Raw genomic sequence first — 57,671 nt, forward strand, 5'->3', positions numbered from 1 at the left:
TAATAATACAGTAGGCGCGCGATTAATCGCGCGCCTACATTTTCCCGAAATACAATGAATAATCCGCTATTACAACCCTTCAACACCGCCCCATTTTCCAATATAAAAAACGAACATTTCCTGCCCGCAATCAGCAGATTGATTGCAGAAACCAAAGCAGAAATTGATGAAATAACTTCAAATTCTGAAGCGCCCACTTTCAAAAACACAGTCGAAGCCCTTGAAAATACTGGCGAACAATTAGATCGCGCAACCAGCATTTTCTTCAACCTAAACAGCGCCGAAACCAATGACGAAATCCAAAAGATAGCGCAGGAAGTTTCGCCTATGCTCACGGAGTTCAGCAATGATATGTTGCTGGATGAGAAATTGTTTGAAAGAATAAAAACGGTTTATAAGCACAGGGATTCCTTAAATCTTACGGAAGAACAGCACATGCTGCTCGACAAAAAATACAAGGCTTTTTCCAGAAATGGCGCCAACCTTTCCGAAGAAAAGAAAACCGAACTGCGCAAAATTGACGCAGAACTTTCAAAGTTGAAATTGACTTTCGGTGAAAATGTTTTGGCAGAAACCAACAAGTTTGAACTTCACATAACAGATGAAAAAAACCTTTCTGGCCTGCCCGAAGGCGTAATTGAAGCCGCTGCCCAAACTGCTGATGAAAAAGAAAAAGAAGGTTGGGTTTTCACTTTGGACTACCCAAGCTATGTGCCGTTTATGACCTATGCCGACAATCGCGAACTCCGCAAAAAAATGGCGATTGCCTTTGGCGCAAAAGGGTTTCACAATGACGAATTGGACAACCAGCAAAACGTTTTGCAGATTGCATCCCTTCGCCATAAACGGGCCAATTTGTTGGGCTATGAAAGTCACGCCCATTTTGTTTTAGAAGAACGCATGGCCGAAACGCCCGAAAAGGTAAAATCATTTTTAAATGAATTGCTTGAAAAAGCAAAACCTGCCGCCCAAAAGGAGTTTGATGAATTGACGGCTTTCGCGAAGGAACTGGACGGCATCGACCGTTTGGAAAAATGGGACGGCGCTTATTATTCCGAAAAATTGAAGCAGAAATTGTTCAATCTGGATGATGAAAAGCTGAAGCCGTATTTCGAATTAAAAAATGTAATTAACGGCGTCTTCAGGGTTGCTGAAAAGTTATACGGACTGCATTTTGAAGAGGTGCAAAACATCGATAAATACCATCCCGATGTAAAAACATACGAAGTAAAGGGCGACGATGGCGAACTGGTCGCAATCTTTTACGCAGACTTCCATCCGCGGGCGGGAAAAAGGAATGGTGCGTGGATGACTTCCTATAAACCGCAACGAAAAATTGAAGTTCAGATAGATCCCAATCAAGTTGGAAATTCTAATGGTAAGATACCCGCCTCCGCGGGTATTAAAAACTACCGTCCGCATATTTCAATCGTTTGCAATTTTACAAAGCCTACGGCCAGCAAGCCTTCGCTTTTGACTTTTAATGAAGTCACGACTCTGTTCCACGAATTTGGTCACGCGCTGCACGGAATGCTGGCGAACACCCACTATCCCAGTCTTTCGGGCACCAGTGTGTATTGGGATTTCGTGGAACTGCCCAGCCAGATTTTGGAGAACTGGTGCTATGAAAAAGAGACTTTGGAGCTCTTTGCAACGCACTATAAAACCGGGGAAGTAATTCCGATGGAATACGTAGAAAAAATAAAGGATTCCGCCACTTTTTTGGAAGGAATGGCAACCTTGCGCCAATTGAGTTTTGGAATGCTCGATATGGCTTGGCACGGCAGCGACCCATCGGGAATCAAGGACGTAAAAGCCTTTGAAGTCGCCGCTTTTGATGACACCCAATTGTATCCCGATGTGAAGGAAAACTGTATGAGTACTTCCTTTTCACATATATTCCAAGGTGGTTATTCTGCTGGTTACTACAGCTACAAATGGGCAGAGGTGCTGGATGCGGATGCTTTCGCTTTATTTAAGCAGGAAGGTATTTTCAACAAAAAAGTGGCGGACCGCTTTAAAGGCTTTGTACTTTCGCAGGGCGGCACCATGGACCCGATGGAGCTCTACATAAAGTTCCGCGGGCAGAAACCAGACCCCGAAGCGCTTTTAAAACGAGCGGGATTGCTATAAAAAAAGATCCGACAGGTTTTAAAAACCTGTCGGATCTTCCAATGTCAGGTCAAGCGCATCCGATAGCTGTCGGATCGAGACCTCTTCCTGCAATCAATTTGAAATTAATTCAAAATAAATTTCTTAGTAAAGGCGTGGCCATTTTCCAAAGTAAACTGCACGATATAAAAACCTTGTGCAAATTGGCTTAGTTGAAGACTTCCATTTTCGGTATTTACTTTTTCAGAAATTATTCTTTGTCCCGCTACGTTGAAAACGGAAACTTCGTTTACATTTGAAACTGTGTTGTTTAAACGGTAGTTCAAAGTTTTGTTTTTCACAAAGACCCGGATTGCATTTTCAGAGAAATCATTTACTGATAAAGTTTGCGGTTTAGCGGCTTCAATTAAAAATTCCAATCCCAGTTTTGCAAATTTTACCGAGTGGTCGGGGTCGCCAAAGAAGGAATACACATCGCCGGAACTATGTATATTTGGATTATCATCGCCAAAAGCCGCTTCAAAAGGGAAAGCCGCATCATAGCCATTATCTGCCCAACTTGCGTGATCTGAACAACCATAACCGCATTCAGTGAAACCGTAGGTAAAATTGTGGGCGGGGTTTGTGTTGTTGCTGTTATAGTGATCCATCAACTGGGTTAAATAGGTGTTCAGCGTATTGCTGTTGTACCAGTCTGTTGTAATGTAAATATCACTGCTGGAGCCGTTGTAGCCAGTCATGTCGAATTGCACGTAAGCCGCTACATCTACACCGTTATTGGCATATTCCTGCGCAATTTCAGCAGATCCCACCAGCCCAATCTCTTCTGCGGCAAAGGCCATTACTTCTATAGATCTATTGGGTACAAAATTCTTCTCTAAAAGTACGCGTACCATTTCGTTGAGCGAGGCAATGCCCGAGGCGTTATCATCTGCGCCGGGGGCGTTGTTATTGCTCGGCCAGGCCGTAGAGTCTATATGTCCTCCAATAATCACAAACTCATCGGGCGAGTTGGCGCCTTCAAAAGTGAGGATTACAGATGGCATGGGAGTATTTACATGATAAAAAATACGAGTACTAACGTCGGTTCTTCCCGCAGCCAGAATCATTGCGTCCCATTTAGACTGCTGATCCAATACGGCTTGTTCCGCCTCTGCTCTGGTATGGTATCGCGTACCGTAAGCCTCAAGTTCCAGTATATCGTCCTCAATGTTCTGCCCATCCACAAGGTCTAGACATTCGTTTACGAAAACATCTTCGGTAATACTGTAATCAATCTGTGGATTTCTACGCGGCTCACGGCTTAGGGCCTGCATCGCCAATGCTTCAGAAGCCCTGAAAATGTAGCCCGGTCCATGGGTTTTTACATTGTCATGAATACTGTGGGTAACCTCCTCTGAAAGCAGCACGGCTGCTTGTTTTTCATTGCTCGCCAAAATAGTTATACCCTCGGGATAGAGCGCCTTAAACGACACTGCATCCGCGGCATCCATTGTGGCATAAATTGTATTGCCGTTTTGAGCAAAAGCAGCAATACCAAATAATAGGAACATGCATATTCCTGAAGTAAATTTTTTCATTGGGAAATTTTCTAAAGTTAATTTTTGTAAAAATAAGACATCTGCCCTATTATTTACGTCGATCTCGAAGTTTAATTATTTGCAGCCTAATTTACTTAAAACTAAATAGGTGCAATTTTCGTATATGTTATTAAAACTTCCCTATTTTTGAAATAGGCAAAAACTATTCTTTTGGAACTACTGAATCCAGACCAATGGGTCGACAATTATGCTGATTATCTCTACAACTACACTATTGTAAGGGTAAACGACCCTATTGTTGCCGAGGATCTGATTTCGGAAACGTTTTTGGCTGGCCTTAAGTCGAAAGATAATTTTAAGGGAGAAGCCACGGAGCGCACCTGGCTTATTTCAATTTTAAAGCGAAAAATTATAGACCATTACCGAAAAACAAATTCCAAAAAAGGAAAGGCAGAAGTGCATATTTCATATAAAAACGAAGATTCCGAAGGCGATTGGCTGGAGGAAAATGCGGCCGACCCTTTTGACCGGACCGCAGAGGACCGAATGGAAAACCGCGAACTGGGACTGGCTATTTTGGAATGCTTGGAAAAACTTCCGAAAAAACAAGCAGCAATCTTTAAATTGAAAACCATTGAAGATTATGACACCGAGGCCATCTGTAAAGAATACGATATTACGCCGTCTAACCTTTGGGTAATTATCCATCGGGCACGCAAGGCTATGGCCGAGTGTTTGGAGAAAAATTGGCTTAATTAAAAAATATGAGGTTTTTTTTGAAGTGTGGCGAAGCCGCAACCATTTGCGATAAAGTGCAGTATAACGAAGCAGGAACCTTCGCAAAGTTACTGCTAAGGGCACACATTCTACTATGTAGGCCGTGTCGCGGCTACTCGCAACAAAATGTAAAATTGACCAAAACTATACATTCCGCAAAACTTAGTGCACTCTGTCCAGAGCGAAAAAAGCTTTTAAAGCAGCGTATAAAGGAGGAGCTAGATAAAGAGAAACTGCTTTAAAACATATTGAAGAAAACATAAACAAGCAACCAAAATATTGGCAGCCCTTCCACCCAAAAAGAAGAAAAATAGCGGCTTTGCTCCGTTTTTGAAATAACTAGCAACCACCCAAGCATTACACAAAAAAACAATAAACTTGTAATGTAGGCTACGTCAGATTCATCTTTGAAAAACTCAAAAACCAAACAAAACAGCAAAACCACTTCTCCCAATAATTTAGTATTCCTAACACCCAATTGCTGCGGCAAGGTTTTCAGGTTCAGCCCATCATAAGGTATATCGCGAATTTCAAACGGCAATATTAGCGCCACAACAATTAGAATACGCTGGAAGAAAGTAAGCAGCACATCGGCCGTTAAGTCAATTTCGGCCTCCACAAAAGGTAAAATAACCGTCACGCCCGCCCAAACAAAGGCAACGACAAAAATTTTCAAGCCTGAAAAATTTCGCAAGTTTTTGCTTCTTATAAAAGGAACTGCGTAAAAAAAAGTTGTCAATCCAAACGCAGCGGTTATAAGCAAAACCTTTATGGGCAATATAAAGGCTATTATAACGAGCAGCGCAAAACAAAATGCCGAAAAGACCTGTATAGTTTTTAGGGACTGTGTCAAACTCCTATGATGAAGCCCTGCTACCTTGGCGTACTTCACAAAATTGTACCCTGAAAGTGTGCTCAAAAACACAAAGGCCCATAACTCTTTTGAAATAGGTAGATTATATTCCAAAACCGTGACCGCCAGTAACGACACAACCGCCAAAGCAACGTGAATGCTGCTATTTATATAAAAAGCGAAAACACCCCTGAGTAGCTTCATACTATCAAAAATAACCAAAGTGTTTATAACCTCGCTATTTAGTTGAAAAATTAAATATTTCAACCCCGCAAAAGCTATCTATTTCGCGTTTAAAATTGTAATTTTGCCAGCTAAATTTCAACCGCAAATTAATGAACACAGATTCTTTTGCTTTAAGGCATATTGGCCCGCGGGAAGGCGACCTTCCCGAAATGCTTTCAACCATTGGTGTAAGCTCTCTAGATCAACTAATTTACGAAACTGTTCCAGATGATATTCTGCTAAAAAAGGCACTGGATCTGGACACTGCGATGAGCGAACAGGAATATCTGGAGCACATCACAGAACTTTCCACGAAAAATAAACTTTTCAAAACATATATCGGGCTTGGATATCACCAGTCTATTACGCCTCCTGTAATCCAAAGAAATATTCTAGAAAACCCGGGCTGGTACACTGCCTATACGCCCTATCAGGCCGAGATTGCACAGGGCAGATTGGAAGCTCTGTTGAATTTCCAGACCGTAGTGAGCGATTTAACGGGAATGGAGCTGGCAAACGCCTCCCTTTTGGATGAATCAACTGCAGCTGCAGAAGCGATGGCATTGCTTTACAACGTGCGCGAAAAGGAAAAGAAAAAGAACGACGCCTCCAAGTTTTTTGTTTCGGAAGAGGTTTTGCCACAAACCCTTTCGGTGCTTGAGACGCGTTCCATTCCTTTGGGAATTGAATTGGTAGTAGGCAAGCACGAGGATTTTGATTTTTCGGAAGAATTTTTTGGAGCCATTCTTCAATATCCAAGTAGGACCGGCAAGGTTTATAACTACAAAAGCTTTATCGAAAAAGCGAATGACAACCAAATAAAAGTTGCGGTAGCGGCAGATATACTAAGCTTGGTGATGTTAGAATCCCCGGGCCACTTTGGTGTTGACGTTGTTGTGGGAACCACACAGCGTTTCGGCATTCCGTTGGGTTACGGCGGCCCACACGCAGCGTTTTTTGCCACAAAGGACGAGTACAAACGCAGCATTCCCGGAAGGATTATCGGCGTTACCAAAGATACCGACGGCAACCGTGCCCTACGCATGGCGCTACAAACAAGGGAGCAGCATATTAAGCGCGACAAGGCTACTTCAAACATTTGTACCGCCCAGGTACTATTGGCAGTTATGGCCGGAATGTACGCGGTCTATCACGGGCCGGAAGGCTTAAAATATATAGCCAGAAAAGTACACAATGGCGCAGCCACCCTTGCAAATGCTTTGGAAAAATTGGGCTTTGAGCAAATTAACGAAACTTATTTTGACACCATCGCCATCAAGACCGATGCCACTAAAATCAAGTTTTTGGCAGAGGCAAAAGAGGTGAATTTTTATTATCCGAATGACGAGACGGTTTCCATTTCCATCAATGAAACCACCACTGTCAAGGATTTAAACAAGATAGTTTCAATCTTTTCCGAAGCCGTTAAAAAAGATTTTCAAAAGATTTCCGAATTGGAAACCGGCAACAGAATTCCACAGGAAGTTGCCCGTAAGACGGAATTTCTCCAACAGGAAGTTTTCAATAAATACCACAGCGAAACCGATTTGATGCGTTACATCAAAAAACTGGAGCGCAAGGATCTTTCCCTTACCCACTCCATGATTTCTCTGGGCTCGTGCACGATGAAACTGAATGCTGCCGCGGAAATGCTACCGTTGAGCGACCCGATGTGGGGCAATATACATCCATTTGTACCTGTGGAACAAGCAGAAGGGTACCAAACCATTTTGAAAAAACTAGAAAAGCAATTAACCGAAATCACAGGTTTTGCTGGCACATCCCTGCAACCAAACAGTGGCGCCCAAGGCGAATACGCCGGTTTGATGGTTATTCGTGCATATCATGAGTCACGCGGGGAAAGCCATAGAAATATCTGTTTGATTCCTTCATCGGCCCACGGAACCAACCCGGCAAGTGCCGTAATGGCGGGGATGCAGGTGGTGGTTACCAAAGCTACGGAAGAAGGAAATATAGATGTGGACGACCTTCGTGAAAAGGCAATAAAACACAAGGATAACCTATCGTGTTTGATGGTTACCTATCCTTCAACCCACGGAGTTTACGAGTCGGCAATTCGCGAAATAACAAGCATTATCCACGAAAACGGAGGCCAAGTATATATGGACGGCGCCAATATGAACGCCCAGGTAGGTTTGACAAACCCCGGCGCGATTGGCGCAGATGTTTGCCATTTGAACCTTCACAAGACCTTTGCCATTCCACACGGAGGAGGCGGTCCTGGCGTGGGGCCTATTTGCGTGGCCAAGCAGTTGGTACCGTTTTTGCCTTCAAACCCCGTTATTAAGACCGGTGGCGAAAAGGCCATTACCGCAATTTCGGCAGCACCTTACGGCAGTTCGCTGGTTTGCTTGATCAGTTATGCCTATATCTGTATGCTCGGGGTGAATGGTTTGAAAAAAGCTACCCAATACGCTATTTTGAACGCAAATTACATAAAGGAAAAATTAAACGGCCATTACGAAGTGCTTTATGCTGGCGAACGCGGCCGCGCAGCCCACGAGATGATTGTGGATTGCCGCCCGTTTAAGGCAAAAGGAATTGAAGTAACCGATATCGCCAAACGATTGATGGATTACGGTTTCCACGCGCCGACGGTTTCTTTCCCGATTGCGGGAACGCTGATGATTGAGCCTACCGAAAGCGAGAGCAAGATGTCCTTGGACCAATTTTGCGAGGCGATGATTTCAATCAGAAAAGAAATTGAGGAAGCCGACAAGGACGAACCCAACAACGTGTTGAAAAACGCACCGCACACTTTACAAATGCTTACCACGGATGATTGGGATTTTCCGTATAGCAGACAGAAAGCAGCGTTTCCGTTGGAATATATTTCCGACAACAAATTTTGGCCTTCCATTAGGAGGGTAGATGAGGCCTACGGAGACAGAAACTTGATCTGCACCTGTAACCCAATTGAAGCCTATATGGAAGCTTAAAAGTTGGCAGAGGCAGTTTACAGCAAATAGTTTTATATCAAACGGATTTACTGAAAACTGCCACTGAAAACCGAGACTAAATACCGAATTACCGAATTTTCCGTATTTTTAATGAAACTTTTCAATTTATGAATGTCAAGATAACAGGCATAGGTAGTTATATTCCGAGTGAAATTGCCAAGAATGAACATTTCGGCGACCATCATTTCTACAATGAGGACGGCACCCGGTTTGGGCAGGAAAATGAGACCATCATAGAAAAGTTTAAGGCCATTACGGGCATTGCCGAACGGCGTTATATTCCAAAAAACCTCAACACCTCGGACATTGCGGCCTTTGCGGCAGAAAACGCGATCAAAAACGCGGGAATCGATAAAGAAAATCTGGATTACATAATTGTGGCCCACAACTATGGCGACGTGCGGCACGGCTCGGTGCAGAGCGATACAGTGCCCAGCATCGCTACAAGGGTAAAACATAAGTTGCAGATAAAGAATCCGCTCTGTGTGGGCTATGATATGCTCTTTGGCTGTCCGGGCTGGATAGAGAGTATGATCCAGGCTAATGCTTTTATAAAATCGGGCATCGCCAGCAAATGTCTGGTTATAGGCGCCGAAGCGCTTTCCCGGGTAGTGGATCCGCACGATCGCGACTCGATGATCTATAGCGACGGCGCAGGAGCCGCAGTGGTAGAAGCGACCGAGGAGGCTGGTGGCATACTCAACCATTTCAGCGCGACCTATGCTTTTGAGGAGGCACATTTCATCTTTTTTGGCGAAAGCAACAATTTGGAGAAAAAAGACAACCGCCGATATATAAAAATGTACGGCAGAAAAATCTATGAATTTGCGCTCAACAATGTGCCGGATGCCATGAAAACCTGCTTGGACCAAAGTGGGATTGGCATTGACGAAGTGAAAAAAATATTTATCCACCAAGCCAACGAAAAGATGGACGAGGCCATTGTAAACCGTTTTTACAAGCTATACGACAAGGCCGCTCCCGAAAAAATCATGCCGATGAGCATCAACAAATTGGGCAACAGTAGCGTAGCCACCGTACCCACGCTTTACGACCTGGTTTTGAACGGTGAGTTAGAGGGCCACTCGATTAAAAGGGGAGATGTGGTTATTTTTGCAAGCGTTGGCGCGGGCATGAATATTAATGCTATAGTTTATAAGGTGTAAATAATTCTGAAATCCGAATTCAGAATTCAGAATTGAAAAAATGTACGAAGGCAAATTTCCGAAGAAAAGATACCATCACACTTTGCGTTTTCTAAAAGAGGTTATTTCCAAAGAAGAAAAAATTCTCGATCTGGGCGTGCCCAACCCTTTCTCTGCAATTCTTACAAAAGAGGGCTTTCAAGTTACCAATACCAAAGGCGAAGATCTCGATTTAGAGACAACTGTGGTAAAAACGGAAGAATTTGACGTGGTTACCGCTTTTGAAATTTTTGAACACTTGGTCTCGCCTTTCAATGTTTTGAAGGATATCAAAGCCAAAAAGCTGATCGCCTCGGTTCCTTTAAAACTGTGGTTTGCCTCTGCCTATAAAAGTAAGACCGACGAATGGGACCGCCACTACCACGAGTTTGAGGATTGGCAATTTGATTGGCTCTTGGAAAAAGCCGGTTGGCGCATCGTGAAAAGTGAAAAATTTACGAATCCCGTGAAAAAAATTGGCATACGGCCCCTACTGCGCAGGATTACGCCGCGGTATTATTTGGTGTATGCTGAAAGAGTTTAATGGATATCTACATCGTCATCCCCGCCCATAACGAAGAAGCACATCTCTCAAAAACGCTTCAATCCTTTGCGGAACAAACCTTTCTTCCGAAGAAAGTTGTCGTGGTAAACGATGCCTCTACCGACGGTACCCAAAAAATAATCGATCAGTTTTCCGAAGAACATTCCTTTATTGAAGGTGTCTTCTTTGATTCCGAAAACCTTCACGCGCCGGGAAGCAAAGTTATCCGGGCATTTTATCAGGGTTTTGAAACATTGGATGCTTCCTTTGATATAATCTGCAAGTTCGATGCCGACCTAATTTTTCCGAAGGATTACCTGCAAAAGATTGTGGAACATTTCAAAAATGATCCAAGCTACGGAATGGTCGGTGGGTTTTGCACCATTGAAAAAAACGGCCCGTGGGTAGTGGAAAACCTCACGGACAAAAACCATATTCGGGGAGCTTTGAAAGCTTACCGCAAAAAATGCTTTGAAGACATCGGAGGTTTAAAAAAATCCATGGGCTGGGATACGGTGGACGAGCTCCTGGCCCAATACCACGGTTGGAAAGTAAAGACCGACCCTTCGCTGCACGTAAAACATTTAAAGCCTACGGGCAAAGTCTATACAAAAGCCTCAAAACACAAACAGGGCGAGGCTTTCTATAAAATGCGCTACGGGTTTTGGCTCACGCTTATCGCTTCGGCGAAACTGGCTTCCAAAAAAGGTAGTTTTTCATTTTTCGTGGATACGATGAGAGGGTTTTCCAAAGCGAAAAGTACCTATCAGGAATTTATCGTTTCAGAAAAAGAAGGCGCCTTTATTCGAAAATTGCGTTGGAAAAACATTCGAAAGAAATTGGGGATTGGTTGATTCGGTATTCGGATCTCGATAGCTATCGGGATTGGAATTTAAAATATAACAACATCCCATTAACACTTCATCCCTTTTATATTCTTTATTTTTGCAGCATAAAATTATACCCTAAAAATGCGATTTAAATTCCCCATCCTCCTACTTTTATTGGCCCTATCGTTAAATTCCTGTGTTTCTGTGCAGGTAAAGGACAACACCGTTACCAAGGTTTCGCAAGAAAATAAAAAACCTAAAAATATCATTCTAATGATCGGCGATGGTATGGGTCTGAGCCAGGTTTCCGCAGCTATCTATTACAAAAACGGCAAACCGAATTTTGAACGTTTCAGTACAATCGGACTGAGCAAAACCTCTTCTGCCAGCGATTTGATTACTGATTCAGCTGCCGGGGCCACCGTTTTTTCCACCGGTGTGAAAACCTATAACGGCGCAATTGGTGTAAACCAAGATACCCTTGCGGTACCCACCATAGTGGAGCAATTGTCAACACGCCGTCTTGCCACGGGCATTGTTGCAACCTCTTCCATACAGCACGCCACTCCGGCAAGTTTTTATGCGCACGTAAAAAGCCGAAGAATGTATGATGAAATTACTGAGTTTGCCCCAAATTCTGGTGTAAACTTTTTTGCTGGTGGTGGACTTAAGTTTTTCAACCAAAGAAAAGATGGAAAAGACTTATTAGCTGAAATGAAAGCGAAAGACTATGAACTGATTACTAACCAACTTCCAAAAACCCCAAGTGAAAAAAATGAACTCATCTTACTCGCCGAAGACGGAATGCCGAAGATGAGCCAGGGCCGCGGCGACTTTCTTCCGAACGCCACCAAACTTGCCTTGGAAAAACTGTCAAAGAACGAAAAAGGCTTTTTTCTAATGGTTGAAGGAAGCCAGATAGACTGGGGCGGCCACGACAACGATGCAGATTACTTAATTGAGGAACTCTTGGATTTTGACAAAACTTTGGGCGTGGCCCTGGATTTTGCCAAACAGAATGGCGAAACCCTTGTGATTGTTACTGCCGACCACGAAACGGGCGGGTTCACTCTTGCATCAGACGGGAGTGATTACAACAAAATTAAGCCCACCTTCTCTACGACGGGGCATTCGGGCACTATGGTCCCTGTGTTTGCCGAAGGTCCAGGCGCTTTCCTTTTCAATGGCATTTATGAAAGCACCGAGATTTACCATAAAATGATGGCGCTTTTTGATAAATAAAAGCTAAAAAAAGCTTTTTCAATCTACAGTGCTCTAATTTTAGTATTTTAGCCATAGCGATCTTTTTTATGAAGTATTTACAGGATATTGGCTCTTATTTTTTAATGCTCAAAACGGTGTTTGGTAGTTTTACCAAAACATCGGTTTTACGGCATCTCATTTTGAAGGAAATAAACGATCTTATAATAAGTTCGTTGGGCATAGTGGCTTTTATCTCCTTCTTTGTGGGCGGGGTTGTAGCGATACAAACGGCCCTCAATATGGACAATCCCATTATACCTGATAGTTTAATAGGCTTTGCCACACGGCAATCGGTTATTTTGGAATTTGCCCCTACCTTCATTTCCATCATTATGGCCGGAAAAGTTGGTTCGTTTATTACTTCCAGCATTGGCTCAATGCGGGTAACTGAACAGATTGATGCCCTAGAAGTAATGGGAATCAACTCTCTGAATTATTTGGTTTTTCCAAAAATTGTAGCCTTGATGTTTTATCCGTTTGTTATCGTCCTTTCAATGTTTCTAGGCATTTTGGGAGGTTGGGTTGCCGGAGTTTATGGCGGGTTTACCAGTTCCTCAGATTTTATCGCTGGGGTACAGGAAGACTTTATACCCTATCAACTTTTTTATGCCTTTTTCAAAACTTTTGTTTTTGCCTTTATCCTGGCCACCGTGCCCTCTTGGCAAGGTTTCTATATGAAAGGTGGCTCGCTGGAAGTAGGTAAGGCGAGCACCAATTCCTTCGTTTGGACCAGTGTGTTGATTATTGCCGCCAACTATATTATAACCCAACTTCTCCTGAGCTCATGATAAAAATTGAAGATGTACATAAAAGTTTTGGCACCGAGGAAATCCTAAAAGGTATTACCACTGAATTTGACAAGGGAAAAACAAACCTCATAATCGGGCAGAGCGGTAGTGGGAAAACCGTTTTGCTGAAATGTCTTATAGGCCTTTTCAAACCCGAACAGGGCAAAATCTATTATGAAGACAAGGCCATACAGGAAATGGACGATGAACAGCAACGAAAGTTACGCGAAGAAATAGGAATGCTTTTCCAGGGAGGGGCTCTTTTTGACTCCATGAATATAGAGGAAAACGTAATGTTTCCCCTGCGAATGTTTACCAAGCAGAAAAAAGCCGATATGGTAGCAAGGGTAAATGAAGTGTTGAAACGTGTGAACCTTGAAAATGTGAACAAAAAATTTCCTGCCGAAATATCCGGAGGAATGCAGAAAAGGGTCTCCATTGCCAGGGCCATCGTAAACAAACCCAAGTTCCTTTTTTGCGACGAACCCAATTCGGGCCTAGATCCAAAGACGGCAACTTTGATAGATACTTTGATACAGGAAATAACCCACGAATACGATATTACCACAATTGTAGTAACCCACGATATGAACTCGGTGATGGAAATAGGTGAAAAGGTGGTCTTGCTTAAAAACGGAAAACTCGTTTGGCAGGGCACCAATCAGGAAATCTTCAAAACAGACAACGAAGATGTAACCAACTTTGTGTATTCTTCTGATCTTTTCAAAAAAATTCGAGAAGTTCAGCTAAAGGAAGGGTAATAATTATGGATATTCCGAGACCTGAAGGGTGTCCAATTTCATTTTATACTTAAGCCAAGCCTCTATTTTTTTCAAATCAGCTCTTCGCTCCCTCGACGGCACATTCTTTTTCCACCGGATGTTTATTACCGGCAGTGTATCGGTTTTTTTGAAATCGGTAGTTATCTTGTTTGAATAACTGAATGTCTCAACGTTGTCATAATTGATCTTTATTTCTTCGCTGAGCTGCTGGAAAGGAACATTTTGAATTTTCAACAGGGCTACCTCATTTTCCAAGAACCGAATCTTCTCATCCTTATCTTGAATAATCTGTTCGTTTTTCACATACAGATCTTCCAGTATTCCCGCCTTAATCTCACCCGAAAGCTTGGCGGCCATTTCACCACTTTGGTCGGCACCTTGATAGATGCGCAAACGCGTTTGCTCCAAACTTTCAGTCTCCGACAGTTCCTTGAGCCAATCGTTGATTTTGTTTTGTGGAACGGGACGGCCAATCAAATAAACATCAATATTTTTTTTCTTGTAATCCTGCGTAAACTTTACTACCTCAGCACCTTCATATTTGATTATATTTTTTACGAAGTCCTTTGTTTTATTTTCAAAAACCTGTTCTTCCAACAGCTTGATGAACAGCCATACGCTAGGCACCATAACGGCGATGGCGATAGCGGTGGCAATCTGTGCGGTCCTTTTACGGCGCTTGCTGTTGGCGTATCGCACTAACGGAAACTGCAATATTTTGGAAACGATAAAGGTGGCCAGCGCGATAAACACCGCATTTATTGAGAAAAGATAAAGTGCACCTCCGGCATACGAAGCATTGCCAATGGCCAATCCATAACCCACGGTGCACAATGGCGGCATAAGCGCGGTGGCAATGGCCACACCAAAAATCACACTCGCTATTGTTCCACTTTTGGTTTTTGCGACTATCAAGCCCAAACCGCCAAATATGGCTATCAATACGTCCAAAATGGTTGGGTATGTCCTGGCAATAAGTTCCGGTGTTTCCTCCGTAAGCGGAGAAAGCTTAAAATAAAGAAAAGCAGTAAGCACACTCAAAAAAACCATTACCCCAAGATTAATGAGGGAGCGCTTTAACGTATCCACATCATTAATGGCCACGGAAAGACCGATGCCCACAATAGGACCCATTAATGGCGAAATAAGCATCGCACCAATAACCACAGCGGTGCTACTCACGTTCAACCCAATGGAGGCAACGAATATGGAAAATATAAGAATCCAGGCAGTGTGCCCCTTAAAGGAAATATCTTTTTTAACGGCCTCAATCGTTGCGTCGCGGTCTGAGTCTGAACGGATATCAAAAAGCTCAGTCAGGAATTTTTTTATACTCTGCCATGTATTGAGTTTTACATTCTCAAACTCGTCATCGTTGGGTGTAATTTTTATATCGTTATTATTTTCAGTTGTACTCATTTACACATATTTATTACCAAATTTATGCGACACCTCGTTCAAAAGTTCTTTAATCTGCTGTTCCTTCTTCTTCGGAAACAGCAAAAGCACATCTTCTTTGTCCACCACAATATAATCCTCAATTCCGTCCAAAACAACAAGTTTCTTTTTTTCGGTAAAAATCATATTGTTCCCTGAGTTTTTCAGTAATATTTCAGCATTCACAACTGCGTTGTGTCCTTCTACTTTCTCTAATTTATCGTAAAGTGCGCCCCAGGTCCCCAAATCGTTCCAATCGAAGGTGGCTTTTTTCACATACACGTTATCTGCTTTTTCCAGAATTCCGTAGTCTATGGAAATATTTTCTGCTTCGGCATAATTTTTTTCAATGAATTTTTTTTCTTCGGAAGTGTTTAAAACAGCCATTCCTTTTGAAAACAATGAATTCATTTCAGTCAAATATTTTTCGAAGGACGCGACAATACTTTTAGCGCTCCAAATAAAGATGCCCGCGTTCCAAAGAAAATTTCCAGCCGAAAGAAATTGTTTAGCAGTTTCATAATCAGGTTTTTCACGAAATTGCTTTATTTTTTTAATTTCCGAAACATCGCTTTTGTCGCTTTCAATATAACCGTAACCTGTATTTGGAAAGCTTGGCTCAATTCCTAAAGTGAGTAAAATATTATCTTTTTCTGCTGCATCAAAACATGTTTTAATATCACTTGCAAAAGCATTTTCATCCTCAATCCAATGGTCGCTGGGCGCAACAAGCATTAGGGCGTTCGGATTTTTCTTTTTTATTTTTAAAGCAGATAGTAATATGCACGGTGCGGTGTTGCGCATGGCTGGCTCCAACATCACTTGTTCTTCTGAAATTTTCGGCAATTGTTTCAGCGTAATTTCCAGATACATTTCATTTGTAAGAATGTAGATATTTTCCGAAGGGATAATTTTATTTAGCCTTGAAAACGTTTTTTGCAGCAAAGTTTCTCCCGTTCCCAACATATCGTGAAACTGTTTGGGGAATTCTTGGGTGCTCACGGGCCAAAATCGGGAACCGATTCCGCCTGCCATAATCACTGCGTAATAATCTTTGTTCATTTAAACTATTTTAAAAATTCCACCTCAGCATTTGGATTGAAAAGATACATTCTTCCCGTGGCCACTTCCAAACATTCAAAACGTTTTACGCGCTGTTTGCCGCGCTTAAAAATTTTACCATTGTACAATCTGAAATGTCCTCCAAAGGGAATTTCAAAGATATAGTTTTTATCGTTCTCTGGGTCGAACTGCTTTAATGCCAAAGCCAATGCTGCATCGGTATCGCTGGAGGCTTTGGGGTTTTTGAAATGGCGGGCCAATAAAGGCAACAATTGATTTGGAAAAACCTCAGGCCGCAAAAAAGGCAACATCAAAAGCTGAAAGGTACGTTTCCACTCCAGCCCATGGGGTTTTATAAGCCTCCCGTATTTTGTGAACGCCTCCAAATGCGCTATTTCGTGCACGAGCGTGATTAAAAACCGATACTTATTCAACGACGCATTTACGGTTATTTTGTGCTGGCCATTGGGCATTTTTCGGTAATCGCCGTGCCGGGTAACGCGCTCGTTTACGATTTTGAGATGGACATTGTGGGTTTTTATCAGTTCAAAAACAGAAGCTACGGAAGCTTGGGGAATGTATTTTTCGAGTATTTCTGTCATAGGCGTGGAAGAGTTGCCAACTTTTCTATCAACGTCAAAAATAACCAGTCTCGTACAATATCGCGAGCGTTTCAGTGATAAAATTGTGGCTATTAATTGATTTTTTCAAAATATTTATGCTTCCATATATTTTGGTTTCAGGATATTAGAAAACATTATTTAAAACTGTTCTAAATAAACTTTGAAATTCAAAACTTCCGATTTAGATTTGCATCCAATTTAAAACCAATCTAAATAAAAATAATACAAAATGAAATTCATCACCACCCTATTTTTACTCTTGGGCGCACAGTTTATATTTTCACAAGAAATAACAGAAATCAACGGCACAGTAACAGATGTTGACAATAATCCAATTCCCTTTGCAAGCGTTTATCTTCCCGAACTGAAAAAAGGAAATGCAGCCGATGCCGACGGAAAGTTTACCATCAAAAACATACCTTACGGACTTTGGCAACTTTCGGCGAGCGCCGTGGGCTACAAAGCTTCTACCATTACCATAAATCCTAACGAGCCTGTTTTAAATGGAGTAAGTTTTCAACTCGCCCACGACAACGAACTCGACCAAGTGGAGGTTTTCGGTAACCGAAACGACCATCCCGACAAAATAGAATCAATCACCCGATTGCCGCTAAAACCTTATGAACAGATCCAGAGTATCTCAGTGCTTTCAGAAAAATTGATTGAGGATCAAGGTGCTTTGAGCATTGCCGAAGCCACTAAAAACGTACCGGGCGTTTACACTTTCGCAACCTATGGCAATAAACGGGAAAGTATGTCGTCCCGTGGATTTAGGGGGATTCCAATACTGAAAAACGGAGTACGGATCCATTCCGACTTTCGCGGTGTTGGTATATTGACCGATATGCAGGGTGTGGATAACATCCAAGTCCTAAAAGGAACCGCCTCCATTACCCAAGGCGTAGCAACCGATTTAGGAAGTCCCGGCGGAATCATAAATATCGTTACCAAAACTCCAAAATATACTACCGGAGGAAGCGTGAGTCTGCGCGGAGGAAGTTTTGGGCAAATACGTCCTACATTCGATGTTTATGGGCCACTTAACAAAGAAAAAACCATCGCCTTCCGTTTAAATGGTGCTTTGGAAAGAGCCGATAGTTTTAGGGATTTGGTGGAAAAGGAAAGTTTTTACTTCAATCCTTCCTTTGAATGGAAAATAAATGAAAAGACCACCGTAACTTTAGAATTGGATCATTATTACGACAGCCGTACCCCAGATTTGGGCACCGTAAACTTGGCTGAAAATGATATGAATGCAATTTATGATCTTCCACATTCACAGTTTTTAGGTTTTGAAAACGATCGTTCTATCACCGAAAATACTACCTATGCCATCAGGATGGATCGTGAATTAAGCGAGAAACTTACTTTAAAAGGAGCTTTCTATAGTTCGTCACTAAGCTTGAATGATAAAGGTGCCGGTTTGGGAAAAACTATTGAGGAAAATGAAATGCCTATTTACAATATTCGCCAACGCAGCTACTCCACCTCTACCCGCGATGACAACAACAGTGTACTCCAATTTGACTTGATTGGGGATGATGTTTACACAGGTTCTATAAAACACACTTTCCAAGTTGGGTTTGACTACCGTGCCTCACGGTTTAGCACTACCAGCCAATCTGCCGGAGTTGTAGATACTATTAATGTTTTTCAAAACATAGAACACAGAATGCCGAATGTTACCTTGGGAGAAGCAAATGTGAGCGGCGGAAAAACAAATTCATTAGGTTTTGTTGCCCAGGATGTGATTTCTTGGAATACTTGGCTGAAAACATTTTTAGGCGCTCGTTACAGTTCAACCGAAACGCTTTCAGAAGTTGAAAACACACGTAGCGATGCTTTTAATCCGCTGGGAGGAATTATCGTTTCGCCAATAAAAAATGTAAACGTTTTTGTTTCATACACCAATAGTTCCTATCCACGAACAGCTTCACGTTTGGGTCAAAATGGAGAAGAGTTGGGCAACGAGCGCTACGACCAATTGGAAACGGGTTTCAAAACAACTTGGCTCAACGACCGACTGCGATTTAACTTGACGCTATATAAAATCAACAACAAAAACATAAACCTTCCTGTTTATGACGAAACTTGGACAAACATTCTATACTACGCAAAAGGCGGAAACGATCAACGCCAAGGTATTGAAGTAGAACTTACCGGACGGCCACTTGAAAATCTGGAGCTGATTGGCGGGTACGCATATATTGATGCGCAATACAAGGAACACACTTCCTACGTGTATGGTTCTGCACCGCTAAATACTCCAAAACATACCTTTAATGCCTATGCCAATTATTCTTTCAGAAATAGAATTTTGGAAGGGCTTTCGGTTGGCGCTGGTGCGTATTTTACCGGAGAACGCCCTATTAACGATTGGTCGTCGGGACCTGTTACCCATCAAGGAATTGTGCCAAACCAAAAACCCTTTGATGTAGAAGCCTACACCTTGGTAAATTTTCAGGCGGAATACAAATTCAATAAAAACTGGAGTCTTCAATTTTTGCTGAACAATGTTTTCGATAAAATAGGTTACAACGCTTATAGAACCAGTTATATCAATCAAACCGATCCACGAAACTTTGCAGGAGTCCTGCGCTATAATTTTTAGTTGTTTGAGTGTTAGTTTATAAAGGCATGACTTAGGTTGTGCCTTTTATATTGTTTTAAAAATTTCCTTTTTATGAAATCAAAAAAATATACTGTCCGAAAGTTTATAAACGACGTCCATCTTTGGCTGGGAATTGGCAGCGGCATCATTCTGCTGATTATTTGTTTAACAGGAACGGTGCTAACTTTTGAAGAAGAGATAAAAAGTCTTTTTTCTGAAGAGATAACCGTTTCCCCAAAAGACGAAATTTTTCCAATAGAAACATTGGCAAGAAACCTCGCAGCCGAAGGCGAAGTAATGCGCGTTAGCATAAGTCCCGAAACCACAAAACCCTACGAGTTTTCGGTAAAAACAAACAAAGAGGACAGGCGCGGAACGACTTTTTTTGTTGATCAATATAATGGAACTTATACGAAATCGGAGCCCAATGTGCTTGATGGATTTTTTATGACCATGTTTAAATTGCACCGTTGGCTGCTTTTGGATATGTCTATCGGAAGACCGATTGTTGGTATTGCCACTATCATTTTTTTGATACTTTCCATCACAGGCATTGTGCTTTGGTTTCCGAAGAAGAAACTGAAAAAATTGAAATGGAAACATCTAAAACCCGGCTTCAAAATAGCTTGGCGCGCAAAATGGAAACGCGTAAACCACGATTTGCACGTAACCCTGGGATTTTACACAGCTATATTTTTAATGATTATGTCGCTCACAGGCTTATTTTGGTCTTTTGAATGGTACAAAGATGCGGGAAGCGCAGTTTTGGGAACGGAAGTTTTTGGAGGTCGCGGAGGCGGGCCAAAAATTGATTCCAAAGCAAATCCCTCTTCAGAAACTGTAGATTTTGCCGAAGTCATAAAAATCACGGAAAGTGAATTGCCTTTTGAAGGAACTACAATTTTTCAAATTCCAGCTGATGAAAAAGATATTTTTAGCATCCGCAAATACCACGATGAAGATTTTCTGGAAACCGCCGTTGATGAACTGAAAATTGATCGCGATGGCACTATTATTTCAAAAGAAATTTTTTCAGAAAAACCATTGAACGTGCAGATTGCAAGTTCCATTAAAGCAATCCATATGGGGACGATCTTTGGTTGGTTTTCGAAGACTATTTACTTTATTTCCTGCTTAATTGCAACAAGTCTCCCAGTTACAGGAATCATTATTTGGTTAAATAAATTGAAGAAAAAACCTAAAAAATCCAACAACGCAAAAGCGCGGAAGAACACATTAAAAATTAAGGCGTAGTGCTGGAAACCTGCAATATTTTTCCATTGTAAAACTTGTTTCCAGTAAGGGAAAAATCCATTATATATTGCGCCATTTCAGTTGCCGAAAGTGGCGCTTTAAAACCTGGGAAAGCCTCTTCCAGCATTTCGGTTTGCACAGAGCCCAAAGCTAGAACGTTGAAAGACGGACCCGTTTCTTTGTATTCTTCGGCAAGCAGCTCGGTTAGTGTAATGATTGCACCTTTACTACTGCTATAAGCACTCAAGCCGGGAAATTTCACACTGCCCTGCACCCCGCCCATACTGCTGATACTTACCACATGGCCTTCTTTCTTCATAAAAGGAAGTACCGTTTTTATCAAGGAAGCCACGCCAAAAACGTTCACGTCGTAACATCTTTTAAATTCTTCGGAAGTGATTTCGGCAAACGGTTTGTTCACCAAAAACCCGGCGTTGTTTATCAAAACATCTACAGATTTCATTCCGGTTTGAAGGTATGCCGAAAGTTTTACGATTTCAGATTCATCAGCAATGTCGAATTCCAAAGCGGTAACATTCTTCAACTTTAAATCTGAAATGGGCTTTGAATTTCGCGAAAGCGCCAAAACATTGTAGCCAGCTTCGGAAAAAAGCCTTACCATCTCAAACCCAATTCCGCGGGAAGTACCTGTGATTATTATGTTTTTCATGGTTTTGTATATAAGTAGGCGCGTGATTACTCGCGCGCCTACCGAAGGAATAATTTATACGAACATCGTCACCGGATTTTCGATATACTGTCGCAACGTTTGTAGGAATTTCGCACCCGTAGCTCCGTCAACTGTGCGGTGGTCGCACGCCAAAGTCACCGTCATAGTATTGCCTACCGCAATGTGTCCGTTTTTCACAACCGGTTTTTGAACAATTGTGCCAACTGATAAAATAGCCGAGTTTGGTTGGTTTATAATGGAAGTAAATTCAGTTATTCCGAACATGCCAAGATTAGAAACAGTAAAGGTGCTACCTTCCATTTCCTGTGGCGTAATTTTCTTGTTTCGCGCCTTTCCGGCAAGTTCCCTTACCTGTGCGCCAATTTGTGAAAACGTCATTTGGTCCGCAAATTTCAGAACAGGAACCAGCAACCCTTCGTCAACCGCCACGGCTACACCTATGTGGATGTGTTTTGCAATTTTGGTAACCTCTGGCGTCCACTGACTATTTACCTGCGGATGCCTTCTGAGAGCCATCGCACAGGCTTTTATAATCATGTCATTAAAGGAAATTTTTACATCCGGATCTGCGTTTATCGCCTCGCGCGCTGCGATGGCGTGGTCCATATCCAGCTCCACGGTGAGATAGTATTCGGGAGCGGTAAATTTTGATTCTGCCAAACGCTTTGCAATAGTCTTACGCATTTGGCTGTTTTTCACTTCCTCAAAACTTTCAGTGCCTACGGGAACATACGCTTGTCCGCCGCCAGCTGCTGGTTGATAGTTTTCAATATCGCTTTTTACGATACGGCCATTTTCGCCGCTTCCGCGCACTTGGCGCAAATTGATGCCCTTTTCCTCGGCCAGTCTTTTGGCCAAAGGCGACACGAAAATACGGCCTTCGTTTGAGGTTTGTGAAGATTCCGATTTCTTTTCGGTAGAGGATTCTTTTTTAGTTTCTTCTTTTTCTGAAGTTTTCTTTTCTTCCTTTTTATCTTCTTTGGAAGATTTATCTTCAGATGCCTTTTCTTCTGACTCGGAAGATTTTTGCCCCTTTTTAAAGTTTTCAGCAATGCCTGAAACATCTGTACCCTTTGGGCCGATGATAGCGAGCAAGGCATCAACCGAGGCCGATTCGCCTTCGGCAATACCAATCTTTAAAAGTGTGCCTGAATAGAAAGATTCAAATTCCATTGTGGCCTTATCGGTTTCTATTTCAGCTAAAATATCGCCTTCTTCCACCTTATCGCCTTCCTTTTTAAGCCAAGTGGCAACGGTGCCTTCCGTCATAGTATCACTCAACCTCGGCATGGTTATAACCTCAACGCCTTCAGGAACATTCCCGTGAAGACGGGAATCTCCTTCTTCGCTGTCATTTTTTTCCTCAGAATTCTTTTCTTTTGAATCCTTTTCGGAAGAATCATCTTTCCCATCTTTCTCTTTATCCTCCTTTTTCTCAGAAGACTTTTCTTCCTTTTTGGAGTCTTCATCTTTCGATTTCGTATCGGAAGTTTTTCCATCAATCAAATCTGAAATGTCTTCATCCTTTTCACCAATAATCGCCAATAGTGCATCTACCGGGGCGGTTTCGCCTTCCTTGATACCTATGTGGAGCAGTGTGCCTTCATAAAAAGACTCGAACTCCATCGTGGCTTTATCGGTTTCAATTTCAGCTAGTATATCGCCTTCCTTTACGGTGTCGCCTACTTTTTTAAGCCAGGTTGCTACCGTTCCTTCTTCCATGGTGTCGCTCAAACGCGGCATGTTTATTACTTCTGCCATTTTTTTAGTAGATTTTAGATTTGAGATATTAGATTTTTAGACTGTTGGTTTAAAAGGAGTTTAAACCATCGATTCTCAAATAATATCTGCTGATCAATGCTTAACTTTTCTTATAATTTATCTGATAAAAAAGGATAATCCTCCTGCTCGTAAACAGCATCAAACATTACGTTCTTCTCCGGATATGGTGAATCTTCCGCAAATTTTTCGCACTCTTCCACCAAATCTTTTACTCTTTGGTCAATCTTTTTTATCTCTGCCTCCGTTGCCCATTTATTGTCATAAATCTGATGAAGCACATAGGTAATCGGATCTTCTTCCTGCTTTTTGGCAACTTCTTCTTTGGTGCGATAATGCTGCGCATCACTCATGGAATGTCCTCTATAGCGATAGGTGCGCAATTCCAAAAACGTTGGGCCATCACCGCGACGCGCGCGTTTGATTGCCTCGTCCATTTCCTTGGCTACCACTTCCGGCTTCATTCCATCTACAGGTTTGCAGGGCATTTCGTAACCAAGGCCGAGTTTCCAGATATCGGTATGGTTTGCGGTCCGTGCTACGGAAGTACCCATGGCGTACCCGTTGTTTTCCACACAAAAAACCACCGGAAGCTTCCAGAGCATGGCAAGGTTGAAAGTCTCGTGAAGTGAGCCTTGGCGGGTCGCGCCATCTCCCATATAAGTGAGCGTTACCGAATCCCTGTCAAAATATTTATCTGCAAAGGCAAGACCGGCTCCCAAAGGAATTTGTCCGCCCACAATGCCGTGGCCACCATAAAAGCGATTTTCCTTATCAAAAATGTGCATAGATCCTCCTAGCCCCTGCGATGTTCCAGTACCTTTTCCGTACAACTCGGCCATTACTTTTTTGGGGTCGGTGCCCATCCCGATAGGCTGTACGTGGTTTCGGTAAGCGGTTATCATTCGGTCCTTGGAAAGGTCCATAGCGTGCAGTGCGCCTGCCAAAACAGCTTCCTGACCGTTGTAAAGGTGGAGAAAACCCCTCACTTTTTGATTGATATATACTTGCGCGAGTTTATCTTCAAACTTGCGCCAAAAGAGCATGTTCTCGTACCAATCCAGATACGTTTTTTTGGTGATTTTCTTCATCTATCAACTATATGGTTTTCCCGAATGGGAAAATTTATTAAACGGATAACAAAAGTAGCACTTAAATAGGTTAAATCACAAATTCCAAATTCCAAATACCAAATAAATTCCAAATTCTCATTAAATTCCAAATTCAAAGCACCATCCCGATAGCTATCGGGAACAAATAAATCTCAAAATTCAAAAAAAACAAATGACAAACTCGGTTGTTAATAGATTATTTAATGACAACTAATATTTCAGAAAATAATAAATTCAAAGTTTGAATTTTTATTGTTGAGCTTTTTTTGGTTTTGGAATTTGTTTTGTTTGGAATTTGGTGCTTGAGATTTGGTGCTTTTTTTTCTTTAGAGGTATTTAGCATCAAAACCCAACGGCAATAAATCCATCACGGAAGCTACCTTGATGATATCTCCGGTTTCGCCCATGAAGTAGATATTGATAGGCGATTTCTGTTTTTGTTCGTACTCTGCCAAAGACTGTCTGCAAGCTCCACAGGGAGCGATGGCTTCAGTTACCTCGTGGCTTTCGGCGCGCACGGTAATGGCTAGATCGGTTATGGTTTCGTTTGGAAAGGTGGCGCCGGCACTGAATACCGCGACCCTTTCGGCACAGAGTCCAGAAGGAAACGCAGCGTTCTCTTGATTACTGCCTGTTACCATTTGGCCCGAAGCAAGCCGAAGGGCTGCTCCTACCCTAAAACGCGAATAAGGCGCATAAGCATTTTCACGTGCTTGCTGCGCCTTAGCCATCAATTCTTGAATGTTCTTCGGAAGTTCTGAAATGGTTTCAAAAACTTCTAAATTGATTTCAATTTTCTGTTTTTTCATTTATTTAGTCGATGAGTTTAGAAGTCGATAAGTTTAGATGTTTAATATATTATAATTTACTTCTTTGACTCCTCAACCCATAGACTCCTCAACTTTTAACTATATTAATATTCGTCGTAAGTATCGCCAAAGTTAAACGTTAAACCAAAACGAAGGGTTCCGTCCAATGGACTGTTTGCCAGTTTTGAGGTAGAGAACAAATATGAAATGTCAATGTTGATTGCGGTATAGCGGAAACCGGCTCCTAACGAGGCGAATTTTCTAGAACCTTTGTCATCACTTTCGTTGAAATAACCACCTCTAAAGGCGAACACATCCTGATACCAGTACTCGGCCCCCAAGGCCCACGTAAATTCCTTTAACTCTTCGCTAAATCCATCAGGAGCATCGCCAAATGATGAAAACATTCCTCCGAAAAAGCTTTCGTTATAATAATCATCTTCATTATTAATGAAACCATCGTTGTTTGAATCGCTAGGTGTTGGAACCAAAAGCTTATTAACTTGTGCAGACACACCAACTTTATTGTATTCGTCAAGAATAAAATCAAAACCACCACCCAAAGCAAGGTTTGTTGGCAGGTTACTTTCTGAACCTACTTCATCATATTTTAGCTTCGGACCTATGTTTGAAATATTGAAACCCATTCTCCAGCGACCGTCAAAATCGTTATAAGGTATTTCTTCACTTTGGTAATATCCAGCAATATCAACAGCAAATGAATTTGCGGCAGAAGCATCTGCCAAGGCAGTTTGAAGTTTCAGATCTGAACGAATATATCTACCGGCAACGGCCATTGCAAAACGCTCGCTAAGTCTAAGGGAGTATGAAACGTCAAACAGCAATTCGTTTGGTTTAACCAGCAAAGGCTCTTCATCTGCTGTTTGGCGTAACTCAATCTCTCCATTACTGAAATAACGGAAACTAGCTGCTACAGCACTACGTTCGTTCAATCTATTATAATAAGTTAAATTTCCTAAGAATATATCGTTCACCAATTTGCTTAAGTAAGGAGTGTATGTTACCCCAACTCCTTGTTTTGATAAAGAGAAGGCGTATTTTGCTGGATTCCATTGTTGTGAAAAAGCATCGGCAGAGGTAGTAACCCCTATATCACCCATACCTGCTGCACGTGGATCTGCAGCTATCAAAATAAAAGGAACACCTGTTGTGATTACGCGATTCTCGATTCCTGTATTTTCGTTACCCGGATCTTGCGCCATACCCTTAAAGGCAACTAAACTTAATAAAATTGGAATAAATAATTTCTTCATATTAAATAATTTTGGACAAATATAATTTTAATTTTTAAAGGATTACTAGTTTCTCGAATTTTTCAACCCGCTGATTGGTTAACGCAGATCTTACGGTTATCTTATAAACGTAAACACCTTTTCCTATACGGTCTCCAAAATCATCGCGGCCGTCCCAAGTTATGTCACGGCATAAAAAGCTACCGGAAGGTGGCAAGGTTGCATTTTTGGTCCAGACTACTTTTCCGGTTACCGTAAACACTTGCACCTGCACATCCAAAGTCTCGTCCGGACGGTTATGGTTGAACCAAAACTGGGTATAGTTTACAAACGGATTGGGATAATTTAGCACCCGCGTAATTTCAAGTTTGTCATTGCCCGCAACTATAAACTGTATTTCGGCGGTTGATGAATTGTTATAAACATCCCAGGCCTTTAGCGTTAGGGTGTGGAGTCCGTCCTCCAAATCGCGGAATTTATAGGTGGTCTTTCCTTTGGAATAGTCATCAACATCAGCCTGATAAAATTCATTCAACACAAATGGGTTGGCCTCATCACCATCCAAAATCGCAACTATGTCGTGGCCAATACCACTTGCTGTATTTATTCCATTTGGATCCTCCAGTTTTGCAAGCAACATAGGTGAATCGTCCGTGATACCTCCTGACACGAAGCTTTCGTCATTCATATATAATTTTATCAAGGGGCCTTCGTTATCTTCAGGCGCGTTTTCGTTGAGTCCGCCCACGTCCAAATCTAGGTTGACCCCTGCTTGATCTTCTAAAACATTGTTTCTTTTGGCATATAGGCTTACTCTACCTTTTCCCACTGGAATCTGAATATCACGCGGAACCACAAACTCAAAGTCAAAAAGACCATTTGCCACCGTGGCCTGGCCATTGAAAATTCCTTCTCCCAATGTGATGAAATCCATGATTACCACTGGGCCAGTTCGATTCCGTTGGGTACCATCGTTCCCCAAGGTTTGCCGTTCTACATTTTTATCAAAAATCTTTGCCTCAAGAATGCCGTTGTAATTAGTCATCAAAGCCCCAGATTCATTAACCACCTCTCCCTCAAATTTTACTTTGCTCAAAGCTTTAAGGGTATCGGTGGCTTGGCCTATGGGCACCCCGTTCAATTTGGTTAACCGGATACTTTTCTTAGGAAATGCAAGTTGCATTGCTGGATCGCCAATATAAAAAACTACACGTCTTAAATCGCTGCCAATCTCTGCTTTGGCACGTCTGAGGCCCTCAGCAGGGGTATTGGGCACATCAACTCCATAGCCAAAAAGCTCATCTGCCAAAAGCACATTGAAATCAACTCCTGTGTCAACATAAATTGCCCGGGTGGTAGTGACCAACGAGATAGCACCTCCATTTTTGTTTTGATAGGTAAGCTCTCCAGCCGTGATTCGCAAAGGATTGTCAAATTTTGTGAATTCACAAGTAACCGTTATCATACAAGGCAAATTGTTGCTGTTGTTGAAATTTTCGGCCATCTGTTTTGTGTAAATGTATTCCGCCGACAGACCGTCTTCCCCACCGTGCCCAAAATAATCTATAATAATGGCTCCAGCATCAAAGGCATTCTTTATTGCCTCGTTTACTTCGGGATATCTATTTCCTCCCGCAGAGGCCTGTTGCTGGTATGAATCGCTGTGAATTTTCTTTACGTTTATAAAAGGCTTTTCTACCGAAATCTGATCGCCCAATGCATCCAGATTAAACTGCAGATCAATATCACTCCGTTTATCGGCATCGTCTGAAATTAGCACAAAATTGTTTCTCCAATTGCCGTAAGAAGTCTCAGACGTGTATCTTATTATCTTATCCACCATGGCATTGGCCAGAGAAACATTGTCCACAACTATTCTTCCCATTGCTATATCCAGGAAATCAATATCGCCCCCCTCTGAACCTATAGTGCCTTCGCATTCTCCCATACTTCCATAGAAATCATCAGACATAAAGGATTGCGCTATACTGATTCCTTTTACGGTTTGGAAAGTGGGAACAATATTATTGTTATTGGCTAGTCTATTTTTATAGTCTATGGAGGCATCACCCATTATGCCCACATATTTCACCCTCTTTGATTCTTCCGAGGCGTTATTGTACACATAGCGCACAAAGTTTCGTATGGCGCTGATCTCCTGCCGGCCAGAGCTGAATTCTTCATAAATTTTATCTGTTGTAACTACCTTCACATTCAACCCCTGAAGATTTTTGTGATAAGTGGCCAATCTTAAGGCAGGCTGGATAAGGAATGGGGCGGTGATAATAAGATAATCTACATCTTGGAAATTTCCTGAGGCATCCTTAAAAATGGTACCTTTTAAATTTTGATTCTGCACTGCAGACTGCGCTATCTTTACCGGTGCGAAATAATTATTCGGATTAATGGCGACATATTCGCGAACCTCCCCCAAGGTCTGTTTAAAACTAAAAGTGGAAGCGTTCCCCTCGTTTTGTTTGGAGGTAATGAATTGCATATCCGTAACATCCCATACTTGTGAAATCTGCGAAGCGTTACTAATTTGATATTCGCCAATACCAGCTAGGGTTGTGGCAGCCTTATATCTAAAGTTGAACTGGCTATCTACTCCGCTCAGCTTTCTAACCGCCCATATAGCTATATAGTCCAGATAAGCAATGCTTGAAGGATTGCCGGCGTTGTTATATTTTAAATCAATCTGAACGGTCTCACTATTTGCGGGAATTTCCTTATAATAGGTATCTATATCCAGCAGACCTCCCTCCCCCAACAAACGAAAATTTATAGGATCCAGACTCGTACTGTTTACGGTAACCGCCATAGAAGTGTTGCTTTCAGAAGCCGCCGCGGAGGTTATGGTAAGTTTCATGGGCTTTCCCGCTACGATATTCGGAAATTCAAAGGTGAAACTTTGTTCACTTTCAATATCAAACCGATTGCCGAACCACATTCTTCCCAGTTTAGTGGGATTCTCTTCATCTTTTTCATGAAATTGATAATCATCAAACTCATTTATTGTAAATTCCGTAGCCCCTGTGGGTTCTACCATAGCCCGAACGCGTTTGCCCGGGGCTCCATCGGCGGTGATATAATAATATGAGTCGTTGCTATACGGGTTTAAATTGGAATCGTTTTCCTCCACATAGCCTTCCGTGTTGGTGCCGTAAAAGAGAACATAATCTCCTCCGTCAAAAGAACCGTCTTCCTCTCCCACTACCTGGATGGCATTTTCCGGAAGGTCGAAAAATTTAGTTTCCGAATTTAACAATGGTAACGATTTTCCACCAAATCCATACACTTTAAGGTTTCTGGGGTTTATTGCATCGGTATTCATCCCCAAACTGTTCAGAAATGCCTTATCTATTTTATGGACGCCTGTTTTTTCAACCTTAAATTTAAACCACTGTCCTGTGGCCAGAACAGAATTTGTAATTGGCGGAGTATAATCTGCGCATAGCGGACCATAGCGATAGGCCACATTAAAAGACAACACCTTGCGGTAGCCTCCGGAAGTTTTCACTATAGGTGAAATTTTAAGGACGGTATAAAGTTTTTCCCGCGAGCGGTTACTGCCAATGGAGTATTCCAGTTCGCCCGGAACAAGATCGGTATTTATCTTGCTTAATTCTTCCGAAGAAACGGTGCCGTACTGCACATCAGTAATCCTTACGGAACCTTTATCGGCAAAACCAGCATCCTCCCAATGGGTTTGGTAACTAACCCTTTCCTTGTTCGCCTGCAGCTTCAAAGCTTCCAGCGCTTTCTGCTTGGCAGATATCGCGGTTTTATTTGCGCCATCAGTGCTGCTAATTGCAGGATTCTGGCCTCCCCAATCTATGGTTATACTTTTGGACTGCGCCTTTCCAATCAAAGGCATCGCAATTAAAATAAAAAGAAGTATCGCTTTTCTCATTAGTACCAATAACGCTTCAAATATACACTTAGTATAAGCCAACTTTTATAAACTTTTTCACTAACATAGTATTAGGATAATAATTTTAAAACTAATACGTTTGCATACGGGATTGGTAGTAAAAACCTTTTAAAACCCCACAGCGCAATAATAACAAAATATTATTGTGTTTTTGTCGTTAATTACTATATTGCGAACCCAATTTTATCATATTTGAATCTATGATGTTAAGAAAAAACCTAGCATTAAAGCTATTTGTTACTGTAATAGCGGCCACCCTTTTTGTGGGCTGCAACAAATCTCGAGACTACAAAAACAGCTCGCGCGCCACTGGCTGGAAAATGAACGCCAAAGAGGGCGGATTTCAGTATAACCCAGAGTCTAAAGAACAGGAAACAGGCCCCGGCCTAGTGTTTGTTGAAGGAGGAACCTTTACCATGGGAAGAGTTCAGGACGACCCCATGCACGACTGGAACAATTCCCCAAACCAACAGCACGTTCAGTCATTCTATATGGACGAAACCGAAGTCACCAACCTAATGTATCTTGAATACTTAGATTGGTTAAAGAAAGTTTTCCCTCCATCTGATGAAAATTATCGCAAAATTTATGAAGGTGCAGTTCCAGATACGCTCGTTTGGAGAAACCGCCTAGGTTTTAATGAGGTTATGACAAACAACTACCTTCGTCATCCCGCATACGCAGAATACCCTGTGGTAGGCGTGAGTTGGGTGCAAGCCGTTGAGTTCAGTAACTGGAGAACGGACCGCGTTAACGAAATGGTTTTGGAAACAAACGGTATTACCGCACGGAATGCCCGTTATGACGTGGAGCCAGGAGAAACCTTCAGTACCGAAACCTATTTGAATGCCCCTACCCTCACTTACGGCGGCAATGATTCCATTACCCGTGGCGGAAAAAAATCTGAATCCATCGCGAAAAGAAGCAAAGACAGCACCAATCTGTACATAGGTCGCGAGGATGGTCTTTTACTGCCTGCCTACCGCCTTCCTACTGAAACGGAATGGGAATATGCAGCACTTGGCCTGGTTGGCATTCGTAACTACAATGTTTATAGAGGAAAGAAAAAATACCCATGGGATGGACAATATACTCGTTCCGGGAAGAGAAGATCGCGTGGCGACCAATTGGCAAACTTCAAGCAAGGTGATGGCGATTATGGTGGGATAGCTGGATGGAGTGATGATGGAGCCGATATTACCGCCCAGGTGAAATCATATGAACCAAACGATTTCGGACTATACGATATGGCAGGTAATGTTGCGGAATGGGTAGCAGACGTTTACCGCCCTATAGTTGATGATGAATTTAATGATTTTAACTATTACCGTGGAAACGTTTACACTAAGAACTCAATTGGTGAAGACGGAAAGGTAAGAGTGGTTACCATGGATTCCATCATTTACGACACGCTGAGCAATGGAAAAATCGTAGCGCGCAACTTGCCGGGAGAAATCCTTCAGGTACCAGTTGATGAAAACGAAACCTATTTGAGAACAAATTTCTCTCAAAGCGATAACCGCGACTACCGCGATGGCGACAAGCGATCATCACGTTACTATCAATCTTTTGCCGATGAGGACAGCGAGACCGAAGGCACTAACCGTATGTACAATTCACCTATACAAAAAGTGTATGCAGATAGTACAGGCGCCTTAGATCGTCAGTATGACAAATCTTCAAACAGAACTACTTTGGTTGACAATGAAGTTCGTGTATATAAAGGAGGATCGTGGAGAGATCGCGATTACTGGCTGGATCCGGCGCAAAGACGTTATTTCCCTCAGGATATGGCAACAGACTATATTGGGTTTAGATGTGCTATGAGCCGTGTAGGTTCAAAATCCAAAAAAGGAAAACGTCCACGTAATTAGAAATTTAGAAAAAAATAAAAACAACCCTCCTTGGCATACAGCTTCGGAGGGTTTTTTAGTATATTTATTTTATGAATATACCATCCCTCCACCATTATTTTTTACAGAGTAGCGGCATAAGTACCGACACCCGGAAAATTTATAAGAACTCCCTTTATTTTGCTCTAAAGGGTGAAAATTTCAATGGAAATCTTTTTGCGCAGGAAGCTTTAGACAAGGGCGCCTTCAAAGTGGTAATCGATGAGGCCGCTTTTCACAAAACGAACGGGGAAACAATTTTAGTTGAAAACGTACTTTTGGCACTTCAGCAGTTGGCCAGTTTTCACAGAAAATATTTAAATCTTCCAATCATATCGCTTACGGGCAGTAATGGGAAAACCACTTCCAAGGAATTAATAAATGCAGTGCTTTCCCAAAAATTCAATACTGTGGCCACCCAAGGAAATTTGAACAATCATATAGGTGTACCCTTAACGCTGCTAAAAATGGATAAGCAAACTGAACTTGGCATTGTTGAGATGGGCGCAAACCATTTGGGCGAAATAAAATTATTGAGCGAAATTGCCAAACCAGATTACGGATATATTACAAATTTCGGAAAGGCCCACTTGGAAGGTTTTGGAAGTTTGGAGGGCGTGATTCAGGGCAAGACAGAGCTCTATCAATTTCTAAAACAAAACAATAAGAAAGTTTTTGTCAATGCCAGTGACCCTAAGCAAATGGAAAACTCCACAGGGATTGATAGAATAACCTTTGGAACTGCCCAGAGTGACTTCAACATTCAATTATTGGACAGTTCCCATCACCTTTTGGTAGCCTTCGGTGATACAAAAATTCAAAGTAATCTCGTGGGAGCGTATAATTTTGTAAATCTTTCCGCAGCTATTGCGATAGGCGCCTATTTTCAGGTATCTTCTGAAAAAATTAAAGCGGGCATTGAAAGCTATATTCCATCAAACAATCGTTCTCAAGTAATTGCCAAAGGCTCCAACAACATTTTAATGGATGCCTATAACGCCAATCCAACCAGCATGCTGGCCGCTCTGGAAAATTTCAAACAAACGGCGGGGGCGAACAAGATTCTCTTTTTGGGAGACATGTTTGAACTGGGAAAAGATGCCGAAAAAGAACACCAAAATATCGTTGATTTCTTGGCAGAAAACCCCTTTGGAAGCGTTTATTTAATAGGAATCAATTTCTTTAAAACATCGAATCCTGCGTCGCACATTAAACAATTTGAAACCTTTGACGAGTTAAAGAAGACACTCGCAAAGGAAAATCCGAAGAATGCAACTATCCTTATAAAAGGTTCCCGCGGAATGGCTTTGGAAAGAATTTTGGACGTTATTTAAGCCTATTCAAGAAAGCTATAGGCAAACTCCAGATTATCTATAACAAGATTATTTTCTAAATCTGAAATTGTCCATTTTACCGGCCAAGCCTTTATAAAACTCCAGGACTTATGGGCGTTCCCGGCTTCATCCAATAAGTTAACAACTATATCTTTGGTTTCCACGGAATCTGCTGAATTACCATTTAAGGTTCCTAAACACCAAGTTACAATCTCAGAATCCTTAGGCGCCAACCCGCACTTTAAAATCAAATTTGAGAATTTAGCAGAAGTAGGCACGTGCTGTTGTATGCTGTTATCTGAAATATCCTCCAATTCCATTAAAACCCCAGATAATTCCTTAAAAACAATCCTGTCCTTTTCGGTATTATCACGAAAACTGAGTTCAAAGGAAAAAAATACGGGAGGATACTTATTCATAGCTATCCGTTACTAATCGAAAACCCTTCATGGCTGAGCTCTATAGATTTCACGGCAACTTCTGCTGTATTAACTAAATCTATTCCGACGATTTGGGAAGGCCAAGCTTTATGTAAAGTATAAGTCATAAAAGGATTTTCAGTTTCGTCCAAAAGTTGGATGGTTACAGTTTCCTTTTTTACGGTATTCTTTTTTATGGTGTCATACCATTTTTTGAAACTGTCATCGTTTATAAAGATTACCTTCTGTAGAGTTACATTTCCAATTTTAGTTCTATTTGACATTTTTGGGACAGAGAATTGATTGCTATCATCGCTCCTATTTCTATTCCGGCTTCTCCAATTTCCAAACCTGAAACTTCTTGAAATGCAGCTCTATTATCCAGTGATTCAAAATGTACCGTAAAGTAAAACTTAGGTATGGGCTAAATACGGTCCTGTGCTTCTCCTGCCATCTTATATAATATAAAAGTGATTCTATAATATTAATCAGAAAAATACTGGAATCCTATAAGTACGACTACGTAAATTTAGGTCGCCGAAAACCCAAGAGAAAGATGATTTCAGAATAAAAATTTGGAAACTTGTCCAGGGAGCGCGCAACTATCCGCGAAACCGGTATGGTGCCACGCAAAGACACGATTTCATTCAAACCCAAAGCGCTGGGAGAATACTTAACTACAAATATTGTTTTGTGGGTCATACTGGATTCGAACCAGTGACTTCTACCCTGTCAAGGTAACACTCTGAACCAACTGAGTTAATGACCCAAATTTCAAGGCACCAAAATACAAATTAGAAACCCCAAAGTGAAACTTATTTATCGAATTTTTTAATAGGTTTCTTTTTGATCATGCCTCCTCGCGCATCCTTCACCGAGGTCATAATCATAAACGCTTGGGCGTCAATTTTTTCCACTTCGGTCTTTAGTTTGCTCATTTCCAAGCGCGTAATAACGGTATAAACCACATCAACCGGCTTTCGGCTTTCTCCTTCTTTTGCAAAACCATTTTCGGCCTTAAAAATAGTACAGCCTCGGCCCATTTTCTCAATAATGGCCAACCGTATTTCTTCATTCTTTTCAGAAATAATAGTAATTCCCATAAACTCTTCAATACCGTCAATTACAAAATCCACCGTTTTTGAGGCCGCGAAATAGGTAAGGATCGCGTACAACGCAATTTCAGTGGAAAGGAAATAGGCCGCAGTCATGAAAATTACGACGTTGAATATCATAATTACATTCCCCACAGTTAGACTTGTCTTTCGGCTTATGTATATCGCCAAAATCTCAGTGCCATCTATAATGGCGCCGCCCCGTATAGCCAACCCTATACCCAATCCTAGAAAAAGTCCACCGAAGGAAGCCACCAAAATTTTATCGTCAGTCATTACCGGATAGGGAATCAACGCAACGGCAATGGCCAAAAGCAGAATGCCCAACACACTTTTTATTGCAAATCTTCTCCCTACGGAAAAATATGCCAGGGCCAAAAACGGAAGATTGAAACATATCAATAACAGCGGAAATGAAATACCTGCAAGCTCGTTTACCATTAACGAAATACCCGTTACCCCGCCATCAATAAAGCTGTTTGGCATTAAAAAACCCCTAAGTCCAAAGGCTGCCGAAACAACCCCTAAAAGAAGATAGAAGAAATCCCAAATCTCGTGGATCACCTCCACTTCCAGATTTTTTACGCGTTTGTCGAAAGGCTCCGTAACCTGGGACGGTTTCCGGTGCTTTTGACGGTTTTTTACTACGTTTACTATTATATTCTTAAAGAATGGATTCAAAAGTTCTTCTTTTTGTTAATGATGCAGCCAAAGTTAAACTTATTCCCCCTAATAGGAAACCTTAGATAATACAATAAAAAAAGCCGAAGCAAAAAACTTCGGCCTTTTAAAAACTGGTGGGCGATGAGGGGTTCGAACCCCCGACCCCCTCGGTGTAAACGAGGTGCTCTGAACCAGCTGAGCTAATCGCCCTCATTGTTTAGAGGATGCAAATATAAGTTAGTTTTTAATTCCCGCAAACATTTATTTAAAAAATATCACAAAACTTCGGCCACCACAAAAGTACTTCCGCCTACAAACACTAAGTCCTGAGGCAGTGCGGCTTTTAAAGCAGCTTCGTAAGCTTTTGATACAGAAATATATTCCTGGCCAATCAACCCAAAACCCCTTGCCCGAGATAGTAAAAGGGAAGCATCCAAACCGCGGGGGATATTCGGTCTGCAGAAATAATAGATAGCATCTTTCGGAAAAAGGGGCAATATGGAAGCCAAATCCTTATCATTTACAACCCCCAGTATAATGTGAAGGTTCTGAAAATCTTCGCTCGCAAGCTGATCCAAGACTATTTGCAGACCTTCCCTATTGTGGGCCGTATCGCAAATCACCTTTGGCGCCTGTCCTAAAATCTGCCATCGTCCCATCAATCCCGTATTTTTAACGGTATTCATTAAGCCTTTTTGAATATTTTCTTCTGAAATATTCCAGCCTTTTTTTTGAAGCATTCGCAGGATGGAAATTACGGTCCTTATGTTTTTCTGCTGATAGGAACCTTTCAAATCTGAAGAATAGGTAGAAGCATCATTCATTTCGGCAAAAACAATTGGAGCGTTTCTTTCTAAAGCAATTTCCTCAAAGACCCGCTTCGTTTCCGGCGAGGTTTCTCCAATAATAACGGGCACCCGATCCTTAATTATTCCAGCTTTTTCTACTGCAACTTTTTCCAAGGTATCTCCCAAAAACTGGGTGTGATCCAAACCTATATTGGTAATTACCGAAACTTCGGGAGCTATGATATTGGTGCTGTCCAGTCTACCGCCCATGCCTACTTCAACAATGGCGATATCCACATTTTCACTTCTGAAATATTCAAACGCCAAACCTACGGTCATTTCAAAAAAAGAGAGTTGATTGCTCTCAAAAAAAGGCCTGTGGTTTTGAACAAAGTTTGAAACGTATTGTTCTGAAATCATTTGCCCATTAATCTTTATCCGCTCCCTAAAATCCTTTAAGTGCGGAGATGTATATAACCCGGTTTTATAGCCCGCTTCTTGAAAAACAGAAGCCAGCATATGGCTAGTACTACCTTTGCCATTGGTGCCGGCTACGTGAATACTTTTAAAACTCTTTTCGGGATTCTTTAAATACTTGGCAAGATTGAGGGTTGCGGCCAAATCTGCTTTATAGGCAGACTGCCCCACCCTTTGGTACATGGGCAGCTGTGCAAAAAGCCACGCGATGGTTTCTGAATAGTTAATGGCGGAAATTGTTAATATTATTTTTGACTTTTCTTTTTTGTAATCCTTGGCTATAATAATAGGCAGGGCACTAGAAAAGCATTCTTGCTTAAGGGTTAAAGATAAATAAAAAACGAGATTTTTTTAAGAGCAATCTACTACTGCGAGAGGCTGAACCTATAAATAATTTTACCTATTTGTTTGGCGGGGGCTTTATCATCAGAATTAAACTTTGTGGCTAAAGCGGCTCTTTTTGCAGGCTCCAATAAACAACGGGAGTTGTTGGTTGTTCCGCGCACACCGGGGGTTGCGCTAATCACTCTTCCACTGCGGTCCACTTCTATGCTAACCACAACCGTTCCAGCCTCGTTGCAATCCTGTACAAACTTTTCCTTATTCAGCGCTTTTCTTCCACCGAGTAAATAATTACCATCGCCATCCAAACCTTTGCCGGTGCCGTAATACGCACTTGCGTTGGGATCGCCCTCGGGGCTTCCCTTGTCACCCGGGTTTTTATCGTCGCCCTCGCCTCCTTTTGCGGTTCCGTCACTTTTTGGGCCGTTCAAAATGCTTGAAAGGGCATCAGTTGTTGATTTATCTGGTTTTGGATCGGGTTTTTTTACTTCTTTTTTAGGCTGTTCCTTTACCGGGGTTTCAGTTTGCTCTTTTTTGGGTTTTTCCTTTTTAATTACTGGCGCATCTTCATTGTCTTGTGTAACAACTTCTTCCTTAATCTCAGACTTGGGCTGTGAAACCGGTTGAGCTGTGGTTTTTTGTGGTGCGGACTGAATTTTTTCAGTGGGTTGTATATTTCCACTACCAGTATCGGTAGTGCCAAAATTTACCGCTATGCCCTGCTCCAAAGGCGGATCCATATATTTCATCCCCACATAAAACAAAAGAATAAGAATGATTACATGCACGATTACCGTGATGGTCATACTTTTTCGTTTATGTTCTGTATCTAATAAATTCAAGATTTAAAATTTAAGATTCAAAATTTTGGGTTTTGGGGTTTTGAGTTTCAAGTTTCAGGTTTCGGGTTTCAGGTTAAAATTTGTGAAGTTTATAAAATCAAAATACTTTTTCAAAAAAACCATTTTCAAAATCTGGGCACGCGCTAAATCGCGAGCCTACTGATATTGCAAACCTTAATTAGGCCTAACGGCGAGCACCACTTTAAAATTGTTGCGGTTTGCAATATCCATCACAAAAACGGCATCTTCAATGGGCACTCCCTCTTCGGCGCGTAGAATGATGGTAGGCTCTTCCTGCCCCGCGAGCGTTTTTTTCAATTCGCTCTCTATGCTGTATTCGCTTACTCGCTCCTTATCTACGTAATAAGCCCCGTCTTTTGTAATACTCACGGAAGCTTTTTGCACATTTGACGTTTTCCCCTTTGCTTTCGGAAGTATCAAATCCAAAGCATCGGGCGTTATCGCTGGCGAAGTGAGCAGGAAAAACACCAATAACAGAAACACAATGTCTGTCATGGAACTCATGCTGAACTCGGCGCTTACTTTATTTCTTCCTCTTAAGTTCATTAAGCAGGTTCATTTAAAATGTCAAGGAAATCAACAGCCGTGGCTTCCATTTGGTGTACCACTTTATCTGTCTTTACAACCAAATGGTTGTAGCCCATATAGGCAATAATACCCACAATCAAACCTGCAACCGTCGTAGTCATTGCCGTGTAAATACCTTCGGCAAGACTTCCCATTTCGGCCTGGCCGCTACTGGTGGCTAGTTGATGGAAAGCCAAGACCATCCCGATTACGGTTCCTAAGAAACCAATCATAGGGGCTGCTCCCGCTATAGTTGCTAAAACACTTACGTTTTTTTCGAGTCTGTACACTTCCAAACGCCCTGCATTTTCAATGGCAGTGTTTATGTCTTCCAAAGGACTTCCTATTCGGGAAATTCCTTTTTCGGTCAAATGTGAAACCGGTGTATTATTCTGCGCGCATAACACTTTTGCAGCTTGGATATTTCCTTTAGCAACATGGTCTCGTATTTGGTTCATAAAGTTGCTGTCCATTTTGGAAGCAGCTTTAATGGCAAATAAACGTTCAAAATAAATATACACAGCAACAAACAACAGTACAAAAAGTACCATTATTATTATTTGTCCTGCCACTCCTCCATTTAAAAGGAGGTCCATTATGGATAGCGTTTTTTCTTCAGAAATTGGTTCAAGATCCTGTGCTACCTCTGCACCCTCTTGAATAAAGAAGTTTAACATAAAAAAGGTTTTGTTTTAGTGAATAACGGTATAAGATTTCAGAAATTGTTAGGCATTGTGAAATAGCACTCTTTCTATTAAAAGGAATACCCCCGCACCAGCTATAAACCCTATGAATGCGAGCCAGGTAATCTTTTTAAGATACCAGATAAAGTCTATACGCTCCATACCCATTGCGGCCACACCGGCTGCGGAACCTATGATAAGCATACTTCCACCCGTTCCGGCCGAGTAGGCTATAAAATGCCATAAAACGGAGTCCATCGGCAGGTCGTACATTCCCATAGATGCGGCTACCAGCGGCACATTGTCTATTATTGCGGATAAAATACCCAGCAAAATAACCACCACGTCCTGATTTGGTATGGCATTCTGCAATACTTCGGCCAGATAGCGCAAGGTTCCTACCTCTTCCCCATTTACAACGCCATATACAAGACTTTCCAATCCTGCAACTGCCATCAAAATACCGAGGAAGAAAAGGATACTCGAAATTTCAATACGTGATAGCGCTTTGTGTGCGGAATACAGGTGTCTTCTTTCCTTGCTGAAATCTTCTTCGGGATGGATATATTCCGAAACAAGCCATACCACACCCAATGCGAGCATCATCCCCATATAGGGCGGAAGATGCGTCAAGGTCTTGAATACCGGTACGGAAACAATCATTCCCAACCCCAAAAAGAGCATCGTTCTACTACTTAAAAGAGCCTCCTCTGCTTTGTCCTCACGGGCATCTACATCTATCATTCCGCGGAAGGCGGGCATATAGCTGGCAATAACGAAAGGCAACGCAAAACAAACGATGGACGGTATCACCACATATTCAATAAGGCCTGCCGCAGATACTTTTTTCGCAATCCATAACATGGTTGTTGTAACATCGCCAATTGGAGACCAAGCGCCACCGGCATTTGCCGCAATAACTACCATAGCCGCATACCATAAACGGTCCTCTCTTCGGTGAATCAATTTTCTTAATAGTGTAATCAATACGATGGTTGCGGTAAGGTTATCAATAATTGCCGAAAGGAAGAACGCCAATATCCCGATAATCCATAGAAGCTTTCGCTTGCTTTTGGTTTTCACGGCACTCTTTAATACTTCAAAACCGCGATGAAGGTCAATAATCTCCACAATGGTCATCGCTCCAATTAGGAAAATAAGGATTTCGGCGGTTTTCCCCAAATGGTGAAGCAAGGTACCTTCAAAACCTTCCATGGCGTGTTCGCCGCCAGAAAGAAAATTGAACGCCTGCTCTTCTGTATTTATTACATCAAACCATCCGCTGGTAAAACCAATTGCCAAAACTGCCCAAATAAGCGATGCCATTATAAGTGCCGGGACCGTTTTGTCCAGTTTTAAAGGGTGTTCCAAAGTGATGGAAAGATATCCTATTACAAAGATTAAAATGATTATTGATTCCATAATAAATGCTGATTGTTGAAAATTATAATAGTTGCTTTAAAGCTATTTCAAAAGCGGTTTTGCTAATGTTAGTTTTTGTACTGTTGTTATCAAATATATTTTGAATTGCGTTTTTAATCGTGATTGAGGTATCGTTAAAAATAGCCTCATCCGTCATCTGAACTTTACGCTCCATAAAATATGCAAAAACACGGGCCATCCCGCAATTACTTATAAAATCTGGTATCAAACTTACGCGCTCATCGGTAAATTCCATAATGGGTCCAAAGAAAATTTCCTTATCGGCAAAGGGAACATTGGCTCCACAACTTATTACCTCAAGGCCGGTTTCTATCATTTGCGAAATCTGTTCTTTAGTAATCAAGCGCGATGCGGCGCAGGGCGCAAAAATTTCCGTTTCCAGTTTCCAGATTTTTTCATTTATTTCATCAAAAGGAATCATCTTATCGGCAACCAAGGTATTGCCATCCTTTTTAAGAAAAAGTTGTTTGATCTCTTCAAAAGAAAAACCGTCCTTATCGATTATTCCGCCGTCGCGATCAATTATGCCCACAACCTTGGCGCCCATTTGCGAAAGATAGTATGCCGCGGCTGCCCCCACATTTCCGAAACCTTGCACGATGGCGCGTTTACCTTTTACATTGCCGCCGTAAATATCGTAATAATGGCGCACGGCTTCTGCCACGCCATAGCCTGTAATCATATCGGCCACGGTATATTTTCTGGAAACATCTGGTGAAAAATTCACGTTCTCCAAAACTTTTATAACACCTTGGCGCAACTGCCCAATTCTGTTGATTTTATCTGCTTCCGTTGGGGAAAAATGTCCGTTAAAAACGCCTTCCTGCGGGTGCCAAACAGCACTCTGCTCCGTCATCGGGATTACTTCGTGTATTTCATCAACATTCAGATCGCCGCCGGTGCCGTAATAGGCTTTCAGCAAAGGCGAAACTGCCTTAAACCAGCGTTCCAAAACACCTTTTTTTCGAGGATCGGAAGGATCAAAGTTGATACCGCTTTTGGCTCCACCAATTGCGGGCCCGGCCACGGTAAACTTCACTTCCATTGTTTTGGCAAGCGAGAGCACTTCATTGGCATCAAGCCCTTTTCGCATACGCGTTCCGCCCCCCGCAGCACCGCCGCGCAAGGAGTTTATGACCGTCCAGCCTTCGGCCTCGGTTTCGGGATCATTCCAATGAAAAACTATTTCGGGATCTTTTTCTTCGTACTTTTTGAGTAATTCCTTCATTAAATGTGGAGAGTTAAGGCACTGCTTCGCTAAGCTCCGTAGTGTGAGGACAAATATAAAAAACTTGTGAGGGTTTAGATTTATTTTAAGTGAAATTTATGGATAGAATATTTTCCCCGAGGAATGATTTTTTGAAGCTCCCGTAACGCTGGCCAAACAATTCACCTCACCTCGAAGTTTCAGTACGCCCAAAAGTCCAAAAATCAGGGCCTCTTTGTATTCTACGATGTCAGAGGAAGGAATAACAACCTCAACCGAAGCGAGCTTTTTCAATCTTTCAATCAAAAAAGAATTGTACGCCCCGCCTCCAGTGATTAAAACGGAAGCACTTGTACTGAGCGAAGTCGAAGTATCTGAAAATTGATGGGCAAGTTGCACGGCAATATGTTCCGTAAACGTCCGCAACACGTCTTCTGAAGAATTATTGTAAGTATCCAGAAGTGGAAAAATGTGTTCTTTTACCCATTCCAAACCCAAGGATTTCGGCGGTTTTTCAGCATAAAAAGAAAGCGTGTTCAATTTTTGAAGCAATTCTTCATTCACTTTTCCCGAAGCGGCCAGTTTTCCAGCTTCGTCAAAATCCTGCCCGAGTTTTTCGGCATAATGATTTAAAACAATATTCACTGGGCAGATATCATACGCAATCTGTTCGCCGTTTTTTTCAAAAGAACAATTTGCAAAACCGCCCAGATTCAAACAATAATCGTATTCCGAAAAAAGCAACTTATCTCCTATGGGCACCAGCGGCGCGCCCTGTCCGCCTAACTCCACATCCTGCACCCTAAAATCGCAGACCACGGTTTGGCCGAGCATTTTTGAAATGCGTGGCAGATTGCCTATCTGATACGTAAATCCCCTTTCGGGCTGGTGCAAAATGGTATGACCGTGGCTGCAGACCGCGTCAATTTCCTGCACATTGTTTTTTCTAATGAATTTTGAAATTTCCTCGGAAAGCCTTTCGGTATATTTAAAATCGAGGCGCTCCAGCTTTTCTTCGGAATAATTAATGGCATCGCGCAGCTCGTCCTTCCAAAATGAAGAATACGGTACGGTTTCAGCAGTGATGATTTCAAACTTCCATTGTGCTTCGGAATACGTAAAAACAATTTCCGCCAAATCAATCCCATCCAGCGAAGTGCCGCTCATTACGCCAACAATATGATATTTCTGTTTTTTCAAATAATTTTAATTTACAGATATGAAAGATACATTTGAAAAGCTTGAAATCCCAAATTACAAGCACCAAATTCCAAAACATTTTTTTTTGGAATTTGGAATTTGGAATTTGGGGTTTGGTGCCTTTTGTTTTTTGGAATTTGGAATTTGGAATTTGGTGCTTTTTGTTTTTTGGAATTTGGAATTTGGAATTTGGTGCTTCTTTATTATTTGGGTTTTGGGATTTGCTTTATTTTTAAAGTACATTTGCAATTCTTTAAAATGAACCTTTTTCAAAAATAAAGCCTATGGATTTCAGTCTATCCGAAGAACAGTTAATGATTCGCGATGCCGCTCGCGATTTTGCCCGAACAGAGTTGCTTCCGGGCGTTATAGAACGTGATAACCACCAAAAATTCCCCACTGAACAAGTCAAGAAAATGGGCGAGCTCGGATTCCTGGGAATGATGGTTGACCCCAAATATGGGGGCGGTGGGATGGATACCGTTAGTTATGTGCTGGTAATGGAAGAGCTTAGTAAAATTGACGCTTCCTGCTCCGTTATCGTTTCGGTGAACAATTCATTGGTATGTTATGGCCTGCAAGCCTATGGCAGCGAGGACCAAAAGCAAAAATACCTTACCAAGCTGGCAACTGGTGAAAAACTTGGCGCCTTCTGTTTAAGTGAGCCTGAAGCGGGCAGCGATGCCACTTCGCAAAAAACAACTGCCATTGACAAAGGCGACCACTACATTCTGAACGGTACCAAAAACTGGATTACCAATGGTGGAACCGCAGATTATTATTTGGTAATCGCGCAGACCGATAAGGAGAAAAAACACAAGGGCATCAATGCATTTATAGTTGAAAAAGGCTGGGAAGGTTTTGAAATTGGCCCAAAGGAAGACAAGCTTGGTATCCGCGGGAGCGATACACATTCCTTGATTTTTAATGACGTAAAAGTTCCGAAGGAAAACAGAATTGGTGAAGACGGCTTCGGTTTCAAGTTTGCGATGAAGACACTTTCCGGCGGAAGAATAGGCATCGCCGCCCAAGCTTTGGGGATTGCCGCGGGAGCTTACGATCTTGCCCGTGAATATTCCAAGGTGCGCAAAGCTTTTGGCACCGAAATATGCAACCACCAGGCCATCGCCTTCAAGCTTGCAGATATGCATACCAGCATTGAAGCAGCCCGCCACTTGGTAATGAAAGCGGCTTGGGACAAGGATAACGGCAACAACTACGATATGAGCGGCGCGATGGCGAAACTGTACGCCAGCCAAGTAGCCATGGACGTAACCGTGGAAGCGGTACAGGTTCACGGCGGAAATGGCTATGTTAAGGAATATCACGTGGAACGCTTGATGCGTGATGCAAAAATTACCCAAATTTATGAAGGAACCTCAGAAATACAGAAGATTGTTATTTCTCGAGGGCTTTTGAGGGATTGATAGGTGTTAGACATTATAAAAAATAACCCTTCCAGTGTTTTGAACGTTGGAAGGGTTAATTATTTGTAGAATATTGTATCTAAGAGATAATTTCGCTCTGCTTATAAGAAGAAATTCCAAACCAATCCAAACCGCAAAACCGCATCGCGATACGGATAACCCGGTGCGGCAAAATATTCGTTCTTTCCGCCGAAGAGTGCGGTAAAGTTTTCATAAATAAAGTAAATACGCGTCTGCCGTATCTTAGCGTTGAAGAAAATATCTACTAACGGAAAACCGCCCAATTCCTGCTCGTTCTGCACATAAAATTCCGCGAGTACAGGGTCGTAAGCGTTCATATTGTATTTGGTGAAATATTTAAAGCCCACCCCCGTCTGTAAAAACAGGGCGCGTTTAAACCAGTGGTCCTCAAAATAAAGTGTGTTTCTAGTAATAATTTGCGGCACGTTAAAAACCGTTTCGCCACTCAACACCTGCTGGTACATCACGGTATTTTCCAATCCGAAATGCCCAAATTTAAATTCTTTTTCAACCTTTACTTTTAAATAATCTACTCGTTCCGAAGCCTGCAATGGCGAAGGTGTGCTGTCGTTTTCCTTTATTCCAAAGTAGGCATAATCGTCAATTCCAGTATAGCTTACATACGCATTTCCAAATTTTTTGGTGTTTATTTGAAATTTCAGTTCCTGGGTTTTTACATTATTCAGCTCGGTCTTCCAATTGTAATTTTGGTAATCACTTTGGTACAGCAAAAAGTTGAAATTGGGCGCCACCGAATGTACGGTTATGGAAGCTTCCGCATAATAATCTTCATTCAAATCAAAAGAGGCGGCTCCTTGCAGATAATTTCCATCATAATCGCCGGCCACGTTTATTGCCCCTTTTCCGCGGAGTTTAAAGCCTCGGTATTCCTTTTCATACGCAGCACCCGCTTCAATAATATTCCCCTTTATTCTATTCGGGATGCGCTGTTCGTCTAAAATCAATACCGAATTGTAGCCGTAGTTAAAATCATTATAGCCCGCCCAAGCCGTAATTTTTCCGAGAAGCGAGTTGTTAAAATCGGCATACGCCTTTACGTTGAAATCTTCAAGTTTCGTTTTGGTAAATAAATCAGTTGCTTCATACGAAGGCCCAAATTCTGCAAATGACGTGGTTTGGTTGTATCGGAAAAACTTATCCTCATAGCTCAACACATTCCCAAGCGTTAAAACTGAATAGCCCGTACTGTCGCGCTGGGCAAACAATTCGTAATAATGATCGCCGTAAAAACGGAGCCCCTCCAGTTTGTTTTCGGCATTTTCAAATTTTACGTCCAACCTGCCACGGTCACTAAATTCGGGGTCATCATTTATAAAAAGTTGCAGGGAATTATCGGTCAACCCACCATTTTCCTGGTTCAAAATATCCTGGGCGGCAACGTGGGCGCGGGCAACGTAGCGCTTGTTCTTGGTGTGGTAATTTGCGGTAAAGAGAAAATTGCCCGTACTCGTTAAAATATGCTGATACTTTCCGAGCGAGCGAACGCCTTTATAGCCAATGGAAAAATTAAACTGCGGCGAGGTATTCACCGTAAAAAAAGCATCCAGCTGCTGCCCCTGCTCGTAGGCAGTTTTAAAGTAGAGTTCCGTTAATGGCGTGGGCACATTAAAATAATTTACATCTTCAATTTCCTTATAATTGAAATGATGCGACTGCGCCACAAAGAGCGGCTTTAAGTGCAACCTATCAAAAGAATAGGCAAGCGAATTGTACGTCTGCCCTACGTTTGAAAATTGGAGCAATTCAAAATTGTCGCGTCGCAGGTAATTGAATCTATATTTTTTCTTGATGGAAAGAGTGGTATCCACAAAGGTAGTGTCGCGCGCGGTTGAAATGATTTTGTAATAATCAATGGGCGGCTTTTCCTTTGTTGCGAAAGGGGTTTGCGAAAACACGGTTGCCGAGGTACAAACCAAAAAGAAGAGCAAAAACAATTTTTTCATCTACTGTGTTTCTATTGGGCAAAATAACGAAAAATATGTTCCAACTATTGGGTAAATTCCAAATTTCAAATTCCAAATTTCAAATAAATTCCAAACTACAAGCCGCAAATTCCAAATTTTCAAAGTTTAGTTTTGGGATTTGGGATTTGGGATTTGGGATTTGGGATTTGGGATTTGGGATTTGGGATTTGGGATTTGGGATTTGGGATTTGGGATTTGGGATTTGGGATTTGGGATTTGGGATTTGGGATTCAGGATTTGGGATTTAGGATTTGGGATTTGGGATTTGCTTTTCCTTTGGATTTTAAACATTTGGTGCTTTTTTTCTGAATGTGTTATTGAATTATTGAACACTTTTTAAACATCCTTTTCAGTAACTCAATAACTTAGTAACTTTGCACCGTGTTAAAGCTCAAAATCAATCAAAACCTAATAGAATGCGGCACCGATGAAGCCGGTCGCGGTTGTCTGGCCGGACCCGTTACGGCCGCCGCGGTAATTCTTCCCGATGGGTTTCGGCATCCATTCCTAAATGACAGCAAGCAGCTTCCCGAAAAAAAACGGTTGGAACTGAGAGCTATTATTGAGCGCGAGGCCATCTGCTTTAAAGTGGTCCATGTAATGATGGACGAGATTGATAAAATCAACATTTTGAACGCTTCCATTTTGGGAATGCACCGCGCCATTAAAGGGCTCTCCTGTCCGCCCCAGTTTATTGCCGTTGACGGCAACCGCTTTAAGCCGTTTCAAAAAACTCCCTTTGAATGTGTGGTAAAAGGCGATGGAAAATTTCTGCATATTGCCGCTGCCTCCATTTTGGCAAAAACCTATCGGGACGAATATATGGCGGAGCTTCACCAGAAGTTTCCGCAGTACAATTGGAAGCAGAACAAAGGCTATCCCACCCTGGAACACCGTGAAGCCATACGCAATCACGGGACCACAACCTTTCACAGAAAAAGTTTCAGATTGCTTCCCGAACAAATAGCGATTGATTTCTATAAATAATTGATGTAATCAGAATTTGATTTTAGATTAAGTATTAAAATTCCAAAGGCTCCATCCGAACGTGCCGAACTCTTAAAATTCGGATTTCGTTGGAAGCAATCTGATAAGCAACGCGATAATTGTGTAGTTCAAAAGCGCGAAAAGAACCATCATTATTGAGTTTATATTTGTCAGCGGGAAATTTTTTGGGATTGTTAGGTAAATTTTCAGCGGTATCGAGAATGTCATTTATTATTTTTTTGGCAGATTCCAAAGAATGCTCTCGGATATATTCAAAAATCTGCTTTAACTGGCCCAATGTCTTTTTGCGCCAAACAACATTTACCATTCTTGCGCGATTTTTTTGGCCTGTTCCTGGGTATAAAAATCACCTTTTTCAATATCTGCAACCGCTTCCTCAATTTCCTTATTATATTGGGCCACGCTCACTCGCTCCAAGCTCGTAAGCTGTTTTCTATATTCCAACATGTTTTTGATAATCTCCAAAAAGGCAGGATCAGTTACTGACTCCAGTTCCTTTTGTATCCATTTTCTCTCCTCCGTCAAATTCATAATTAGCTGCTTTGTTTTTATAAATATACTGAAAAAATCATTCCCTGTAATTTTTCAGTTCTATGGAATCCAAGAATTTTCAGTCTCCATTTTTTACACTGAAGAACCAAATGCAAAAGACAACTGTTGAAAACCCGTCAATAAACTATTTCAACTAAGCATAGAACCATCGCTTTTCCTTGCTACTTTTGTGTCATGGGAAAAATTCTGGGGAAACTTTTAGCACTTTTACTTTTTGTGCCAATGCTTTTGGGGGTTTTTGGAAGTTGCGATAAAACACCTCCAAAAACGGGCACTTTGATGGATTTTGTTCCCGAAGGAGCTTCGGTGGTTTTTAAGATTTCAAACTTTGAAAATCTGCAGGCCGATATCGAGGCCAATTCCCTGCTTTCAAAATTTGAAAAGACCGCCCCCTATTCCTTTTTTGCCGAAAAGAAAGCCCTACTGAAAAACCTGCATCCCGCCTCGCAGAGCTTGCTGTGCATTAATAAAGTGAACGATTCCACTTCGGCTTATACCTTTATCTCCAAGCAGACAAAAAACCTTTTCCAGCCGGATTCGTTAAAAAATAAGACCATTGAAACCTTGCAATTTGACAAGCAATCATTCCAAAGAATAACGGTTGATCGGGGCCTGCCTGCCGCAGGTACGGAAATTGCCTATTCCGCAATCATTGATAGCGTTTTCGTGCTTTCCTCTTCGCAACAGATTTTGCAGGATATCCTAAAAGGAAGAACCGAACGGGACGAAACTTTCAAAAAAGTGTTCAACCTACCTTCGTCAAACGGTTTTACTGCTTTACTGCGCGGCAATACAATTGCGCTTAACGATTCCACAAAAATAAATTTCACGTCATGGAGCGCGCTTGACGTGGCGATAGCGCCCGAATCCTTTACCGCCATTGGCATAACGCTCGCCACGGACACCATCCCGCAATTGCTGAATGTTTTTGAGGGCCAAGTGCCGCAGCAGAACGATGTGGCCGCCCTCGTGCCAACGGACGCGCTGGGCGCTGTGAGCTTTACTTTTAACGACGCCGAAACATTTCAAAAGAAATTACGAAATTTTAGAGGTGAAAAAGAAACCGTAAAAACCACCGGGATTTTCGGTTCGGTAAGCGAAGTGGGAAATATCCAGCTTAAAAATGGGAACGCAATTTTTATAAAAAGCATCGATGCTTCGCTGACCAATGATGCTTTGGCGCGCTATCTCACTTCCCAAAATATCTTCCGGGAAATTGAGATCAGCAGCTTTGGCGAGCCGCAATTATTTAAGCAAACCTTTTCGCCCCTCATAAATTCCGAAACGGCAAACTACGTCTTCCAGCTTGAAAACTTCTTCGTTTTTACCGAAAACGAAAGCACTGCCGAAGAACTGATCAGTTCCTTCCAAAATAATAATACGCTGAAAAACACTTCCTATTTTGAAAACACCGCCAAAGATTTGAGCACGGCATCCTCGCTTTTAATCTATAAAATGCAGGGAGCGTTTTCAGAAGCCATTTCAGGGTTTTTCAATTCGAATAGCGGTGCGGACATCAAAAATATTTCTTTTGGGGAATTTCCGCTGGCGGCGCTGCAATTCAGCTTCGACAGAAATTTTGCGCACCTAACCCTCAGCTGCAAAGAGGCGGGCACCACCGCAAAAAGCGTGTCGGGCAAGGTTTCGGAAAAATTCAATATAAGCCTGGACAGCCCTCTTTTAAACGCCCCACAATTGATAGAAAGCAACAATGGCAGCAGCAATGTGGCCGTTCAGGATATTGCCAATACCCTCTATTTTATTTCGGGAAGCGGAAAAATTCTTTGGACAAAAAAATTGGGCGCCCCCATTTTGGGGAAAATTGAAACGTTGGAAATTGCGGGCGGCGGCAACAAACAGATTGCCTTCTCCACTTCGGATGCATTCTATATTTTGGACAGAAATGGGAAGGACGCCAAAGGATTTCCCATAAAATTTAGGGATAAGGTAACCCAGCCCCTTTCGGTTTTTGATTACGACAACAATAGGAATTATCGTTTCGTGATCGTCCAGGGGAAAGAGGTGTTAATGTATGACAAAAACGGAAAGGCCGTAAAAGGTTTCGGTTTCAACAGAGCGAAGAGCAACATTGTGCAGTCGCCCGTGCACATCAGGATGGGCAATAAAGATTATATAGTAGTTGCCGAGGAAAACGGCAAACTGAATATTTTGAGCCGCGTGGGCAAACCGAGGGTTTCGGTTTCAAAAAGTTTTAATTTTTCTGAAATTCCCGTTGCCGAGGAAGACAATACTTTTGTGGTAATCACAAAGGAAAATACAAAAGAGCGCATTTCGCAGGATGGAAAGGTTTCTTCCCAAAAACTGAATGTGGGCAGCAATTATTGGTTCGCCATTTTGGGCAATACGAAGGTTACCTTGGACGACAACCTTTTGCGAATTAATGGAAAACTGGCTGAATTGCCATTGGGGCTTTACACCAAACCGGAAATTTTCAACATAAATAGAAATAGCTACATTGCCATAACCGAAACCCAAGAAAAAAAGGTCTATATTTTTGATAAAAATGGCGAGCTTCTGAATGGGTTTCCCGTTTATGGCACCTCTGCGGCTTCAATGGGAGCGGCAAGTCCAAAAAATCTTGTGGTGAAAGGCGACGCCAAAAATGTGGTGTATTACGGCATCAATTAATCGATAACAAATTTATTAGTCACCAAATTCTTGATTTGGTTCACGGAATTTGCGTAAATTTAAATCGCAAACCAACCTTTTTGAACTTTATGAGAGCGCTCCTCTGCCTCTTTTTTTTGCTATTGGCTAACATTGCTTTTGGCCAAAACGAATTGCGCGAAAAAAAACCTTCGCAGCGCGATTCCTTGATTCTTGCCGATTATAAAAAAAAGGTTTCACAATCCATCAACGCAAACCCGGATAGTGCATTAATTTATATTAAACAATTTCGAAAATTTAGCTCCCAAAACAACTATCTGGTTAGTCTCACGGAAGCCGACTACCTCTATGCGCACTATTTCCGAAGAATACAAAAACCCGATTCTGCCCTGTTTTATTTCAAAAAGCAGATTGACGCCGCAAAGAAAATTGATTATTTCCGCGGTATGGCCCAAGGATACAATGGACTTTGCAGAACCTATTATTTAATCGGGGAAATTGAAAACTCCATCAATGCCGGAAACCAGGCGCTTAGATATGTGCAAAAAATTGACGATCCCGGGAATTTTATTTTGGCCGACACCCGAAACGCTTTGGCAATCGCCTATTCCCGTCAGAATAAAATGGAAACTGCCATCGCGCATTTGCTGGCTGTAGATTCCCTTCACAAAAAACAACCCATCCGCGAAGACATAATTGCCGCCGCCTACCAAAGTTTGGGCAATATCTACCTCCAGCTTAAAGACTATAACGCCGCCGAAACATATTACTTAAAAGCCAATAGAGAATTCGAAAAAATTCCCGGAGCGGGTGATTTTTATTTTCACACTACCAATGTTTTTTTGGGACAGGTTTATTATCATAAAGGGCAGTTGGAAAAAGCGGACAATATTCTTTCAAAAACACTTCTTTTTTATGAAAAAATAAAGGACGAAAGAACTGTTGCAGAAATAAACAATTATCTGGGACTAATAAATCTGGACAAAGGAAACCTCAACCAAGCAGAAGCCCACTTGCTGACCGCCTTTAATTTTCAACAAAAAAATGAATACTCGCTAGAGGCAGCCCAATCTGCACTGCAACTTGGAAAGCTTAACATTCAAAGAGAAAACCCCGCTGCGGCCATTGAATTTTTGGAAAATGCACTTGCCTTCAACACTAGCATAAAGAATGGAATGATAACCCAAAAAGCCCACTCTCTTTTGGCAGAAGCTTATGCGCTGCAAGGAAATTATAAAGCTGCGTTTACAAATTCCCAAGTCGCAAAAAAGATAAATGATTCTATCCAATTGGTCGAGATTGCTGAAAAAATCAAGGAGATAGAGGGAATTTACCAAACCGAAAGCAGGGATCGGGAAATTGCCCTACTGACCACCAAAAATGAACTTGCCGAACAACAAAAAAGAAACCAGCGCAATATGCTTTGGGGCGTTCTGGCCCTTATAGGCATTGCGGCCATTTTCCTGTTTTTTCAGTTTAAAAACCGACGGAAAACCACCAAAAAACTGCAGGAACTTGATACCGCAAAGAATACCTTCTTCGCAAATATTTCACACGAATTCCGAACGCCGCTTACCTTGATAAATGGTCCAATTGAAGATCAACTGGCTTCAGACCGACTGTCGCCGTCGGAAAGAAAAAATTTAAGGGCAGCACTTAGAAATTCACAACGGCTAAAGGACTTGGTAGATCAGCTCTTGGCATTGGCAAAATTGGAAAGCGGAAATTTAAAATTAAATATTCAGTGTACCAACTTGCCCGATTTCTTGATAGCGCACGCCGAAGCTTTTACCTTTAGCTGCAGTGAAAAGCATATAGATCTTTCCATAGCGGTGCCGAATGATGAAAAAGAAGATTGGTTTGATCAGGACATTTTGGAAAAAATACTTTATAATTTAATGGGCAATGCAATAAAGTACACCCCTGAAAATGGTTCAATAACTTTAAAGGGAAGTAGACTGGACGGCAAATATGAGATTTCGGTTGTAAATTCGGGAAGATATATTCCAAAGGACCTGCAGCAAAAGATTTTTAAGCGCTTTTATCAAACCAGTCCTAAAAATCCCGGAACCGGAATAGGGCTTTCCCTCACCAAGGAATTAACCGAAGTGCACCAAGGAACCATAGCGGTAAAAAGTGAAGAGACGGGCTTTACCGCATTTACGGTAACGATCCCCATAAATAAAGATGACTTTGAGGACTATCAGATTCTTTTGGAGTGTGATGAAGACGAAAATTTCACAAACTTTCCAAATGTTGAGACAGTTGAAAAGGAAATCGCGCTACCCGAGGATGCCCCAACTATTTTGATAATTGACGACAGTAAGGACATTCGCGATTATGTAAGCAGTATTTTTGAGACAACCTTTGCCGTACGCACCGCCAGTAATGGCAAAGAAGCCTTTGAAATTGCCATTGAAGTTATTCCAGATATAATAATCAGCGATGTGATGATGCCCGGCGAGGATGGTTTTACCTTTACAAAACACATTAAGGAGCATCAACTTACTTCCCACATTCCCGTTATTCTGCTCACTGCAAAAACCCACGTTACCTCAAAACTCGAGGCGATGGGCATTGGCGCCGACGCCTATATTACCAAGCCTTTTAATAGTCAGTTGCTCAAGGCAACGGTGGAAAACCTTATCGACAACCGGAGAAGGCTCCAGCAACGCTTTGCACAGGAAGTGGTTTTGATGCCAAAGGATATTGCAGTTTCTTCAGCAGATGAGAAATTTTTGGATATGTTGCAAAAGGTTTTGGACAAAAATATAACCGACGCAGGTTTTACTGTTGAAAATTTTGGCAAGGAAATGGGAGTGAGCCGCATGCAACTTCACAGAAAACTAAAAGCATTGACGGGACAATCGGCTTCGGAATTTTTGAAATCGCAGCGTCTTAAACTGGCACTAAAACTTTTAAAGGAAAAAAAGATCACCATTGCCGAAGTGGGCTATACCGTGGGCTTTAACGATCCTTCCTATTTTACCAAATGCTTTAAACAGGAATTTGGCAGTTCGCCCTCGGAATATTTCTCAAGCCGAGACTGACCAAAAAGAGTCATTAAATACAATGTCTGTTACATTTGTTATAAGATTGGTTACAAAATTCACAGTGCTTTATTAGGCGCTGTTCTACTTTTATCACTCCTTTTCCCCGATTATGAAAAAATACAGACAATATTCAGGCGATCTGGAAATTGTTCCGGGAAAACAGATTTTTTTAAACATAAAAAATCTGGCAAAAGGCATATATACCTTAAAAATTATGCTCAATAATAAAGTAATAAAAGAAGTAACCTTTAAAAAGTAAATCATGAAAATAGCTTTAACCATCCTGTTAATTTGCGCAACCGGAATCTGCAACGCCCAATTTTTGGACAAGTTGGGAGACAGAGCCGTCAATGCGGCAGAGCGAACCGTAGAAAGACGCGTGGAACGGGAAACCACCAAGAGCACAGATCGCGTGCTGGATACGATTGTGGATTCTCCCAAAAAGAAAAAAAAGAAAAACAAAAAAAGAAAAAAGAAAACTGCTGGCCGCAATGTGATTGGCGGGGACCCCGTCGATAAAAACACCCCTTCTGAAAATCAGCAAAATGGGGAAGCCATTGTGGAGGAATAAAATTTCAAAAGAAACTTTTTAAAAAAGTGAATGTCTTTTCGGAAAATTATTTACGCTGAAATAACACGCATTGAGATACAAAATTAATATTCAAAACAATAAACCATGATTAAAAAACTCATCGTACCAATTTTATTGCTAATAGCCACTCTTCATATAAACGCACAAAGTGGATGCAGTAAATTTTATCCGTTCCAGGAAGGAACCAAGGCCGAAATAACATCTTACGACAAAAAAGGAAAAACAGCGGCAGTTGTTGACTATATAGTGCTGAACAAGACCCAAACCGCCAATGGGGAAGTGGCTACCATGAAATCATCGGTTAAGGACGAAAAGGGAAAATTGATTGCTGAAACCGAGTATGACGTTACCTGCGATGGCACCAAGATTTCAATTGACTATAACTCTATGGTCAGCCCGATGATAATGGAACAGTTCCAGAATATGGAATATGACATAAGCGGAATCGATCTGGAAATTCCAAACAACCTTTCCGTTGGCCAAGAGCTGCCCGATGCTGAAATGAATATGAAAATTAGCATGGGCGGCATTAATATGAACATGGACCTAACCATTACAAACCGAAAGGTCATTGCCAAGGAAGACGTAACCACTCCAGCAGGAACTTTTAATTGTTTCGTAATTACTTATGATATGACTACCAAGATGGGAATGACCCAAACCAGCAATTCAAAACAATGGATTGCCGAAGGCGTGGGCATGGTGAAACAGGAAGATTATCAGCGAGGGAAGGTGGCATCTAGCAGTGTGCTAACCAAATTTTCAAAATAAACCCCACCCAAATTAAATTTTAAAAACCGAAGTTCAGGCTTCGGTTTTTTCCTTTATTTCGGCCTCAAAGAGGAATAGGAAATTTTTTAACAATTTCATCTTTACTTCCTCCATATCAACCATTGCCTTACCCAATTCCACATTTAAGGAAGTAACCGCCTTGCCCTTTATACCACACGGAATCATATGGTCAAAATAGCCCAGATCGGTATTTACGTTTAAAGCAAATCCGTGCATGGTTACCCACCGGCTTGCCCGCACGCCCATGGCACAGATTTTTCTGGCAAAGGGGGTGCCCACGTCCAGCCAAACCCCGGTTTCTCCCTTGCTGCGCTCCGCTCTTACGTTGTATTCTGCCAAAGTGAGGATGATCATTTCCTCCAGCAACCGCATGTATTTGTGGATATCGGTAAAGAAATTTTCCAGATCGAGTATGGGATATCCCACAATCTGGCCGGGCCCGTGATAGGTGATATCACCACCGCGGTTGATTTTGTAAAAGGTGGCATTTAATGCCTTTAATTTTTCTTCAGAAATAAGCAAATTTTCAATATGTCCGCTTTTTCCTAAGGTATAAACGTGAAGATGTTCGACAAATAAAAGATAATTTGGAGTGACAAGCTCCAAATTATCTTTTTTGTTTTTGCTTTTTATTTGTAGAATATTTCGAAATAGTGATTCTTGAAGATCCCAAATTTCTTGATAATCTTTTAATCCTAAATAATTAACTTCAATATACTTGTTCAAAGATTTTTTTAAATTAACTGCAAATATACCTATTCTTTGATTAGCGTTTTTGTAATTATCTCTCCATCATTAAAAACAACTTTTACATAATACACACCGGTTATAAGTTTACTCAAATCAATTTCTACATTTTTTGCACCTATCATTTTAAAAGATCCAGAACGTTGAATAATACCGTATGGATTAGAAATTTCCCAGCTATACATATTTTCTTCGCTTTTCATATTTAATAAATCAGAAGTTGGGTTTGGATGTAAAATTAGAACCTTTTCTATTTGCGAGTCAAAATTCTCATTGCTTTTGGTTAAGCCATCTTCACTTATAATTGGAGGGACGGTACAGCCTTGAATAAATGCTTTAAAATCGGAGCCTGATTTTGCATTAAAGCCTGGTTTTAAAAAGACCGTAACTCCAGCATCGTATTCTGCTATTGCCCCACTATATATAATATTCGTAGCAGTAATGGTGTTTAATGCCGAATGTTCATCATTTTCTCCTGATAAGACATCTTCAGTTATAGTAAGATCGCTAACGCAAAAAGGTAAATTGGGGATTAGTTGAGGAAACATATATCCATTATTTGTAGAAGATGGAGCGTTTATTATTGAAATTGGATCTGAATTAGCGTTCCAAACATTTGGAGAATTTATAACCCCCCAATAATCATTTTCGATGCTTATAGAATATTCAAGAGTACCAATATCATTATATATAACATAAATTTTCCCATTTTTTGCACGCTGCAAGTTAATTCTATGGTGATCATCAATTAAAGGAAATGAAAAATTGTTTTGAAATGTAAGACCAGCTAATTCTTGTGTAGAAATATTATACATAGCAATACCGCCTTTTCTTATTATATGACCCCCAATAGTAAAATCGGATATGGAAAAATAGATTATATTACTATCTTCAGAAAACTCAGCACTACTTTTACTTCCCAAAGGGTTACTGTAATAAATATTATTGGAAGTAAAATCCAATGGATTGGAAACTTGACCTGTTGAATTATTAAAATCATAAAGGATCCTATCTGCTCCTATTCCATGACGATCTGATCCTAAAATGTATGTGCCATCCGGTGATATTTTGAGATTTGCGTAACTTGCATCGGAAAAACTGCTTATTGTTGGATTATTCATATTAATACCGTTAGAGTCAACTTTATAAGCATAAAAACTATTTTGATAGTTAGTTACCAACCAATAATAAGTTTCATCGTGACCTAGTGTTGAAGTCATTGCTCCAGTGGTATTTGATAAAACAACGTTATTTTTTGAAATAACATTTCCTAAGGCGCTTGACATATTTACTTCCGCATATTGAATTCCAAAACTGAAATATTCACTATAACCAGCTCCAGCTTCACACTCATTAAAACTAGTTGCAATATTTGTGAAAACTAAGTAATTAGTTGCAGAACCCACCTTTGGCAATATTAATGTACCC

Annotated in this window: 47 protein-coding genes and 2 tRNA genes (1 of these 49 running past the window's edge); 21 read left to right on the forward strand and 28 right to left on the reverse strand. The window is 41.5% G+C overall.

Annotation, left to right across the window (positions count from 1 at the left end):
• The first annotated feature begins 54 nt into the window (after positions 1-54).
• Entirely contained in the window at positions 55-2,133 is a 2,079-nt protein-coding gene (locus tag MB09_RS11850; RefSeq protein ID WP_045081141.1) for a M3 family metallopeptidase, read from the forward strand.
• Between the two features lie 104 nt (positions 2,134-2,237).
• Here the strand turns inward: MB09_RS11850 and MB09_RS11855 are convergent, their stop codons facing one another.
• Positions 2,238-3,692: a M20/M25/M40 family metallo-hydrolase gene (locus MB09_RS11855; protein WP_052671371.1), complete on the reverse strand. Its 1,455-nt coding sequence runs from the start codon at positions 3,690-3,692 to the stop codon at positions 2,238-2,240.
• A gap of 171 nt (positions 3,693-3,863) precedes the next feature.
• Here MB09_RS11855 and MB09_RS11860 point away from each other — a divergent pair, with 171 nt between their 5' ends.
• Positions 3,864-4,412 (forward strand): sigma-70 family RNA polymerase sigma factor, encoded by a 549-nt coding sequence (locus MB09_RS11860; protein ID WP_045081142.1) that lies wholly within the window; start codon positions 3,864-3,866, stop codon positions 4,410-4,412.
• A 5-nt stretch (positions 4,413-4,417) separates the two neighbouring features.
• The gene (locus MB09_RS11865; RefSeq protein ID WP_045081143.1) at positions 4,418-4,672 is read left to right on the forward strand and encodes a hypothetical protein; all 255 of its coding nucleotides are present in this window, start codon (positions 4,418-4,420) and stop codon (positions 4,670-4,672) included.
• Here MB09_RS11865 and MB09_RS11870 read toward each other — a convergent pair.
• Positions 4,669-5,487 carry a UbiA prenyltransferase family protein gene (locus MB09_RS11870; protein ID WP_045081278.1) on the reverse strand — a complete coding sequence of 273 codons (819 nt, stop codon included), beginning with the start codon at positions 5,485-5,487 and terminating at the stop codon, positions 4,669-4,671. The genes MB09_RS11865 and MB09_RS11870 overlap by 4 nt on opposite strands.
• 131 nt (positions 5,488-5,618) lie before the next feature.
• Here MB09_RS11870 and gcvP point away from each other — a divergent pair, with 131 nt between their 5' ends.
• From gcvP to MB09_RS11905, 7 genes are all read left to right on the forward strand, one after another.
• Positions 5,619-8,468 carry an aminomethyl-transferring glycine dehydrogenase gene (gcvP, locus tag MB09_RS11875; protein WP_045081144.1) on the forward strand — a complete coding sequence of 950 codons (2,850 nt, stop codon included), beginning with the start codon at positions 5,619-5,621 and terminating at the stop codon, positions 8,466-8,468.
• 128 nt (positions 8,469-8,596) lie between these two features.
• Complete coding sequence (locus tag MB09_RS11880) at positions 8,597-9,655, forward strand: 3-oxoacyl-ACP synthase III family protein (protein ID WP_045081145.1); 1,059 nt, start codon at positions 8,597-8,599, stop codon at positions 9,653-9,655.
• Between the two features lie 40 nt (positions 9,656-9,695).
• Positions 9,696-10,217: a methyltransferase domain-containing protein gene (locus MB09_RS11885; protein WP_045081146.1), complete on the forward strand. Its 522-nt coding sequence runs from the start codon at positions 9,696-9,698 to the stop codon at positions 10,215-10,217.
• Entirely contained in the window at positions 10,217-11,071 is an 855-nt protein-coding gene (locus tag MB09_RS11890; protein WP_045081147.1) for a glycosyltransferase family 2 protein, read from the forward strand. The genes MB09_RS11885 and MB09_RS11890 overlap by 1 nt, the downstream gene beginning before the upstream one ends.
• A gap of 117 nt (positions 11,072-11,188) precedes the next feature.
• Positions 11,189-12,289 carry an alkaline phosphatase gene (locus tag MB09_RS11895; RefSeq protein WP_045081148.1) on the forward strand — a complete coding sequence of 367 codons (1,101 nt, stop codon included), beginning with the start codon at positions 11,189-11,191 and terminating at the stop codon, positions 12,287-12,289.
• Positions 12,290-12,357: 68 nt separating this feature from the next.
• The gene (locus MB09_RS11900) at positions 12,358-13,098 is read left to right on the forward strand and encodes an MlaE family ABC transporter permease (RefSeq protein ID WP_045081149.1); all 741 of its coding nucleotides are present in this window, start codon (positions 12,358-12,360) and stop codon (positions 13,096-13,098) included.
• Positions 13,095-13,859, forward strand: a complete 765-nt coding sequence (locus MB09_RS11905) for an ABC transporter ATP-binding protein (RefSeq protein ID WP_045081150.1) — start codon at positions 13,095-13,097, stop codon at positions 13,857-13,859. Before MB09_RS11900 ends, MB09_RS11905 begins: the two co-directional genes overlap by 4 nt.
• Before the next feature lie 3 nt (positions 13,860-13,862).
• On the opposite strand, the gene MB09_RS11910 is transcribed toward MB09_RS11905, so the two are convergent.
• Genes MB09_RS11910 through MB09_RS11920 form a run of 3 tightly spaced genes read right to left on the reverse strand, consistent with a single transcriptional unit; the run spans position 13,863 to position 16,981 of the window.
• A complete protein-coding gene (locus tag MB09_RS11910; protein ID WP_045081151.1) occupies positions 13,863-15,299 on the reverse strand; it encodes a DUF389 domain-containing protein in 1,437 nt (478 codons plus the stop codon).
• Positions 15,300-16,379, reverse strand: coding sequence for a mannose-1-phosphate guanylyltransferase (locus MB09_RS11915; RefSeq protein ID WP_045081152.1), 1,080 nt, complete (start codon positions 16,377-16,379; stop codon positions 15,300-15,302).
• 5 nt (positions 16,380-16,384) lie between these two features.
• Positions 16,385-16,981 (reverse strand): SprT-like domain-containing protein, encoded by a 597-nt coding sequence (locus tag MB09_RS11920; protein ID WP_045081153.1) that lies wholly within the window; start codon positions 16,979-16,981, stop codon positions 16,385-16,387.
• 250 nt (positions 16,982-17,231) lie between these two features.
• Between MB09_RS11920 and MB09_RS11925 the strand changes: the two genes are divergently transcribed.
• A complete protein-coding gene (locus MB09_RS11925; protein ID WP_045081154.1) occupies positions 17,232-19,613 on the forward strand; it encodes a TonB-dependent receptor in 2,382 nt (793 codons plus the stop codon).
• A 72-nt stretch (positions 19,614-19,685) separates the two neighbouring features.
• Entirely contained in the window at positions 19,686-20,867 is a 1,182-nt protein-coding gene (locus tag MB09_RS11930; RefSeq protein WP_045081155.1) for a PepSY-associated TM helix domain-containing protein, read from the forward strand.
• On the opposite strand, the gene MB09_RS11935 is transcribed toward MB09_RS11930, so the two are convergent.
• The 6 genes from MB09_RS11935 to porU all read right to left on the reverse strand — a co-directional run bounded on the left by MB09_RS11935 (position 20,857) and on the right by porU (position 30,424).
• Positions 20,857-21,537: an SDR family NAD(P)-dependent oxidoreductase gene (locus MB09_RS11935; protein WP_045081156.1), complete on the reverse strand. Its 681-nt coding sequence runs from the start codon at positions 21,535-21,537 to the stop codon at positions 20,857-20,859. The genes MB09_RS11930 and MB09_RS11935 overlap by 11 nt on opposite strands.
• A 54-nt stretch (positions 21,538-21,591) precedes the next feature.
• Positions 21,592-23,319, reverse strand: a complete 1,728-nt coding sequence (locus MB09_RS11940) for a pyruvate dehydrogenase complex dihydrolipoamide acetyltransferase (RefSeq protein WP_045081157.1) — start codon at positions 23,317-23,319, stop codon at positions 21,592-21,594.
• A 110-nt stretch (positions 23,320-23,429) separates the two neighbouring features.
• Positions 23,430-24,428, reverse strand: coding sequence for a pyruvate dehydrogenase (acetyl-transferring) E1 component subunit alpha (pdhA, locus tag MB09_RS11945; protein ID WP_045081158.1), 999 nt, complete (start codon positions 24,426-24,428; stop codon positions 23,430-23,432).
• A gap of 347 nt (positions 24,429-24,775) precedes the next feature.
• Entirely contained in the window at positions 24,776-25,258 is a 483-nt protein-coding gene (gene cdd, locus MB09_RS11950) for a cytidine deaminase (protein ID WP_045081159.1), read from the reverse strand.
• A 104-nt stretch (positions 25,259-25,362) separates the two neighbouring features.
• On the reverse strand, positions 25,363-26,532 hold the full coding sequence (porV, locus tag MB09_RS11955; protein ID WP_045081160.1) for a type IX secretion system outer membrane channel protein PorV: 1,170 nt from the start codon (positions 26,530-26,532) through the stop codon (positions 25,363-25,365).
• Positions 26,533-26,566: 34 nt separating this feature from the next.
• Positions 26,567-30,424, reverse strand: coding sequence for a type IX secretion system sortase PorU (gene porU, locus MB09_RS11960; RefSeq protein WP_045081161.1), 3,858 nt, complete (start codon positions 30,422-30,424; stop codon positions 26,567-26,569).
• 224 nt (positions 30,425-30,648) lie between these two features.
• On the opposite strand from porU, the gene gldJ reads away from it, so the two are divergent.
• Together gldJ and MB09_RS11970 are read left to right on the forward strand one after the other, a co-directional pair.
• Positions 30,649-32,319: a gliding motility lipoprotein GldJ gene (gene gldJ / locus MB09_RS11965; RefSeq protein WP_084709107.1), complete on the forward strand. Its 1,671-nt coding sequence runs from the start codon at positions 30,649-30,651 to the stop codon at positions 32,317-32,319.
• A gap of 71 nt (positions 32,320-32,390) precedes the next feature.
• Positions 32,391-33,671, forward strand: a complete 1,281-nt coding sequence (locus tag MB09_RS11970; RefSeq protein WP_045081163.1) for a UDP-N-acetylmuramoyl-tripeptide--D-alanyl-D-alanine ligase — start codon at positions 32,391-32,393, stop codon at positions 33,669-33,671.
• Positions 33,672-33,673: 2 nt separating this feature from the next.
• Here MB09_RS11970 and MB09_RS11975 read toward each other — a convergent pair whose 3' ends face one another.
• From MB09_RS11975 to MB09_RS12030, 12 genes are all read right to left on the reverse strand, one after another.
• A complete protein-coding gene (locus tag MB09_RS11975) occupies positions 33,674-34,090 on the reverse strand; it encodes a phage tail protein (RefSeq protein WP_052671373.1) in 417 nt (138 codons plus the stop codon).
• 2 nt (positions 34,091-34,092) lie between these two features.
• Entirely contained in the window at positions 34,093-34,374 is a 282-nt protein-coding gene (locus MB09_RS15795) for a phage tail protein (protein WP_052671374.1), read from the reverse strand.
• 410 nt (positions 34,375-34,784) lie between these two features.
• Positions 34,785-34,859, reverse strand: a tRNA-Val gene (locus tag MB09_RS11985).
• Positions 34,860-34,905: 46 nt separating this feature from the next.
• Positions 34,906-35,886 (reverse strand): YitT family protein, encoded by a 981-nt coding sequence (locus MB09_RS11990; protein WP_045081165.1) that lies wholly within the window; start codon positions 35,884-35,886, stop codon positions 34,906-34,908.
• A 114-nt stretch (positions 35,887-36,000) separates the two neighbouring features.
• A tRNA-Val gene (locus MB09_RS11995) sits at positions 36,001-36,078 on the reverse strand.
• 65 nt (positions 36,079-36,143) lie between these two features.
• Complete coding sequence (locus MB09_RS12000) at positions 36,144-37,361, reverse strand: bifunctional folylpolyglutamate synthase/dihydrofolate synthase (RefSeq protein ID WP_045081166.1); 1,218 nt, start codon at positions 37,359-37,361, stop codon at positions 36,144-36,146.
• Positions 37,362-37,498: 137 nt separating this feature from the next.
• Positions 37,499-38,317: an energy transducer TonB gene (locus MB09_RS12005; RefSeq protein WP_045081167.1), complete on the reverse strand. Its 819-nt coding sequence runs from the start codon at positions 38,315-38,317 to the stop codon at positions 37,499-37,501.
• A gap of 174 nt (positions 38,318-38,491) precedes the next feature.
• A complete protein-coding gene (locus MB09_RS12010) occupies positions 38,492-38,884 on the reverse strand; it encodes an ExbD/TolR family protein (RefSeq protein ID WP_045081168.1) in 393 nt (130 codons plus the stop codon).
• Positions 38,884-39,582, reverse strand: a complete 699-nt coding sequence (locus tag MB09_RS12015) for a MotA/TolQ/ExbB proton channel family protein (RefSeq protein WP_045081169.1) — start codon at positions 39,580-39,582, stop codon at positions 38,884-38,886. Before MB09_RS12015 ends, MB09_RS12010 begins: the two co-directional genes overlap by 1 nt.
• Before the next feature lie 48 nt (positions 39,583-39,630).
• Entirely contained in the window at positions 39,631-41,010 is a 1,380-nt protein-coding gene (nhaD, locus tag MB09_RS12020; protein WP_045081170.1) for a sodium:proton antiporter NhaD, read from the reverse strand.
• Positions 41,011-41,032: 22 nt separating this feature from the next.
• The gene (locus MB09_RS12025) at positions 41,033-42,259 is read right to left on the reverse strand and encodes a Glu/Leu/Phe/Val dehydrogenase dimerization domain-containing protein (protein WP_045081171.1); all 1,227 of its coding nucleotides are present in this window, start codon (positions 42,257-42,259) and stop codon (positions 41,033-41,035) included.
• A gap of 96 nt (positions 42,260-42,355) precedes the next feature.
• Positions 42,356-43,438 carry an anhydro-N-acetylmuramic acid kinase gene (locus MB09_RS12030; protein WP_045081172.1) on the reverse strand — a complete coding sequence of 361 codons (1,083 nt, stop codon included), beginning with the start codon at positions 43,436-43,438 and terminating at the stop codon, positions 42,356-42,358.
• 284 nt (positions 43,439-43,722) lie between these two features.
• On the opposite strand from MB09_RS12030, the gene MB09_RS12040 reads away from it, so the two are divergent.
• A complete protein-coding gene (locus MB09_RS12040) occupies positions 43,723-44,865 on the forward strand; it encodes an acyl-CoA dehydrogenase (RefSeq protein WP_045081174.1) in 1,143 nt (380 codons plus the stop codon).
• 101 nt (positions 44,866-44,966) lie between these two features.
• Here the strand turns inward: MB09_RS12040 and MB09_RS12045 are convergent, their stop codons facing one another.
• Positions 44,967-46,850 carry a putative porin gene (locus MB09_RS12045; protein ID WP_045081175.1) on the reverse strand — a complete coding sequence of 628 codons (1,884 nt, stop codon included), beginning with the start codon at positions 46,848-46,850 and terminating at the stop codon, positions 44,967-44,969.
• A 402-nt stretch (positions 46,851-47,252) separates the two neighbouring features.
• Between MB09_RS12045 and MB09_RS12055 the strand changes: the two genes are divergently transcribed.
• Positions 47,253-47,858, forward strand: a complete 606-nt coding sequence (locus MB09_RS12055) for a ribonuclease HII (RefSeq protein ID WP_045081177.1) — start codon at positions 47,253-47,255, stop codon at positions 47,856-47,858.
• A gap of 34 nt (positions 47,859-47,892) precedes the next feature.
• On the opposite strand, the gene MB09_RS12060 is transcribed toward MB09_RS12055, so the two are convergent.
• Together MB09_RS12060 and MB09_RS12065 are read right to left on the reverse strand one after the other, a co-directional pair.
• A complete protein-coding gene (locus tag MB09_RS12060; protein ID WP_045081178.1) occupies positions 47,893-48,186 on the reverse strand; it encodes a type II toxin-antitoxin system RelE/ParE family toxin in 294 nt (97 codons plus the stop codon).
• Complete coding sequence (locus MB09_RS12065; protein ID WP_045081179.1) at positions 48,180-48,410, reverse strand: hypothetical protein; 231 nt, start codon at positions 48,408-48,410, stop codon at positions 48,180-48,182. The genes MB09_RS12060 and MB09_RS12065 overlap by 7 nt, the downstream gene beginning before the upstream one ends.
• A 195-nt stretch (positions 48,411-48,605) precedes the next feature.
• On the opposite strand from MB09_RS12065, the gene MB09_RS12070 reads away from it, so the two are divergent.
• From MB09_RS12070 to MB09_RS12085, 5 genes are all read left to right on the forward strand, one after another.
• On the forward strand, positions 48,606-51,080 hold the full coding sequence (locus tag MB09_RS12070; protein WP_045081180.1) for a hypothetical protein: 2,475 nt from the start codon (positions 48,606-48,608) through the stop codon (positions 51,078-51,080).
• Positions 51,081-51,169: 89 nt separating this feature from the next.
• Complete coding sequence (locus MB09_RS15570) at positions 51,170-54,109, forward strand: hybrid sensor histidine kinase/response regulator transcription factor (protein WP_052671375.1); 2,940 nt, start codon at positions 51,170-51,172, stop codon at positions 54,107-54,109.
• A gap of 112 nt (positions 54,110-54,221) precedes the next feature.
• Positions 54,222-54,371, forward strand: coding sequence for a hypothetical protein (locus MB09_RS16210; protein WP_165586706.1), 150 nt, complete (start codon positions 54,222-54,224; stop codon positions 54,369-54,371).
• 3 nt (positions 54,372-54,374) lie between these two features.
• A complete protein-coding gene (locus tag MB09_RS12080; RefSeq protein WP_045081181.1) occupies positions 54,375-54,683 on the forward strand; it encodes a hypothetical protein in 309 nt (102 codons plus the stop codon).
• Between the two features lie 105 nt (positions 54,684-54,788).
• Positions 54,789-55,475, forward strand: coding sequence for a TapB family protein (locus tag MB09_RS12085; protein WP_045081182.1), 687 nt, complete (start codon positions 54,789-54,791; stop codon positions 55,473-55,475).
• A gap of 33 nt (positions 55,476-55,508) precedes the next feature.
• On the opposite strand, the gene lipB is transcribed toward MB09_RS12085, so the two are convergent.
• The gene (gene lipB, locus MB09_RS12090; RefSeq protein WP_045081183.1) at positions 55,509-56,222 is read right to left on the reverse strand and encodes a lipoyl(octanoyl) transferase LipB; all 714 of its coding nucleotides are present in this window, start codon (positions 56,220-56,222) and stop codon (positions 55,509-55,511) included.
• A gap of 29 nt (positions 56,223-56,251) precedes the next feature.
• Positions 56,252-57,671 carry the 3' portion of a 3-coathanger stack domain-containing protein gene (locus MB09_RS12095; protein ID WP_045081184.1) on the reverse strand. The gene runs 368 nt beyond the window's last position, so only the last 1,420 of its 1,788 coding nucleotides appear in the window; the start codon falls outside the window, past its right edge; its stop codon occupies positions 56,252-56,254.

Origin of the sequence: Aequorivita vladivostokensis (assembly GCF_000952855.1) — a bacterium.
In the GTDB taxonomy this organism is placed as follows: domain Bacteria; phylum Bacteroidota; class Bacteroidia; order Flavobacteriales; family Flavobacteriaceae; genus Aequorivita; species Aequorivita vladivostokensis.

What these genes read in the sequence shown, in the direction of transcription:
- MB09_RS16210 (WP_165586706.1), top strand. Translation starts at nt 54,222, where the DNA reads ATGAAAAAATACAGACAATATTCAGGCGATCTGGAAATTGTTCCGGGA.
- MB09_RS11925 (WP_045081154.1), top strand. Translation starts at nt 17,232, where the DNA reads ATGAAATTCATCACCACCCTATTTTTACTCTTGGGCGCACAGTTTATA.
- MB09_RS15795 (WP_052671374.1), bottom strand. Translation starts at nt 34,374, where the DNA reads ATGTCAAATAGAACTAAAATTGGAAATGTAACTCTACAGAAGGTAATC.
- cdd (WP_045081159.1), bottom strand. Translation starts at nt 25,258, where the DNA reads ATGAAAAAACAGAAAATTGAAATCAATTTAGAAGTTTTTGAAACCATT.
- MB09_RS11885 (WP_045081146.1), top strand. Translation starts at nt 9,696, where the DNA reads ATGTACGAAGGCAAATTTCCGAAGAAAAGATACCATCACACTTTGCGT.
- MB09_RS12010 (WP_045081168.1), bottom strand. Translation starts at nt 38,884, where the DNA reads ATGAACTTAAGAGGAAGAAATAAAGTAAGCGCCGAGTTCAGCATGAGT.
- MB09_RS11850 (WP_045081141.1), top strand. Translation starts at nt 55, where the DNA reads ATGAATAATCCGCTATTACAACCCTTCAACACCGCCCCATTTTCCAAT.
- MB09_RS11915 (WP_045081152.1), bottom strand. Translation starts at nt 16,379, where the DNA reads ATGAACAAAGATTATTACGCAGTGATTATGGCAGGCGGAATCGGTTCC.
- MB09_RS11905 (WP_045081150.1), top strand. Translation starts at nt 13,095, where the DNA reads ATGATAAAAATTGAAGATGTACATAAAAGTTTTGGCACCGAGGAAATC.
- MB09_RS11940 (WP_045081157.1), bottom strand. Translation starts at nt 23,319, where the DNA reads ATGGCAGAAGTAATAAACATGCCGCGTTTGAGCGACACCATGGAAGAA.
- porU (WP_045081161.1), bottom strand. Translation starts at nt 30,424, where the DNA reads ATGAGAAAAGCGATACTTCTTTTTATTTTAATTGCGATGCCTTTGATT.
- MB09_RS12040 (WP_045081174.1), top strand. Translation starts at nt 43,723, where the DNA reads ATGGATTTCAGTCTATCCGAAGAACAGTTAATGATTCGCGATGCCGCT.
- gcvP (WP_045081144.1), top strand. Translation starts at nt 5,619, where the DNA reads ATGAACACAGATTCTTTTGCTTTAAGGCATATTGGCCCGCGGGAAGGC.
- MB09_RS12080 (WP_045081181.1), top strand. Translation starts at nt 54,375, where the DNA reads ATGAAAATAGCTTTAACCATCCTGTTAATTTGCGCAACCGGAATCTGC.
- MB09_RS11880 (WP_045081145.1), top strand. Translation starts at nt 8,597, where the DNA reads ATGAATGTCAAGATAACAGGCATAGGTAGTTATATTCCGAGTGAAATT.
- MB09_RS11930 (WP_045081155.1), top strand. Translation starts at nt 19,686, where the DNA reads ATGAAATCAAAAAAATATACTGTCCGAAAGTTTATAAACGACGTCCAT.
- MB09_RS11870 (WP_045081278.1), bottom strand. Translation starts at nt 5,487, where the DNA reads ATGAAGCTACTCAGGGGTGTTTTCGCTTTTTATATAAATAGCAGCATT.
- nhaD (WP_045081170.1), bottom strand. Translation starts at nt 41,010, where the DNA reads ATGGAATCAATAATCATTTTAATCTTTGTAATAGGATATCTTTCCATC.
- MB09_RS11975 (WP_052671373.1), bottom strand. Translation starts at nt 34,090, where the DNA reads ATGAATAAGTATCCTCCCGTATTTTTTTCCTTTGAACTCAGTTTTCGT.
- MB09_RS11855 (WP_052671371.1), bottom strand. Translation starts at nt 3,692, where the DNA reads ATGAAAAAATTTACTTCAGGAATATGCATGTTCCTATTATTTGGTATT.
- MB09_RS12015 (WP_045081169.1), bottom strand. Translation starts at nt 39,582, where the DNA reads ATGTTAAACTTCTTTATTCAAGAGGGTGCAGAGGTAGCACAGGATCTT.
- MB09_RS11895 (WP_045081148.1), top strand. Translation starts at nt 11,189, where the DNA reads ATGCGATTTAAATTCCCCATCCTCCTACTTTTATTGGCCCTATCGTTA.
- pdhA (WP_045081158.1), bottom strand. Translation starts at nt 24,428, where the DNA reads ATGAAGAAAATCACCAAAAAAACGTATCTGGATTGGTACGAGAACATG.
- MB09_RS12065 (WP_045081179.1), bottom strand. Translation starts at nt 48,410, where the DNA reads ATGAATTTGACGGAGGAGAGAAAATGGATACAAAAGGAACTGGAGTCA.
- MB09_RS11970 (WP_045081163.1), top strand. Translation starts at nt 32,391, where the DNA reads ATGAATATACCATCCCTCCACCATTATTTTTTACAGAGTAGCGGCATA.
- gldJ (WP_084709107.1), top strand. Translation starts at nt 30,649, where the DNA reads ATGTTAAGAAAAAACCTAGCATTAAAGCTATTTGTTACTGTAATAGCG.
- MB09_RS11935 (WP_045081156.1), bottom strand. Translation starts at nt 21,537, where the DNA reads ATGAAAAACATAATAATCACAGGTACTTCCCGCGGAATTGGGTTTGAG.
- MB09_RS12060 (WP_045081178.1), bottom strand. Translation starts at nt 48,186, where the DNA reads ATGGTAAATGTTGTTTGGCGCAAAAAGACATTGGGCCAGTTAAAGCAG.
- MB09_RS11910 (WP_045081151.1), bottom strand. Translation starts at nt 15,299, where the DNA reads ATGAGTACAACTGAAAATAATAACGATATAAAAATTACACCCAACGAT.
- MB09_RS12045 (WP_045081175.1), bottom strand. Translation starts at nt 46,850, where the DNA reads ATGAAAAAATTGTTTTTGCTCTTCTTTTTGGTTTGTACCTCGGCAACC.
- MB09_RS12025 (WP_045081171.1), bottom strand. Translation starts at nt 42,259, where the DNA reads ATGAAGGAATTACTCAAAAAGTACGAAGAAAAAGATCCCGAAATAGTT.
- MB09_RS11900 (WP_045081149.1), top strand. Translation starts at nt 12,358, where the DNA reads ATGAAGTATTTACAGGATATTGGCTCTTATTTTTTAATGCTCAAAACG.
- MB09_RS11920 (WP_045081153.1), bottom strand. Translation starts at nt 16,981, where the DNA reads ATGACAGAAATACTCGAAAAATACATTCCCCAAGCTTCCGTAGCTTCT.
- MB09_RS15570 (WP_052671375.1), top strand. Translation starts at nt 51,170, where the DNA reads ATGAGAGCGCTCCTCTGCCTCTTTTTTTTGCTATTGGCTAACATTGCT.
- porV (WP_045081160.1), bottom strand. Translation starts at nt 26,532, where the DNA reads ATGAAGAAATTATTTATTCCAATTTTATTAAGTTTAGTTGCCTTTAAG.
- MB09_RS11865 (WP_045081143.1), top strand. Translation starts at nt 4,418, where the DNA reads ATGAGGTTTTTTTTGAAGTGTGGCGAAGCCGCAACCATTTGCGATAAA.
- MB09_RS12070 (WP_045081180.1), top strand. Translation starts at nt 48,606, where the DNA reads ATGGGAAAAATTCTGGGGAAACTTTTAGCACTTTTACTTTTTGTGCCA.
- MB09_RS11890 (WP_045081147.1), top strand. Translation starts at nt 10,217, where the DNA reads ATGGATATCTACATCGTCATCCCCGCCCATAACGAAGAAGCACATCTC.
- MB09_RS12085 (WP_045081182.1), top strand. Translation starts at nt 54,789, where the DNA reads ATGATTAAAAAACTCATCGTACCAATTTTATTGCTAATAGCCACTCTT.